Genomic DNA, 57,191 nt, shown 5'->3' with positions numbered 1-57,191 from the left:
CGGTCAACCTCATCTCCGCTGGAACGGGCGTGCTGCGTGGCAGTGACGACAGCGGACATGCGCTCAGCCCCTCTTCCGACCGGCTGGAAGCATCTGCAACATTGACCGCAATGCCGCTGACGGCCGCTTCCTGCTGCTCCACGGCTGCGGCGACTGCCACAGCCAGATTGTCCATGTCGGAGATGATGTCCCGGACTTCCGAGATGGCCGTCACGGCACCGGCAGACGCATTCTGGATCGCCTCCACCTGGGCTGCGATATCCTCGGTTGCCTTCGACGTCTGGTTGGCCAGCGCCTTGACCTCGGCAGCAACAACCGCGAAGCCCTTGCCCGCCTCTCCGGCCCGCGCGGCCTCAATAGTCGCGTTGAGGGCGAGAAGATTGGTCTGGTTGGCAATGTCGCGGATCAGGCTCATCACTGCACCGATCCGGTCCGCTGCACTCGAAAGCGCCTGCATGGTGGAGAAAGTGGATTCTGCCCCGGCCACAGCCTGTTTGGCGACTTTGGTCGACCGGTCAGCCTGATTGGCAATCTCCTTGATGGAGGCAGCCAGTTCTTCTGTCGCTCCTGCCGCAGACGTCACGTTCTGGGCCGCAACGCGCACGCTCTGGCCTGCATTCCCGGCCTGTGCGGCCACCTCATCGGAAGCATGTTCAACGGCGGACGAAGCCTGGCCAAGATCCTTTGAAGCCGCATCAAGGCTGTCGAGCGCATGCTGAACGGTCTGCTCGAAGGTGCCGATGATGGTTTCAAGGCGCCGCACACGCTCATCACGCGCCGCATTTTCTTCGGCCCGCGCAGCCTCGAGGCGGACACGCTCGGCCGCGTTGTCACGGAACACCTGGACGGTGCGCACCATTGCAGAAATTTCATCACCGCCATCAGCGCGCGGCAGCTCCACATCTGTCTGGCCGCTGGCAAGACGCTCCATGGATTTCTGCAGCCGCGTCAGAGGTCCGGACACAGAGCGGCCAATGGCAAAGGCAAGCGCCGGAAGGCCAATGAGCATGGCCAGGATGATGCCGTAAACCACAAGTGAGGACAGCTGACGCACATCAGCCAGCTGTGCCGCCGCTTCCGCATCGCCTGCGCGCGCCGAGCTGATCAGCGCGTCGATATGCGGCGGCAGCAGCATGAAGAGATCTTCAACCAGTGCGATCTTGTCTGAGCGCACCACCAGCGCCTCCGCGTAGGCATCGAATGCGGACTTGTAGGCCACCATGCTGGCCTCGATATCCGCCTTGACCTCATTGGGAATGTAGGCACGGCCCAGAAGCTTCGTGAACATGGCAAAGGCTGTATCGAATTCTTCACGCGGCCCGCCGCCGGCGAGGGTGAACTTGCGTTCGGCGAGCTGAACTTCCATCACCGTCCGGGCGAGCTTCTCGAAGTCGGACGCGCCGCCAAATTTCAGTTCATCATTGATCCGGTTCTTCGCCTTGTCTGCAAAGGCCGTCAGATCCGCCCTCAGGCCGGAGCTGCCATCAAAGCCGATTTTCTCCTGAATAAAATGCAGCTCACCAAAGGCGCCCCCGATGGCCGAGACCGTATCCTTCACATCCGCCGTTTCATTGGCGAGTGGCTGAGCGGAAGGCATCGTAGAAATCGCGGAGATCCCGGCGTCGGCCTTGGCTGCCTCGGCCTTGAAACTGTCGAAAACAGCAGCAGACGGAGCGGAGAGATAGAGTTTTTCCTCGATCTGCATCCGGTTGGCAATTCCGGCAAAATCATAGGCCGCGCGTGCCAGATTGGTGTTCGCTTCAGAGGCGAGGAACGCGTCCTCAACCTTGGTCTGGCTCCACCAGAATGCACCACCGACGACCAGCAGGCCTACGGCCGTAATCAGACTGATGGACAAGATCCGCGCACGTACTGTAAGCCCGTTTGCGGAAGGGGCTCCGCCTCCGGCGCGTGCAGAAAGGCCCTGGTCTGGAAGGGTGTGTGTGTTCCGGGTCATTCAGACTTTTCCCATCAGGTGACAGCCACTACACGATGGCACGCTATTTTTAACAGCAAGAGCCGTTAATGCAGGCTGAATACACTAATAGGAACAGGCGCCTTTGCTGATTAAATTTTCACCACGCATGCACTTCTTGGCATCACACACCGCAACCCGGTAACCATATGTCTATACAAACAAAAAAACTCGCTCCAATTGCATTCATTTCACTTTGGTCGACCGGGTTTATCGGCTCCAAACTTGGAGCACCGTTCATTGAGCCATTTGTTTTTCTGGCACTTAGATACGCTTTCGCCGTTCCGTTGCTGATTGGCCTTGGTGTTTTGCTGGGCTCCGGCCGGAGCCTGACGGTGAGAACCGCAATTCACTGCATGGTCACCGGCATTCTTGTGCACGGCATCTATCTGGGCGGTGTGTTCTGGGCCATTCGGCAGGGGCTGCCCGCAGGCGCCGCAGCGCTGATGGTCGGCCTGCAGCCGGTTGTGACCGCACTTGCGGCCGGCTGGCTTTTGAAAGAACAGATCACCTGGCGCCACTGGCTGGGCTTTTCCGGCGGCTCTGCAGGCCTTCTCCTGGTGCTGCTGCCCAAGCTGGGCGAAGCGGCGTCCGGCATCACCGCCGTAACCGTCTCCGTCATGCTGGTGTCCGTGATCGCCATCAGCCTGGGCACGGTCTACCAGAAGCGCTTTGTACAGGGCGCGGACCACGTGACTGGCACCACCTGGCAATATGCCGGTGCATTGCTCTTCACGGTGCCGCTGACCTTCACCGAAACCTGGGAAATCACCTGGTCCCCCCAGCTCATTTTCGCAATGGCCTGGCTTGTGCTGGTGCTGTCCATCGGCGCCATTCTGTTGCTGATGTACATGATCCGCGCCGGATCAGCGGCAGAGGTCGGCTCCCTGTTCTATCTGGTGCCCGCCGCCACAACGCTGGAAAGCTATTTCCTGTTTGGCGAGACGCTGACCCTTGTTCAGATCGCAGGCATGGTGCTGATCATGGCGGCGATCCTGTTCATCCGCCGGAAGCCCCGTCCGGCGTAATCTGGCGCGCTGCCTTGCGCTGCGTCAGCATCCGCTGACGCAGGATGGCCGCGTTCAACTCTCCGCCAATCAGCAGCAGCACGGCGAGAATGTAGAGAAAGACCAGCGCCGACATGACACCGGCCAGCCCGGCATAGGTGGAGACATAATCCGCGTAGCCCGCCAGATACCATCCGAAGACCGCACCGGATGCGACCCAGAGCACGAGCGTCAGCACCACCCCCGGCAGGGCATCCATCATGCTTCGGCGCCCGGCCGGAAGCAGCCAGTGGATGGCATAAAGACCGGCGAAGCCAAGAAAACCGGCGATCACATAGCGGGTCAGATGCAATTCCTGAAACACCTCCGCCAGTCCCGGAAGCCATTTGAGGGCCGCCGACAAGACCAGCGGCGCCAGGACGACGAGAAAGGTGAAGGCAATCAGCGCTACCGAGCCAAGGATCACGATCAGGATCGCCTGGAGCCGCAACCAGATGAAGGATCGTGTCTCGCGTACCCGGTAGGCCCGGTTGAGCGCCAGCCGAACCGCACTCACCCCGTTGGACGCAAACCACAGCGCAGCCACGGCACCAAAGGTCAGGAGGTCGCCGCGGCGCACCGTCAGCACCTTGTTGATCTCATCGGCAACAGGGGCGGCCACGACTGGAGGCCAGGCATCGAAAATCAGTGCCGAGACTTGATCAGCCACGCCTGAGAGGCCCAGGAAGCCGGTGAGCGCTGCAATGAAAATCAGGAACGGGAACAGCGCCAGCAGCGTCGACAGCGCCACATGGCTGGCCATGGCCCAGCCGTCATCCGTATTGAAGTGGCTGACCGCATCCCACAGGACGCGGAAGCTGGCGGGCAGAGACTTTATCAGCTTCATATCCCCGATGTGGCCCGTTTGGCGTGCAGGCGTCAAGTGCATGCTGCTTTTGCGGCACTGCCTGCTTGGCCGAAAGGCTTAGAGCTGCGGCCTCGACAAAGCCGCAGGTGCAGCGCAACATGCTTTCCACAATGCAATGCAATAAACAACAAATGCAAAGGGACGGACGGATGGGCATGGCTCTGGGACACAAGGCAGCCAGTAACGCAGCCGGGAAAGACACCCCAGTGGAACAGTTGTTTGCGCAAACGGGAGAGGCCGTTGCCGCGCTGGATGAACTGCTGGATGCAGCCACACGGGCCGTACGGGCGAAGGTAACGGACAGCAAGGGACTGTCTGCAGCAGCCATGGACCGCCACCAGCACGCCACCCACGGCCTCGCCTGGCTCGCGACCTATGTGGAGGCCCTGCGGCAGATGGATGCCTATGGCCGCCGCCTGCTGGCCGAAGGCCGCCTCGGTCGCCTTGAAGAACTGACGATACGCCTCGGCTTCGGCGAATATCTGGCGCAGGTCCTTGGCGGCATCCCGATGAACCAGGGCGAGTTCATCCGGCTTGCCAGCCTTGGCCTTGGCGAGGAAGACACGGCAGCACTGCGGGCCTGCGTGCAGGATCTGATTGCAGACGGCGCCCTGCCTGAGGTTCGTGCTGAACTGACGGACCTTATCCGTCATCAGGAAGGTCATTCGATTTTCGGCGACAGCGGCCTTGATGAAACGCTCGAACAGATCCGCACCGAAATGCGCCGCTTTGCCGATGACAAGGTGAGCCCGCATGCCCACGCATGGCATCTGGCCAACGACTATATTCCCATGGATGTGGTCACCCAGATGGCGGAACTTGGCGTCTTCGGCCTGACCATTCCGGAAGAATACGGCGGAATGGGTCTTGGCAAGCAGAGCATGGTTGTCGTCTCGGAAGAGCTGTCCCGCGCCTATATCGGTGTCGGCTCGCTCGGCACACGTTCGGAAATTGCGGCAGAGTTGATCCTGTGCGGCGGCACGGAAGAGCAGAAAGCCTATTGGCTGCCGAAGATCGCCTCGGGCGAAATCCTGCCAACCGCGGTCTTCACCGAACCCAATACAGGCTCTGACCTTGCCTCGCTGCGCACCCGCGCCGTGAAGGAAGGGGACGTGTGGAAGGTCTCCGGCAACAAGACGTGGATCACCCATCCGGTGCGCGCCGACATCATGACGCTGCTGGCCCGCACCAATCCGGATGAACCTGGCTACAAGGGTCTGTCCATGTTCATCGCCGAAAAGCCGCGCGGCTCGGATGAGGAGCCCTTCCCCGCTCCCGGCATGTCGGGCGGCGAAATCGAGGTGCTCGGCTACCGGGGCATGAAGGAATACGAGATCGCCTTCGACGGCTTCGAGGTGAAGGTGGAGAACCTGCTTGGCGGCGAGACCGGTCAGGGCTTCAAACAGCTGATGCAGACCTTCGAGGGTGCGCGCATCCAGACCGCCGCACGCGCCCTTGGCGTTGCACAGGCCGCACTCGACCTCGGACTGCGCTATGCTCAGGAGCGCGTCCAGTTCGGCAAGCCGCTGATCAGCTTTCCGCGCGTCTCTGACAAGCTGGCGCTGATGGCAGCAGAGCTGATGCTGGCCCGCCAGCTCACCTATTTCTCCGCCGCAGAAAAGGACTCCGGCCGGCGCTGTGATCTGGAAGCGGGCATGGCCAAGCTGCTGGGTGCACGCGTTGCCTGGGCAGCGGCGGACAATGCCTTGCAGATCCACGGCGGCAACGGCTTTGCGCTGGAGTATCAGATCTCCCGCGTACTCTGCGATGCGCGCATCCTCAATATCTTTGAGGGCGCCGCAGAAATTCAGGCGCAAGTGATCGCCCGGCGCGTGCTGGAAATCCGGGCGCTCTGACGAGCGTCCGGCCGCTATCCCTTGAGGGAGCAGCACAACACCACCATATCCTGCCCGTAGCCGGTATGCACAGGAAGCACCGGCTGCGGAGAGGATGGCCATGACGCATCATACCGAAGCACCCGGCTTTGATCCGGAAATCCTTGGGCCGGAGCTGGACACGGACGAGCAGAAATCCCGCCGCATCCGGGAAAAACTACTGGAGACGCTGCGCAAGGCGGCCCGTCAGGTGCCCTTCATGGATGATGTGGTTGCGGCCTATTTCTGTGCGCTGGATCCGGCAACCCCGCACAAGGTGCGCGCCACACTGCTGGCGGCACTGGCCTATTTCGTCCTGCCGCTCGACATTGTACCGGATTTCATTCTCGGCATCGGCTTTGGCGATGATGCCACCGTGCTGATGGGGGCCATCGCCATGGTGCGCGCCCACATGCGGCCAGAACATACCGAAGCCGCGAAAGATGTGCTCAAGGGCAGCCGGGAGCTCTGACCAGAACGGAGACGCAAGGGTCTCAGCCCATGGTGTCTTCCGTCCGCCTCCAGCAGCCTGATGTACGCCCGGCAACAAGCCAGTAGATGAAGCCGCCGACAAAACCGGCGGCGAGCGCCACAGTGGTGCCCGGCAGCCATCCGGCATTGCCATTTGAGATGATGGCACCGTCCCCCATGATCCAGAACCCTGCCGCAATCAGCCCTGCCAGCCCCACATGGTAGACGATGCTGCGAAGCCGCAGGATTTCGGCCAGGGCAATGGCGAAGAAGGAGGGCGCGAAGGCAAGAGCACCAAGAAATGCCGCAGAAACCAGTGCCGCACCGGTGACGGCACCGGCCATCACCGGTTCATTGTGAAAAAACACATCCCGGAAGAAACCAAATGCGAGAAACGCCCCGGCACCTATCAGCCCAAGCATGAAGCCAATCGCCGTCCGGACCAGCTGCAGAACCAGCAAACCACCGTCTATCATGCCTTTTCCCTTGCCTTAGATAGACATAAGCTGTCGCGGCAACGTGCCCGTTTCAAGGCGCCTGCCGTCCACCCCGTCACGCGGCCAGCGGAAAGGCCTCTTCCACCAGATACGGCCCGCCGCCGATGCTGGCACGGGAAGAGAACAGGACAAAACGTCCTGCAAGGAAGGTTGACGCCTGGAAGCTCCCGCGCTCCGCCAGCCAGCGGGCAACGTCCGTATTGCTGGCGGTCTTGCAGCGGGCAATGGTGACATGCGGCATGTATTTGCGCCGCTCCGGCGGCAGCCCAAGCCTTTGCAGAATACGTTCCTGCTCGGCCTGAAGCTCGGCAAGCTGGGCGGAAGGTTCCACCCGCGCCCAGACCGAATGCGGCTTGCCATTGCCGAAGGAGCCAAGGCCGTTGAGCCGGATCTCGATCGGGTCCCGCCGGATGCGCGACAGGGCATCGGCCACCTCATCAGCCGTACGGTCGTCGATGTCGCCGATGAAGCGCAGGGTGATGTGGTAATTCTCGGGATCAATCCAGCGGGCACCCCGCAGGCCTCCGCGGAGCATGGACAGGTGCAGGCCGGTTTGGGCCGGAATTTCGAGACCTGTAAACAATCGCGGCATCGGGCAACCCTCCGCTGTCGCTGGTTTCTCCATGAGGGAGCATCTTGCCGCACTGCGCAAGGAGATTCGCAAAGGCCTTGAAAAGACGGAGCTTTGCACCGCCCAAAGAGACGCGGCGCCAACGGCGCCGCGCAGGAGATTGATTCGCCCGGAAATCTGCCGCAGCGGTAGATCTTCAGATCAGGGCGAGGTGTTGCCGTGCATCTGATGCAGCAGGTCGATCTTCTCGATGAGTTCCGGCGAAAGCTTCACATCCGCCGCACTGATGGCCGTCTGCAGTTGCGCCATGGAAGTGGCACCGATGATCACCGAGGTCATGAAGCTGCGGGTCAGCGGGAAGGCGATGGCGAGCTGGGCCGGATCAATGCCGGCTGAACGGGCAAGTTCCACATAGGCCCGGATAGCCTCTTCTGCACCCGGCTTCTCATAGCGCTGCAGGCGGTCATAGAGCTTCTTGCGCGATCCATCGGGCAGAGCGCCATCCAGATACTTGCCCGTCAGCGCCCCTTGCGCCAGCGGTGAATAGCCGAGCAGGCTGACATTCTCGCGCAGGGAAATTTCCGCAAGCCCCGTCTCGAAGGTGCGGTTCAGCATGTTGTAGGCATTCTGGATCGACACCGGCCGCGCGAGGCCTTCGGCCTCCGCCAGCTTCAGATAGGTCATCGTGCCCCAGGAGCTTTCGTTCGACAGCCCGATGTGGCGCACCTTGCCTTCCTTGACCAGCTCGCTCAGGGCCGCCAGCGTTTCAGCAATCGGCGTTTCGTCGGGAGCGGGCGCCGGATCATTCCAGCGGGTGGGGTTCGAGCCAAAGCCAGGAACCGTGCGGTCCGGCCAGTGCACCTGATAGAGATCAACATAGTCGGTCTGCAGATTGTTCAGGCTGCGCTCGATCGCCTCGCGGATCTGCGGACGGGTCAGACGGACTTCCTCACCGGACTTGCGGTAGTAGGTGCTGTCCGAACGGCCTGCCACCTTGGTGGCCAGAACGACCTTGTCACGGGTGCCGCGTGCCTTCAGCCATGTGCCGATGATGCGCTCGGTGCGCCCCTGCGTCTCGCCGCTCGGCGGGATCGGATACATTTCTGCGGTGTCGATGAAGTTGACGCCATGATCCAGCGCGTAATCCAGCTGGGCATGGCCTTCGGCCTCGGTGTTCTGCTCACCAAAGGTCATGGTGCCAAGGCAGATCGAGCTGACCATGATATCGGTACGGCCAAGACGGCGTTGATCCATCGGAGCATCCCTCGCGTTTTGAAAAATCTTCGGTTCAAGACAATGTGGCAGGCGCGGCAAGCCGCGAAAGGCGGGACCCGGCGGGGCAGACGTTACTTCTGCCGGGCACGGGCAACAAGGTCCTGCACGACAGGTAGCACATTGGCAACGATGACCGAAACCCCTTCACCGGTCGGGTGCATGCCATCAGCCAGATTAAGCTCCGGCTTCATTGCCACCCCTTCCAGAAAGAAGGGATACAGCAGCGCATCGTGGGCTTTCGCCACATCCGCAAAGATGGGATCGAAGGCCGCAGCATAGTCCTCGCCCAGATTGCGCGGCGCCATCATGCCCGCCACCAGCACCTCGACGCCGCGTCCCCGCAGGCGGGAGACAATGGCCTCGATGTTTTTGCGGGTGGCAGCCGGATCAATGCCGCGCAGGGCATCATTGGCGCCCAGTTCCACGATCACTGCATCCGCGTCCTGCGGTACGGACCAGTCGAGCCGCGACAGGCCGCCGGAGGAGGTATCACCGGAAACGCCCGCATTGATCACTGTGACGTTTTCGCCCTTCTCCTTCAGCGCCTTTTCCAGTTGCACGGGAAAAGCTTCATCGGGCGCAAGCTGATAGCCGGCCGACAAGCTGTCACCGAGCACAACAATCTTCACAGGCGTGTCATTGGCGAGCGCATTGCCCGCAGAAAGGCTTGCTGAAAGGGCGAAGACGACAAACAGATACACAAACTTGAACATGGCGGTCTGGATCACTCCGTGACAGGGCCCCATATGCACCCGGAAGACCCGCAGGCAGCGGGACCATGCGATTTTACCGATGCCCCAATGACGGGAACCGTCCTGTCTCTCATCCGGGCACCAAACTTATATAGGGTCACACATGACGAATGGACCAGCCATTGCGCTCAAGGGAGTTCACCTCAGTCTCGGCGATGGCGCAGGCCGGGTTCACATTCTCAAGGGTGTCGATCTGGAAATCGAAGCTGGCAGCTCCACGGGGCTTGTCGGCCCATCGGGCTCCGGCAAGTCCACGCTGCTGATGGTGATGGCAGGGCTGGAGCGTGCCGACAAGGGCTCGGTTATCGTCGCAAGCTCCGACCTGACGCCGCTGAGCGAGGATCAGCTTGCGCGTTTCCGGGGGCGCAATGTCGGCATCATCTTCCAGTCCTTCCATCTGGTGCCCAACATGACGGCGCTGGAAAATGTCGCCGTGCCGCTGGAGCTTGCCGGCGACCCAAAGGCGTTTGAAAAGGCACGTGCAGAACTCGAAGCCGTGGGCCTCGGCCACCGCCTTTCCCACTATCCCGCGCAGATGTCCGGCGGCGAACAGCAGCGCGTTGCCGTGGCCCGCGCTCTGGTGGTGGAGCCGGAAATTCTCATCGCCGACGAACCGACCGGCAACCTGGATGCTGCGACGGGTGATCAGATCGTCGAGCTGATGTTCGCAGCCATCGCCCGCCGCCGTACCACGCTGGTGCTGGTGACCCATGACCCGGCGCTGGCCGAACGCTGCGACCGGGTGGTGCGGATGCGCTCCGGCCAGGTGGAAGAGGAGCATCACGCATCCCCGGCGGAGGCCCGCGCATGACGGCCTTTGCCCCGGCCCCGTCAGGCGGCAACCGCTCGCTGGCCCTCGCCTTCCGCTTTGCCCTGCGCGAGCTGCGCGGCGGATTGCGGGGCTTCTACATTTTCATCGCCTGCATCGCCCTTGGCGTTGCCGCCATCTCCGGCGTTGCCTCGGTGTCACGGGCGCTGACGGAGGGCATTTCCAACGAAGGACAATCGATCCTCGGCGGCGACATGTCTTTCCGCCTCGTCCACCGCGAGGCAGATGCTGCCGAGTATGCGTATGTGCAGAGCCTTGGTGAAGTGACGCGCACAGCAACCCTGCGCGCCATGGCCCGCAAGCCCGACGGCAGCGATCAGGCACTTGTGGAACTGAAATCCGTCGATGGCGCCTATCCGCTCTATGGCACCCTGACGCTGCAAGGCGGCACGGACCCGGTTCAGGCCATGGGCCGTCAGCCCGATGGCAGTTTCGGCGCCGTCGCCGATGCCTCACTGCTTGCCCGCCTTGGCCTCAATACCGGTGACAAGATCTCGGTTGGCCGGGCCACTCTCACCCTTACCGGCATGATTGCGACCGAACCGGACAAACTGTCCGGCGGACTGGAGTTCGGCCCGCGCCTGATGCTGAGCGAAACGGCCCTGCCCGCAACCAGCCTCGTCCAGCCGGGAAGCCTAGTCACCTGGTCCTACAGGGTGAAACTGCCATCCAGCACCACGGATGAAGGCATCATCACGCTGATCGAACAGGCGCGGGAAAAATTCCCGCAGGCCGGCTGGCGCATCCAGTCGCGTGCAAGCGCCTCGCCGGGTCTGGAGCGCAACATCGAGCGCTTCACCCAGTTTCTGACGCTGGTGGGCCTCACCGCGCTGGTCGTGGGCGGAGTCGGCGTTGCCAATGCGGTGCGGGCATTCCTTGAGAGCAAGCGCGAGGTGATCGCCAGCTTCAAATGCCTGGGCGCCAGCAGCGATCTCGTCTTCCGCATCTACCTGATCCAGATGATGATCATCGCCGCCATCGGTATCGCCATCGGCCTTGTGGCGGGAGCCATCATTCCCTTTGCCGCAGCAGGCGCGATTTCCGGTCTTCTGCCCGTGAAGCTGGCGGTTTCCGTCTACCCGTCTGAGCTTGGCCTCGGCCTGCTCTATGGCATGCTGACGGCACTGGCCTTTGCCATCTGGCCGCTGGGCCGCGCCCATGACGTTGCACCCACCGCCCTGTTCCGCGATCAGGTGACGGGAGCCAAGGTCTGGCCACGCAAGCGCTACCTGACCGCGACCGTCATTGCTGCCGCATCACTGGCAGGCATCGCCATCTTCCTTGCCGAAGACAAGCGCATTGCCTCCATCTATGTTGTGGCATCTGCCGCTTCCTTCCTGCTGCTGGGCGGGGTGGCGCGGCTGATGATGATGCTGGCCCGCAAGGCACCGCAGGTGCGCTCCACCGGCCTCAGGCTCGCCATTGCAAATATCCACCGGCCCGGCGCCCTCACCTCCTCCGTGGTGCTGTCGCTTGGCCTTGGCCTGACACTGCTGGTGTCGCTGGCCCTCATCGACGGCAACCTGCGCCGGGAACTAACGGCAACGATCGCCGAGAAGGCGCCGAGCTTCTTCTTCATCGACATCCAAAGCACCGAGCGCGATGCCTTCGAGACCCTGCTGAAGCAGGAAGCCGGAGATGCAAAGATCCAGAGCGTGCCGATGCTGCGCGGCCGCCTCGTCAGCCTCAAAGACGTGCCGGTGAACCAGATCACCCCGCCGGCCAGCGCCGCCTGGGTGCTGCGCGGCGACCGGGGCATCACCTATCAGGACAGCCTGCCGGCCAATTCCACCCTGATGAAGGGAGAGTGGTGGCCGGAGGGTTACAGCGGCGAACCACTGGTCTCCTTCGATGATGAACTGGCCACCGAACTGGGTCTTGCGGTCGGCGACCGGATCACCGTCAATGTGCTGGGCCGGGAAATCACGGCGAAGATCGCCAACACCCGCAAGGTGGAATGGGAATCACTCGCCATTAACTTCGTGATGGTCTTCTCCTCCAACACCTTCGCTGGCGCCCCGCATGCCTTCCTGATGACCGTGACCTGGGACCCGGATGTGCCGGCAGAGCGGGAACTTGGCCTTTGAAAACCGTCTCCTCCGCCTTCCCCACCGTGACGGCCATCCGCGTCAAGGATGCGCTGGCGCAGGTGAACGATCTCGTCGCCCAGCTGGCCGTTGCCATCCGGGCAGCCTCCGCCATCACGCTCATTTCCAGCATTCTGGTGCTGGCCGGTGCACTGGCTGCCGGAAACCGCAGCCGCATCTATGACGCGGTGATTCTGAAGACACTCGGCGCCACCCGCGCCCGTCTGACCGGCGCCTATGCCATGGAATATGCGATGCTCGGCCTCGGCACGGCTGTGTTTGCGGTGCTGGCCGGTTCCCTGGCTGCATGGTTCGTCATCACACAGGTGATGAACGGGTCCTTCACGCTGCTGCCCGGCACCGCGGTCACCGCAGCGCTGGCCGCACTGGTGCTGACTGTCGGCTTCGGCCTTATCGGCACCTGGCGGGTGCTGGGCAAGAAGCCTGCCCCGGTGCTGCGCAATCTCTGAGCGCCTGCGCACAGTCTCCGGGGCGGCAGGATCTGTCCCGGAGACCGGACATGACTTTTTGTAACCTGCGCCAACCCGGTTTTTTGGTCATTTGCCCTTGTGCCGGTACCAAACCCCGCCCATATTCTTCAGCAAACGGAGTAGTCCGTCGAGGCGGTTTGGGAGTGTCCCTCCCGCGTAACCAATGAAGGGGAAACAACACATGTCGACGTTCGACCGGAAAAATGAAGCACCGTACGCGGTCGCCGGCCGCTACGCCGATGCCGGCATTGACCAGGGCCTGCGCTCCTACATGCTGGGCGTCTACAACTACATGACCATCGGTCTTGCCATCACTGGCTTCATCGCTCTGGGCCTCGCCCAGTTTGCGACGACCACTGATCCGGCAGCCGCCGCTGCCGTTCTCGGCAACGGCACGATGCTCTCGGATCTTGGCTATGCGCTCTATGCCTCGCCGCTGAAGTGGCTGGTCATGCTGGCTCCCATTGGCATGGTGTTCTTCCTGTCAATGCGCATCCAGTCCATGAGCACCTCGACCGCGCAGATCAGCTTCTGGGTCTATGCCGCCCTCATGGGTGCATCCCTGTCCTCGATCTTCCTCGTCTACACGGGCGGATCGATCGCACGCGTGTTCTTCATCACCGCCGCTTCCTTTGGTGCGCTGAGCCTCTACGGCTACACCACCAAGAAGGACCTGTCGGGCTGGGGCTCGTTCCTGATGATGGGCCTGATCGGCATCATCATTGCCTCGGTGGTCAACATCTTCCTGGCGTCGTCCGCCCTGCAGTTCGCTGTCTCGGTGATCGGCGTGCTGGTGTTCGCAGGCCTCACCGCCTATGACACCCAGCAGATCAAGGAAATGTACTACGAAGGCGACAGCAGCGAAGCCGTTGCCAAGAAGTCGATCATGGGTGCTCTGCGCCTGTACCTCGACTTCATCAACCTCTTCATCATGCTGCTGCAGCTGTTCGGCAACCGCGAATAAGCGCAAGCAGACAAGAGAAACAAAGGGCGCGGATCACCACCGCGCCCTTTTTGTTTTCAGATCAACCCAAAAACTACCATCACCGGACGTTGATTGCACTGCGCTCAACCTTGAAGGATACAAAGACAGTTTAAGTGGTTTTCAGGGCTGATATGCGTACACATCCGAATTTTCTGCGCTCCGCACTTTTTGGTGCAACAGCAGCGTCTACCCTCCTCCTGAGCCTTGCAGCAACGCAGGCAGCGCCGCTTGTGCCGGTCAACGAATACGATGCCCAATGGGGGCTGCTGATGACCGGCGCCCCGATCGCCCATTCCCGTGGCTATACCGGAGCCGGTGTTACGGTTGGTGTCCTTGATACCGGCATTCTCGCCAGCCATCCGGACCTGATCGCCAATCTCAGCGCCCTCAACTACAATGGCTCGGAGGAGATGGCGACCTTCACGGACGCCGATGGCCACGGCACGCACGTGGCGGGCATCATCGGAGCATCCGCCAACGGCATTGGCATGATGGGTGTGGCACCGGGCGTAAAGCTCGTAAACCTCGCCATCATGGACAGCAATGGCAAGATCGAGGACGAATACGCAGCACGGGTGCTCGAATACGGCCTCGACAATGGCATTCGCATCTTCAACAATTCCTGGGGCAGCTACGTCTATGTGCCCTCGGGCGATCTGGCAGCTGACCGGGCTTCCTTTGAAGAAGATGATGGCGAACTTCTGGCTGCCGCCCGCGAGGCGGCGCGCCGGGGCGCGGTGCTCGTGTGGGCAACGGGTAATGACGGCGCTACGGACGCTGGTGTCCAGGCTGCCATGCCCTATCTCTACCCGGAACTGACGCCCAACTGGATTGCCGTGACCTCCGTCGGCCGCGATGGCACCTCGCCGGCCTATTCCAACCACTGCGGCGTCACGATGATGTGGTGCCTGGCAGCACCTGGCGGCGGTGATGATCAGGAAAATGACGGCATCTATTCCACGGCCAACACTGGTGGTTACGTGCGCTTCTCCGGAACCTCGATGGCCACGCCCCACGTCACGGGTGCACTGGCAATCGCCCAGCAGATGTACCCCAATGCCACCCCGGAGCAGCTGGCACGTCTCGTTCTGATGACCGCCTCGGATATCGGCGCAGCCGGTATCGATAAGCAATACGGCTGGGGTCTGCTCAACCTCGACCGGCTGACCAGTACAAATGACGTCAGAAAGGTCTCATCCTTCTCGCAGACTGCACAGGTGCAGACGCAGGCCGTCAACCAGATCATGGGTATTACCGAGCAGCGTGCCAGCGCGCTGCTGGATCCGGCAGGACCGGCCGTCGCCGTCTCTACAAATGGGGCAGCGCCCAGCGAAGTAAGCCGCCGCTTCTGGGTGCAGTCGCTGGCGGGCGTCAGCCTGATGGACGGCACCTCCACCTCCGCCGCCTCCACCAGCCGCAGCGCGGGCCTTCTTGTGGGCGGCGAATTTATCGCAACAGAGAATCTGCGCCTTGGCGCAGCGGGCGGCTTCAGCACCTCGTCCATGCACAGCGCCGGTGACCGAGGCCGCATCAACGGCCTGCATGCCCTGATCTATGGCGGCTACACCTATGACCGCTATTTCCTGGAGGCCGCCTCCAGCTTCTCGCGCTTCGAGAACACCCTCGACCGCAACAACATCACCGGGTCCGGCACCAGCCTCGCGGTCAATGGTCAGACGAAGACCACGGATCTCGGCCTCTCCGCTTCGGCCCGCATCGGTATGACCTTCGAGACCGAAGGCTTGCTGGCGCGGCCCTATGTGCACGGCCGTGTCCGCCACCAGTGGCTGGGTTCTGGCAGCGAAACGGGGGCCGACGTGTTCAATGTCAGCCTGCGCAGCTCCACCTCCACGGGCTCGGAAACCGGTGTTGGCCTGCGCCTGTCGGCAACGCCCATTGCACTGGGCAGCTACAGCGTGACGCCGATGATGGACATCGCCTACGCCCGCGCCCTCGGGCCGGTTGCCGCAGGCCGCAAGGTCCAGATGCTGGGCCGCCCCATGAACAGCGCAGCGCCCGATCTCGGGCGTGATATCGGACGGCTGAACCTCGGTGTTGCTGCCACGAACGCCAGTCAGAAGCTGACCGGCAAGCTGACTTATGGTGGGGAACTGCGCCGCAACGCCCAGTCCCATTCGGTGAACGCCGAACTGAGCCTGCGCTTCTGAGGCCTGAAACAAGCTGAAAGCAAAAGCCCCCGGACCAGACGGCACGGGGGCTTTTGTTCATCAAGGGGCAGTCTGTCTGACTTCAGGCATCCACCAGCCGCAAGTGGCGCTTCTTTTCGAATACTTTAAGCACCGACGCCAGCTCGTGCCCGCGCTTGAGCACCATGCCGCCCGTGGCCACCACGCTGTAGGCGCCCTGGCGGCGGGCAAGCTTCGGGTCCTTCTCGATCCGGTAAAGCGGCATTTCACTGCTGCGGCGGAAGACGGAGAAGACGGCCCGGTCCTTCATCAGGTCGATGGCATAGTCCCGCCACTCTCCATCCGCGACCATGCGGCCATAGATGCGCAAAATCTGATCGAGCTCGCGCCGGTCGAAGGAAACGACGGGTTTCGCCGGGGGCTGCGGAACGGCGGTCTGGGACGCACCGTGCTGGTGAGCATTGACCTGGGAACCGGCTCCGGGCGGACTGTCTGACCGGACGGGCATCTCCAGAGGAAAGCCTTGCGGCTGTCCGGCTGCATCTCCTTCGCTCTCGCTCATGCCACCTCCCGTCAACCTTGCTGCGGAATCAGACCTGCTGATGCCTGCCGGCGAGGATATGTCATTGAGTTGTCATGATGCCCCTTGCGGGGCGCACTGGCAAGCCTGCGCGTCGCAGGGGTTCAAGGCCGCAGGAAAGCTGAAAAGATACCTTGCTTTTGCCTCAATTGAGCCCTTCACACGCCACGTTGGCCCACCATCTTATGATCATACCCGTTCGGCCTGAACGGTTCTGGTTCCGGTACGCATTAGCCCCCCAGCCCCCGGAACGGAGCTGATCAGATTGAGTGCTGAAGTACATTCGGACGGGGACTTGAAGGGCCAGCACTCGTGCTGGCCCTTTTCATTTGCCGTGGCGGCACGCCACCCTTCCCCGTTGATTGCCCGCTTCCAGTTTGTCTCCCGCCCGGCTATCATCTGCCCATGACGACGAGCCTCGTGGAACTGCGCCCCGCAAGACATGATGACACGGCCAGCCTTGCGGCCGTGCATGCCGACGCGTGGCGTCTTGCCTACCGGGGCATGCTCGACGGGCTGGATCTGGAGCGTTTTGTCGCCCGCCGCAGCGGCGGCTGGTGGCATGATGCCATCGACAAGGGTGTCGAGATCGAAGTGCTGGAAGTGGCGGGTGAAGTGGCTGGCTATGCCAGCTATGGCCCCTGCCGCATGCGGGGCACTGGCTGTGCCGGTGAACTGTACGAGCTCTATCTCAAACCGGAGTATCAGGGCCTCGGCTTTGGCCGGAGATTGTTTGCCAGCGTCAGAACCTGCCTTGAACGGCGCGGGCTCAAAGGCCTTGCGGTACGCGTTCTGACGGACAATGAACCGGCCTGCGGCTTCTATGCCGCGCTTGGCGGCGTGCTGACCGGCCGCTCCTGGCACCAGACGGGTGGCAAGCGGCTCGAGCTGTCGATCTATTGCTGGCGCGAGACGGAGCGCTGATACGCCCCTGCCGGAGCCATCACCCTGCGGCTACAAAAAGCCCGGATTTCAACGCTCTGCCACACTTGCCCCTTGCTTCGCGGCGCGGTCCCTGCAATAGACCTGCGCAGCAACTCAAGGAGCAAGCTCATGCGTATTGATGCGGTGCCGATCGGCAAGAACCCGCCGGAAGACATCAACGTCATCATCGAAGTTCCGGTCGGCGGCGAGCCGATCAAGTACGAGATGGACAAGGCAGCAGGTGCCATGTACGTGGACCGCTTCCTCTACACCCCGATGCGTTATCCGGGTAACTATGGCTTCGTGCCCCACACCCTGTGCGGCGATGGCGACCCCATCGACGTGGTGGTGATCAACCAGCGCCCGATCATCCCCGGCGCCATCATGAGCTGCCGCCCGATCGGCGTGCTGATGATGGAAGACGAGAGCGGCCAGGACGAAAAGATCATTGCCGTTCCCAGCACCAAGCTGACCCGCCGCTACGAGAACGTCAATTCGGTTGACGATCTTCCGGCGATCACCATGGAGCAGGTGAAGCACTTCTTCGAGCACTACAAGGATCTGGAGCCCGGCAAGTGGGTCAAGGTCACCGGCGTCGAAGGCCCGGAAAAGGCCCGCCAGCTGATCGTCGAGGCGATCGAACGCGCCAAGACTGAAGACAAGTGACACTGTAATGCCGGGCTTCATGTCCGGCACTGGCAGCAAAAACGAGGCCGCGCGGGTCAGCCCGCTGCGGCCTCGATTGCTTCCATATCCTCGTCCGACAGGCCGAAATGGTGGCCGATCTCATGCACCAGAACATGGGTCACCACATCGCCCAGCTGTTCCTCATGCTCTGCCCAGTAATCAAGAATGGGGCGGCGGAACAGCCACACCCGGTTCGGGTGCTGCCCGGTCTGGAACATGTCTCCGCCCTGTGCAAGGCCGATGCCCTGAAACAGCCCCATCAGCTCGAATGGGTCCTCCAGACCGACACTCTCCAGCATCTCCTCATCGGGGAAATCGGCGACGGTGATCACCACACCCTCGCAAAGTGCCAGAAACTCTTCGGGAAGCTGCGCATAGGCCTGAAGGGCGATGATCTCGAAGGCATCCAGCCCCGGAGCCACCATGGCAGCAACAGCCGCAATCTGCGGGTCAGCCCCTTCTATCCGGTCACTCATCAAATCGCCTCTTGTGAACTCACGGTTCACATCAGATAGGCGCTGACCAGATAGATAACCAGACCAACAGCGAACAGCAGGCCGGCGATCCGGCCGATACGCGTGCCCCAGACCTCGATCCGGTCGTTCTGGTTCTTGTCAGCAGCGCCGAAATGACGCTGGGCATGGCTGGCCATGCGGCTTGTGGTGGAGCCCAGGATGGTCTCGCTCTCGGCCTGGACACGTGACAGGGCCCGCCTGGCTTCGTCCTCCCTGGCCTTTGCCCGCCGTTCCCGCTCACCCATGGCCGTGTCCCCTCTCAGCCCTTGCGGGCCTGATAACCCGCAAATAGCGCCAGAACAGCCACTGCGGCAGAGGCCACCATGTTCCAGCCCGCAAAAGACAGGCCGAACAGGCGCCAGCTGGCTTCCGTGCAGGAGACGACGCGGGTGTTCTGCAGCGCCTGCAACATGTTGGCCGCAGACTTGGGTGTGGCACCGCCGCCGCCGCAGTCGGTTGGCCCCATCCAGAAGCCCCACTCGGCTCCGGACTGATAAGCGCCAAGCCCAGCCCCATAAGCAAAGACCGCCGCGACGAGAAGCAGCAGTACCGTGGCAATGCCGGTGCGGCGGGTCAGAAGAGCAAGCAGCGCCAGCACAGCCAGCGGCAGCCCCACATAATAGGGCACGCGCTGCTCAAGGCACAGCTTGCAGGGCAGATACCCGCCAATAAGCTGGAAGCCCCAGGCAGCCGCGATGGAAGCAGTGCCCCCAGAAGCAGAAGCAGATTGGCCGCCCTGGCCCGCTGAAGCGACGTCATTTCAGATCCTCATGCGATATCACAGCAGCTTGATAGCAGCGAAGCCGCCCACAAGCAGAATCACAAATATCGTGAAGACGAGACCAAGGCGCTTTTCGATGAAGTTGCGGATTGGCTCACCAAAGAGATACAGCAGTGCCGCCACCGCAAAGAAGCGTATGCCGCGCGACACGATGCTGGCGATGACAAAGACCGGCATGGAAAGACCCGTGACACCTGCGGCGATGGTGATCACCTTGTAGGGAAACGGCGTCAGCCCGGCGATGAACACAAACCACCAGCCCCAGGCATTGAAGATTTCACTGAAGCGGTCGAACTTTTCCATGTAGCCGTAGAAGGACAGGATCGGTTCGGCGACCTGATGAAACAGGAAAGCGCCAATCAGATAGCCGAAAATGCCACCCAGAACGGACATAACCGTTGCGATGGCCGCATAGAACCAAGCCTTGCGCCGGTTCGCGACCACCATCGGGATCAGCAGCAGATCCGGCGGAATCGGAAAGAACGAGCTTTCAATGAATGAGACAGCCCCCAGCGCATGCGGAGCGCGCGGGCCAGAGGCGAGGGACAGGGTCCAGTCGTAAAGTTTTCTCAGCATAATGGCATTCTGCATAGCCGCCGCCGGAGCTTTTGTCATCGGGGGAACAGGGTGCCGCTGCGGATATTTTCGCGGTGCAGCAGAGATTTGCGGATTGGAGCGGGGAAAGCCACGCCGGGTGGATTGACGGCAAAGCCAGTCTGGCTATATTCGCGGCTCCAAGGACGCTGCCCCTGTGGCGGAACTGGTAGACGCGACGGATTCAAAATCCGTTTCCCGTGAGGGAGTGCCCGTTCGATTCGGGCCAGGGGCACCACACTTTTCAGCGCCATTTCCAGGCAAGCTGCACCAGTGCAGCGCCCTCCTTTAGCGCCTTGCCTTGCGTCCCTCCCCTTCATGCGCGTCACTGGCCTTGAGCTTCAGGGATAAGTCTTTAATCTGCCGCGTGATTTATGATCACCAGCGCAGAGGAGATGCCGCGTGGGGCAGGCAAAACGCAAGAAGGACGCTGGCGCCCGCATATCCTGGTGCCGCACCTGCACCTATTGCTGCGAACTCCCCGAGATTGGCCCGCTGGACAAGCCGATGTACCGGCCTTGCGCCAGCATCAAGGACCATGGCTGTGCCATCTTCGGTCAGCCGGAACGCCCCTCTGCCTGTCTTGCCTATCAATGCGCCTATCTCTCCGCCCGGCTGAACAACAGCACGGACCGCAACCGGATCCCCCATCCGCTTGACGCCGGTGCCTATTTTCACCGCGATCCGATCGAGCGCATCTATGTGATGTTCGTCGATCCGGCCCGCCCGCTCGCCTGGAAAGCCAGCGACATCGTGCCCTATCTGCGTGCCCGCCTGCAGGAAGGCTTCGAGTTGTTGATCCTTGACCGGGGCAGGCGGATGGCTGTCACCTCGGTTCTGCTCTTCGACGCGATCCTTGCCCGTGATATGGTGACCTTTGCCGATCAGGAAGGCCGCCCGCATGATATTGAAAGCTGGCCCGCTGAAGCTGCCCGCTACCAGCGCAAAGCCTGATCAGCCAGTCACCGGCAGTTAACCGCATTTGCAAATTCCAGACGGTGCAGATCTGCGGTTAAACCGCGCGGCAATACAGCCTGTGACATAACGCCACCAACGGCAGGTGCCCGCAGGCAAAGAGGCGCCGCCGGGCAGGAGAAGGCTGGGCATCATGGCACTGATTGAAAATGGTAACATCGGCAAGCCCCAGGACGGGGAAGCAGCACCCCAGATGACGCAGATGGGCGGCTCGACGCCCGCCTTCCGCTACGCGGCACTCAACACTGCCGCCATGCGCAGCGCGCCGATCCGGCGGGAGTGGATCATCGAGGGCACCCCGCAAGCCCGGCTTGCCAGCCTGTCTACCGGCACCAACGGCTGGTCCTCGACCGACCACTGGGAGTGCACCGCCGGCACGTTCCACTGGCACTTTTTCTGGGATGAAACCGTGCTCTTCCTTGAAGGCGAAGTGCACATCACGGACGAGGCGGGCAACACCTATGAAGGCCGGCCCGGTGTCAGCATGCTGTTTCCAGCAGGCACCCGCGCTGTCTGGCATGTGCCGGTCTATGTGCGCAAGATTGCCTTCAACCGCCGGCCCATGCCCTGGACCGTTTCCTTCCTGATGAAGGTGAGCGCTCGCATCGGCCGCCTGTTCGGACGCGGATGAGCGGGGCGGCCTTCTGAAAGCAGTCGACTCTAAACTTCCGGCAGGTTAGTAATTTTGCCATGAGCACGCCGGACAAGGAAGTCGAACTCAAGCTCGAGCTTGAACCTCGCGCAGCGGAGGACCTGAAGTTCTCCGGGGCTGTCACAGGATTTTCCTCCGGCACACCCTCAACAAAGCAACTCACGTCGATCTATTTCGACACGGCGGATCTTCGGCTGCACAAGGCCAAGATTGCCGCGCGGGTGCGCAAATCCGGGCGGCGCTGGATCCAGACGGTCAAACTCGGCAAGCCGCTTTCGGGTGGCCTGTCCTCCCCCATCGAGATCGAGACAGACGTCAGCGGTCCGCAGTTCCAGCTGGATCAGGTCGCCGATGACGATATCCGCCGCCAGATCGCGGACTGCACCGGCGGGGCGGAGCTTGTTCCCTGTTTCGAGACGGTGATGCAACGCACCCAGCGCGACCTCACGCGGGAAGATGGCACCATCATCGAAGCAGCGCTGGACATAGGCGAGATTGTTGCCGGAGACAAACGCCAGCCCCTTTACGAGCTGGAGCTGGAGCTCAAATCCGGGGGTATCGCGCCGCTTTATGAGGCCGCACTGGCGCTGACGGGCAGCCATGCCTTCCGTTTTTCGCCGATGAGCAAGGCAGAGCGCGGCTACCGGCTGTTCATCCGGCAAGACGAGGCCCCAAGCAAACCCGGCGCCATCAGCCTTGCCGCCACGATGAGTGTGGAAGACGCCTATCAGCATATCCTGCGCTCCTGCATCGACCAGATTTCGGCCGCCCGCATGGTCTGCCTGACCAGCACGGACAACGAGGGCCCGCATCAGTTGCGCATTGGGTTCCGGCGGCTGCGTACCGCTTTCAAGCTGTTCCGCCCGGTCCTTGATCCGCGCCGCACCGGCGCACTGGACCTGCAGGCAAGCCGCTTTGCTGCCGCAGCCGGGGCCCTGCGCGATCTCGATGTGCTGAGCGATGAGATCACCGCCCCTCTCGCATCCCATGCTCCGGAGGGCATCAACATTCCGCTGCTGCTGGAACAGCTTGGCAAGGACCGGCAGGCTGCGCGGCAGGGCCTGAAAACGGAACTGGCAAGCACGGTCTTCAACAGCTTCCTGCTGGAAATTGGCAGCTACTGTGAGACGGCGGGCTGGCGTAAAGAAGAGGATACGCGTCAGGCGGAGCAGCTCGGCGAACCTGTTATTTTCTTTGCCAGCGAAGCAATAGGCAAACGCTGGCGCAAGGTGCAGAGTTATGGCCGGCGGCTTGACACGCTGTCGCGGACCGAGCGGCACGACATGCGCAAGGCTCTGAAAAAGTTCCGTTATGGCTTGGAGTTTTTCGCCAGCCTGTTCCCCAGCGAAGCGCGCAAGACCTTCCTCAAGCAGCTTAGAAAGCTGCAGGACGTCTTCGGCTATCTCAACGATGTCGCCATGGCCGAACGGCTGGCCTCTCTCTCCTGGCTCCGGAAAGACAGTGCGGGCGGCCTCCCTTGCCGCGGCGTCGGGTTTCGTCCTTGGATGGCATGAAGCGCAGGCCCGGACAGCCTGGCCCGAGGCCCGCAGCGGCTGGAAGGAAGCCAGCAAGGCAAAGCCCTGCTGGACCCGCAAGAAGAACTGATCAGCTGCGCACCACCAGCTCCATCCGGTCTGCAGCTACACGGCTGCGGGCATATTGCACCGGACTGCCCCCGGATCGTCATTGATCACTTCCATCACCATCACGGGCGAGCCGAAATCAATTCCCAGCTGCCGGGCGTCTTCAACCGTGGCGCGTTCAGCATAGACCCGTGTTTCGCGGCGGACATACCCCCAAGCCCTGCCCTGGTGAAACACTGGGTGAAGGAGCCTGTCTCTGCGAAATCAGCAGCAAGGCCAGGAAACCGGGCCAGTTCACACCAGCTTGTGCCAGCCAAAACCGGCACATCCCCTGACATCCGCAAGGTCTCTATCCGCTGCAGAGGTGTTCCAGCCGGCACTTCCAGTCTCGCAGCAAGGAGTTCATTCGCCCCCTCTACACCCGCTCCCGTCAGGCGTCCGCCCGGCGCGTGGCCTTGCCCGGCCAGAATTTCGGAGAACCGCGTCTGCCGTGAGATCGGATAGCTGACTGAACGCCCCGCAAAGAAGGTTCCACGCCCCTGATCTGCTCGAAGCAGTCCTTCATGCGTCAGCACCGAAATAGCGCGCCGGACCGTATGCCGGTTCACGCCGAATCGGGCTGCCAGCTCCATTTCTGGCGGCAACTGCATGCCTGACACGAACCTGCCAGCGGCCGCCTCAGTGCGGATCCACTCGGCTATCTGACGCCAGACGGCAATCCCTGTTCCCCGGTCCAGCGGTCCAAACCCGGTCATTCAGCGCCCCCTTGCCACGGCGTTGCTTTGCCGCTCAGCTCAATGTATACAAGTAGACAAATTCAACAAACACTCATCAGCCCTTACCCGTCCGGCAGGGCATTGCAGTAATTACTTATGACGCGGTGAAAAGCAAGTTGATCCAAGGCAACCTATGGGACAACCTTGCAAAAATATACGCGCATTGACTGTATGCGCAAACAGGAATCTGATCCATGGCGATTCAAGGCGTTTCCCACATGACTTTTATCTGCCGTGACATCACAAAAATGGCCCGAATCCTCACGGAGGTCCTTGGCCTCAACGAGGTTTACTGCAGTCGCGGCGCTGGATTTTCGTTATCTGCGGAGAAATTCTTTGTATCCGGGGATATATGGATCGCCGTCATGCAAGGCGAAAGCCTGCCAGAGCGCAGCTACAATCACATCGCCTTCAAGGTGGATGATGCGGAGATCGAGCCAGCAATGGAGCGCATCCGCAGCCTTGGGCTTGACGTCAGGCCGCCTCGGCCCCGCATTGCCGGTGAGGGCCGGTCGGTGTACTTCTATGACGAAGACAACCATCTGTTCGAGCTTCACTCCGGCACATTGGAGGAGCGGCTCGCCGCCTATGCACGCCACACCGGAGCTGAGGACGGCAACATCTCTGTCACATAGCCTACATGCGCCAGCCTTAGTTCTGGCCATTGCTTCTTTTATCCAGCCCTCCGATTCTTGAGACAAGACGGCCTTCCCCGATGCGTTACGCTATCTACTACACTGCCCCCGCAGACAGTCCTTTGACCCGGCTCGGTGCCGCGTGGCTTGGACGCGACGCGGTAGACGGCAAGGCCTTGCCTCAGCCAGAGATACCCGGCCTCACGGTTGAGGATCTGGCCACCCTGACGGCGGACCCGCGCCGCTACGGCTTTCACGGCACTTTGAAGGCGCCGTTTTCCCTTGCCGCCGGGGCTGACGAACAGGCGCTGCGCGTTGCGTTCCGCAGCTTTTGCAGCCATGCGGCTCTCTTCACCATTCCCGGTCTTTCCGTCACCCGGCTTGGCCGCTTTCTGGCATTGACCCCACAGCCTGCAAGCGCTGATCTCAATGGCTTCGCCGCAGCCTGTGTCGAGGCTTTTGAACCCTTCCGGGCACCGCTGAGCGAAGCCGACATGGCCCGCCGTCTTGCCGCAAACCTCTCACCCAGCCAGCAGGAGCTCCTGCAGGTCTGGGGCTATCCGTATGTTTTCGAGGAATTCCGCTTTCACATGACCCTTTCGGGGAAGCTGGAAGAGGACAGCACCATGTCTGCCCTTGAAGCGGCTGCCATGGATCACTTTGCCGGGGTGACGGACCGCCCCCATCAGATTGCCAGCCTTGGTCTTTTTGCCGAGCCAGAACGCGGCGCGCCATTCCGAGCCGTCGAAATCCTGCCCCTCACGGGATCCACAGGCCCGCAAGACCCCAACCTGCGCCAAATACCCGTTTCCGCCGGGAGCCCGAGACAATGACAAACATCACGCACAGCTTCACCAACGCCCGCCTCGTTCTGCCTGACAGTGTCATCACCGGCAGCCTGGAGGTGAAGAGCGGCACGATCAGCGCCATAGATGACGGCGGCCTCCCGGCTCATGGGCATGATTGCGAGGGCGACTTCCTGATCCCCGGATTGGTGGAACTGCACACGGACCATCTGGAAACGCACTACTCTCCACGGCCCAAGGTGCGCTGGAATCCGGTTTCCGCGGTGCAGGCCCATGACGCTCAGATTGCCTGCGCCGGCATCACCACGGTGTTTGATGCCCTGCGCGTCGGCATGGATGCGGAAGCGGAACTGAATGTGGACGACATGCGCGCACTCGCTGGCGCGATCGAAAGCGCACAGTCGGAAAAACGCCTGCGTGCCGAACATTTTATCCATCTGCGTTGTGAGGTTTCAGCCCCGGACGTGATGACCGCCTATGAGCATTTCAGCAAGGATGCACGCGTGCGGCTCATGTCGCTGATGGACCACACGCCCGGTCAGCGGCAGTTCGTTTCCATCGAGATGTACCGCGTCTACTACCAGACAAAGAAGAACTTCACCGAAGAACAGATGGAAGCCTACATTGCCATGCGGCAGGCCGTTGCGGACAAGAATGCCCCGCAGCACCGCAAGCTGCTGGCAGCTTCCGCCCGTGAGCGCGGCATCCTTCTGGCCAGCCACGACGATGCAACCGTGGCGCATGTGGACGAGGCCGTCAGCCTCGGCACCGGCATTGCCGAGTTCCCGACCACGCTTGAAGCCGCCCGCGCCTCCCACGCGGCCGGCATGGGCGTGCTGATGGGCGGGCCGAATGTGGTGCGCGGCGGCTCTCACTCCGGCAACATTTCCGCAAAGGCACTGGCCGAGGACGGCTGCCTCGACATCATTTCCTCCGACTATGTGCCCGTGTCCATGCTGCAGGCCGCGTTCCATCTTGCAGGAGAGGTCGAGGGCATCTCGCTGCCGCAGGCGATGGCGATGGTGACAGCCACCCCGGCGCGGATGGCAGGCCTTGCCGACCGCGGCCGCCTGGAGACGGGTCTCAGGGCCGATCTGGTGCAGGTGCGGCTGGTAGGCAATGTGCCGGTTGTGCGCGGCGTCTGGCGCGAGGGACGGCGCGTCGCCTGAGGCTGGCGGACCACACACAGCCGGGCCATTTACGGAGCATGCAATGAACAGCGGGATACAACAGCATCAGACAGATGGCGGTACGGCCATGCTCGGGCCGGGCAGGCTGGTGCTGGTGGTTGGCCCCAGCGGCGCGGGCAAGGATACGCTGATGAATGCCCTGCGAGACAGCCTTGAAGGCGATCCAGCCTACATCTTCGCACGGCGCCTCATCACCCGGACGAAAGACGGGGCGACGGAAGATCATGATTCCATCAGCAGCGCCGAGTTCAACTCCCTTTGCAGCAAGGGCCGTGTTGCCCTTGCCTGGGAGGCGCATGGCCTTGGCTATATCCTGCCGGAGAGCATTGATGACGGCATCCGCGCCGGTCACACGGTGATCGCCAATGGCTCACGCCAGATCCTCAATCAGGCGCGCCGGAAATACGCCTCGCTGATCATCCTGCTGGTCACCGCACCCATCGACGTGCTGGCCGGGCGGCTGGCGGCGCGCGGACGCGAAAGCCGGGAAGAGATCAGCCGCCGCCTCAGCCGGGCCGACATCGACATGCCAAACGTGCCCGGCGTCATCCGCATCGACAATTCCGGCAGGCTGGAGGACAGCCTTGCCTCTATGCGCAGGGCCCTTGGCCTGCCTGCCGCAGCCAGCTGACGCCGCTTTTATTTCCTCAAGGCTGAGGCTGGGATTCCGAACCCGGCTCTTCCGGGAGCACCTCGCGCCCTTCCGGCACGCCCGGCCCCGACGACCCCAGGAAGCCGGACGGCAGCCCGAAGCCCTGCTCCAGAGCCTTCAGCACGCTCTGGTCACTGACCTCGCCATCCAGAACCTTCTGCACATCGATCTGCACCTTGCCGCCAGAGGTCTGGCTGATGAGGTCATTGGCAACAGTTCCCAGCGCCTCATCCGGCTTGACCTTGAGAAGCTGCACCAGTTCGCCGCCCACCTGCTGCAACTGTTCATAAGCTGCCTGCGGGTTCTCCAGAATGCCCTGAATATCCGGGTAGATCTGCGGCCGGTCCCAGGAGCCCCGGATAACGACCGGCACGCCGAGCGCAGCCATCGTCTTGGATTCCCCTTGGCCCGCGGTGTCGGCGCAATGCCCTGAAGGCTGGGGACGATCTGCGGCTCCACCCGCCAATCGAGCATCCGGCCCGGCATGTCGGTGGTGCCGCTGCCCGTCATCTGGATCAGCGGACCGGCCAGTGCAAGATCCTGGTTGACGGCAACGCCATTACTGATCTGGAAGGAGGCAGTCAGCGTGGTGAAATCGGTCCGCGCCTCGCTGGACTGCTGCCAGCCCAGCAGCGTGCGGGACGCAACATTACGCACCATATCCGGAAGGTTGACCCCGAGAATGGCACCGTTGAGAACCTCAACCTTCGCTTCACCGCCAAGATTGCCAATCAATTCCGCTTCGCTGCTGCCGCGCGTGTTGATGTCATAGGAGAAAAAGCCCGAACCATCGAGCCAGGAAATACCCGTGGCATCGCGCAGCAGATCACGTGCCCCGACCTTGGACAGGGTGAAGGCAGATCGGATCTGCGGCTGGCGGTTGCCGCCTTCGACCGTCAGCGTCCCCTTGCCTTCGCCGCCATAAAGCGAGACCTGCTGCAGATCTGCGTTCAGAACGCCATCGGCAATGACCACTTTGAGGGCGCTATTACCGAGCTTGAATCTGTCCCAGTTGATCGACTTGGCCGTCAGCGTCAGATCGGCATCAAAGGCGGCAAGTCCGCCGAAATCGACCGGAGCATTACTCCAGCCCTTCGCGGCCTTGGCGCCGCCAGACGGTGCTGCAGCACCTCCAGCGGGTTTGGCATTGGCAGGTGCCTGCGCCGGGCCCGTGCCGAGATAGGGATCAAGCGGCAGGCTTTCGAGCACGAGCGAAGCCGTCAGTTTCGGAACCGCCCCGAAGACGAGACTGCCCTCACCGCTGCCGCTGATGCCGTCCAGCGTGAAGGCCGTATTGCGGAAGGACACCCTATTGTCCCCGGCGGCAAACGCACCCGCCACCCGGAACGGGCCAAGGCCTGCGCCCGGCGCAAGCGGACGGCCCAGCCAGGACAACAGGTTGCGCAGGCTCTTCGTTTCCACGAAGACCGAGCCGTCAACGCCGCCGGACAATGAAGCAGAGCCCTCGAACCCGGCGCCCCCTTGGCACCTTCCAGACGGATATCAACGGGAGCCGGAAGACCTGCCAGCAGAATGGCCGGGGTGGCAGCCCCCTTCAGGGCGAAGGCCTCTCCCCGCCAGCTCAGTCCGCCAGAGACGGTGACAGGTTTGTCCAGCCCGTCGAAACTCACCTTGGCATTGATGCCGCTGATCTGGTTGGCGCTTTCATCGCCGCCCGTGGCAGCGGCAAGATCAAGGCCGGTGACCGTGCCGCCCGCGACCGAGACAAGGCCAGACAGTTCCAGCGACCCCAGCAGAGAGGGCGCATCCGCCCCTGAAGCGGCAAAGCGCAGATCCGTGCCAAACTCACCCGTGGCCGGGAAGGAGAGGTTTGCCAGCCTCAGCGCATCCTGCAAGCTGCCGCCCGAAGACTGGACACGCCCTTCAATACGAGGGGCATTCCCGGTCAGGTCCGCATTGAGAGACAGCGCAAGTTTGAGCGCACCAAGGGCTGCCATTCCATCCTGCAGGACAATCTGGCGCGTATCGCCTGCGACACGGCCCGCGAGCGAGACTTCGCCACTGTCCTGCGCACCTTCGGCGCCGGAAAGCGCCGTAATGGCAGCCAGAGAATCGGCCTTGCCGTCTACAGCCAGATCCACAGCCAGCGGCGACAGGCCGAGCCCGCCCTCCACGTTGACTGTCACCCCGCCCGCCTTGGCCATCAGATCGATTGCGGCCGTCTCTCCGGCCACAAGTTTCAGGAGGCTCGCCACCTGTGCGTCGAGCAGAACGGATTGGCCATTCCAGATGGCGCTGACATCCAGATCAGCCTGCTTATCAAGCCCGGGCATCGTGAAACGACCGTTGATATCGGCCAGTTCCTGCCGCGTCCCGCTACGCTCGTCCGCATAGACAAGGCGCCCGCCGCGAATCTGAACGTCGTCGAAGCCGACACGGGCCAGCGCACCCAGGTCCCGCGCTTCCTGCGGCGCACCGTCAGGAAGTGTCTGAGCGGGCGCTGGCGCTGGCTGCTCGCCGCCCTTGCTTTCGAACTGGGTAAAGACGCCCTCGATGCGTTTCATCGGCTTGCGTGGCGCCCAGGATGTGCGGCCTTCACCATCGACCAGAAGGTTGAACTCCGGTGTTTCAAGGGCAATGCCGGTGACCTGAATGGCGCCGCCGAAAAGAGCTCCCCAGCCAAGTTCGAAGGAAATGGAACCCGCACGGGCAAATTCGACACCCCGGGCGCCGGCCTCACCGGACAGCCCGACATCTTCCGCGCTGAGATGAAACGCCGGCAGAAGGGAAATGGATACCGGGCCGTCAATGCGCAGACGCAGGCCGGAGGCGGCCTCCACCTCCTGGATCACCCGTGCCTTGATGGCATCTTTCGGCAGCACCATGGGCACGATGACCACAGCAGATGCCATGAGCACAGCCACGATGCCTGCCCCGATCACAAGCCGCTTCATCCCAGTCTCCCCGAATACCGAATCGGACCGAGTTTAGGACAAAGCGTGTCAACAGCGTGACCTTGAAACGCAGAACAGCGTAATTCTTATGCCGGGCCACACCAGCTCTACCAGTTTCAAGTAGACCGGATTGCAAGACTAGACCGTCAGGTGACGGCGCACCTCCGTTTCGTCCAACTCGCTGCGCAGCCCCGCCATCACCACCTCACCCCGGTCCATCACAGCAAAACGGTCGGCAAGGTCGCGGGCAAATTCGAAATACTGCTCCACCAGAATGATCGCCATGGTGCCCTGATCGCGCAGCCACTCGATCGCCCGGCCAATGTCCTTGATGATGGACGGCTGGATGCCTTCGGTCGGCTCGTCCAGCACCAGAAGCTTCGGCCGCATGACGAGAGCGCGGGCGATGGCCAGCTGCTGCTGCTGCCCGCCGGACAGATCACCGCCCCGGCGTGCCAGCATGTCCTTCAACACCGGAAACAGCTCGAAAATGGTCTCCGGGATGGTCCGGTCGCGGCGGGCGAGCGGGGCATAGCCGGTTTCCAGATTCTCCTTCACGCTCAGAAGCGGAAAGATCTCGCGGCCCTGGGGCACGACGGCAATGCCAAGCCGTGCCCGGGCATGGGGCGCAAGGCGCGAGATATCCTGTCCCTGCCACAGGATGCGCCCACCGCTGACCGGCTGCTGGCCCGCGATGGCACGCAATGTCGAGGTCTTGCCGACGCCGTTGCGGCCCATCAGGCAGGTCACCTTGCCCGCCTCCGCCTCAATGGATACGCCTTTGAGCGCCTGAGCCGCGCCATAGTGAAGATCAATCTTTTCAACGCTCAGCATGGTCTGCTCCATTTCACCCGGCCAAGAGGCGGGGCCTTCATCGCGCTAGAATTCCTCTGCCCCTTGAGGAGAAGGAACGCACTCTCCTTTTGCCGCAGTGCCCTCTCCCCCTTGAGGGGAAGAGGAAGGGGAGCCTTGGTCAGGCCGGAGGAAACACAGCCCCCTCACCGCCCCAGATAGACTTCCACCACCCGCTCGTTCGAGGACACGTGGTCGATCGAGCCTTCGGCCAGAACTGAGCCTTCGTGCAGCACCGTCACCTTGACGCCCAGCGCACGGATGAAGCTCATGTCGTGCTCCACCACCACCACCGAGCGGGTCTTGTTGATGTCCTTGAGCAGCTCCGCCGTTTCGGCCGTTTCAGCGTCGGTCATGCCAGCTGCGGGCTCATCGACCAGGAGTAGCTGCGGCTCCTGCGCCAGAAGCATGCCGATTTCCAGCCACTGCTTCTGGCCATGGCTGAGATTGGCCGCCAGCTCGTTGCGGCGGCCACCCAGCCGGATCAGTTCCAGCAGCTCCTCGATCCGTGCCTTTTCCTTGCGCGACAGCACATGGAACAGCGTCGAGAACGGCCCGCGCGGAGCCTTCAGCGCCAGTTCCAGATTGTCCTGAACCGTGTGGCTCTCAAAAACCGTCGGCTTCTGGAATTTCCGGCCAATGCCAAGCTCGGCAATATCGGCTTCGTCCAGTTGAGTGAGGTCGGTCTGGCCGCCGAAGAACACCTCGCCCGTATCGGGCCGGGTCTTGCCGGTGATCACGTCCATCATCGTGGTCTTGCCCGCGCCATTGGGGCCGATGATGGCGCGCATTTCGCCCGGCGCGATGACGAAGGACAGGGAATTGAGAGCGCGGAAGCCATCGAAGGAGACGCTGACACCATCCAGATAGAGAAGGCTCGTTTGACGGGTCATGGCTTCACTCCGCCGGTTGCGGCGTACTCACGCCAGTAGATTGAGGGCCGGATTGAGTACCGGATGAGGAGGTGTCCTGCGGCTTGCGGCGGCCCGCGATCTTTGCCCGCATCTGGGCCGCAAGGCCGGTGATGCCCTTGGGCAGGAACAGTGTCACCACCACAAAGAGCGCACCGAGGGCAAAGAGCCAGATTTCTGGCAGCACGGCGGTAAACCAGGTCTTGCCGTAGTTGACGAGCACCGCGCCAATGATCGGCCCGTAAAGCGTGCCGCGCCCGCCGACCGCCACCCAGATCACCACCTCGATGGAATTTGCCGGGGCAAATTCGCCCGGATTGATGATGCCCACCTGCGGCACGTAGAGCGCACCGGCAAGGCCCGCCATCATGGCCGAAACGGTCCAGACGAAGAGCTTGTAGCGCTCCACCTTGTAGCCGAGGAAACGGGTGCGGCTTTCCGCATCGCGCACTGCCACCAGCACCTTGCCGAGCTTGGAGCGGGTGATGGAACGGGCGAGCAGGAAGGACACGACCAGCGCCAGACCCGAGGCAAGAAACAGTCCAGCGCGGGTGGCATCGGCTTGTACGGAGAAGCCGAGGATATCCTTGAAATCGGTCAGCCCGTTGTTGCCGCCAAAGCCCATGTCATTGCGGAAGAAGGCGAGCAGCAGCGCATAGGTCAGCGCCTGCGTGATGATCGACAGATAGACACCCGACACCCGCGAGCGGAAAGCAAACCAGCCGAAGACAAAGGCCAGCACGCCCGGCACCAGCAGCACCATGAGCATGGCAAAGGGGAAGCTGTCGAAGCCGTACCAGTACCAGGGCAGCTCCTTCCAGTTGAGGAACACCATGAAATCCGGCAGCACCGGATCGCCATAGACGCCACGCGGGCCGATCTGGCGCATCAGATACATGCCCATGGCATAGCCGCCGAGGGCGAAGAAGGCCCCGTGCCCCAGCGAGAGAATGCCGCAATAGCCCCAGACGAGATCCACCGACAGCGCCAGAAGCGCATAGGTGAGATACTTGCCCATCAGACTTACCGCGTAGGTGGGCACATGCAGCGGATGATTCGGCGGCAGCAGCAGGTTGAGTGCGGGCACCGCCAGAATGATGGCACCTGCAATGAGGAGGAACAGCGTGGCCTGCCGGTCGAAGGCGCGGAGAAGAAAATGGGTGATCATGCGTCAACTGCCCGGCCCTTGAGAGCAAACAGCCCCCGTGGACGCTTCTGGATGAAGAGAATGATGAAAACGAGCACAAGGATCTTGCCGAGCACGGCCCCGGCGTAGGGCTCCAGGAACTTGTTGACGACACCCAGCGTCAGCGCGCCCACCAGCGTGCCCCAAAGGTTGCCCACGCCGCCGAAAACCACGACCATGAAACTGTCGATGATGTAGCCCTGCCCGAGGTTGGGTGACACGTTGTCGATCTGCGACAGGGCGACACCGGCAATTCCGGCAATGCCGGAACCAAGGCCGAAGGTGAGCGCATCAATCCAGGGTGTGCGGATGCCCATGGAGGCGGCCATGCGGCGGTTCTGCGTGACGGCGCGGGTGTAGAGGCCGAAAGGCGTCTTCTTCAGCACCAGCATCAGCCCGGCAAAGACCAGCAGTGCAAAAACGACGATCCAAAGCCGGTTATAGGTGATGGTCATCTCACCCAGCTGGAAGGCGCCGGACATCCAGTCCGGATTGCCCACTTCGCGGTTGGTTGGCCCGAAGATGGAGCGCACCGCCTGCTGCAGCATCAGCGACAGGCCCCAGGTGGCCAGAAGCGTTTCCAGCGGACGGCCATAGAGGAACCGGATGATGCCGCGCTCAATGGCCATGCCGATCAGCCCCGTCACCAGAAAGGCGAGCGGCAGGGCTATGAACAGGGACATGTCGAACAGCGCCGGAAAGCTGGTGCGGATCACCTCCTGCACCATGAAGGTGACATAGGCGCCAATCATCACCATCTCGCCATGCGCCATGTTGATGACGCCCATCACGCCGAAGGTGATGGCAAGGCCGATGGCGGCCAGCAGCAGAACCGAACCGAGCGACAGCCCATACCAGATGTTCTGCGCGCCATCCCAAAGAGCCATGGTCTTTTCGATGCGCGTGATGCCGGTCTGTGCCGCATCGCGCAGGGCTGGCGATGTCTTTGCGTCCCCGGTCACCGCCGTCAGCACGGAGAGGGCATCGCGCCCGCCAGCAGAGGCGATCATGTCCACCGCCGCAAGCTTCTCCGGTTCCGGCGCATCACTGACGAGGATCGCGGACGCATGGGCCTGTTCCATCGCCGCCTTCACCGCCGGATCGGTTTCGGCGGCCAGCGCCGCTTCCAGCAAGGGCAGTGACTCCGCATCGCGCGCCTTGAACACGGCACCAGCCGCTGCAAGCCGCACTGCCGGATCGGGTGCGCGCAGTGTCAGCCCGCCCAGAGCCGAGCGGATGGTGCGGCGCAACCCGTTATTGACCTTGATCTTGGTGACTTCACCCCCGCGACCGTACCCAGCGCCCCGCCGGTCAGCGGATCGGTCAGGGCAAGGCCGGGGCCCGCTTTCGTGCCGATCACGGCCATGCCGTCGCTCTTGCGCACGTAAAGATCACCGGACGACAGGGCTTCCAGTGCCGGGGCAACGGCCGGATCACCGGTGGCGGCCAGCGCGCCCACCTGTGCCTCGGTTTCCTTGAACCCGCCTTCGCCCAGCTTGTTCACCAGCGGCCGCAGCGCGTCCGTGGATTGCGAAAAGGCTGGCTGCTGGACTGTGGCGAAAATCACCAGTGTCAGCAGACAGATCATGAGGCGTTTCAGAGACATGGGCGTCACCTGGCTGGAAACAATCATGGCAGCGGGAGGCTGTAGCTCCCGCAGCTACCCCTCCCCCAAAGAGGGAGAGGAGCGTTAGCATCTTTCGAAACATGCGGACCTTGCTGCGTGAGAGCCGGTTTCCGGGGGCGTTTCAGCCCTCTCCTTTTGCCGCAGCGCCCATCTCCCCCTTGAGGGGAGATGTCAGCGCAAGCTGACAGAGGGGGTGGCAACGCTTCAGCACGGCGGAACCTCTCTTCAAAACGGAGAGTCAGTTACCCCCTCTGCCCCCTGCCGGGGGCATCTCCCCCTCAAGGGGGAGAGGAGTTGGAGCCCTGACTGGCAGTCCGTTGCAAATGCTGTCCCACGCAGTGAGGGGTGAGGGGCGGCCCCGCCCCTCATTGAAAGCCGTCTCACATCAGCTGCCGGAGCCGCCGCACTTGCCGGTCTTCACGTTGAAGTTTCCGCAGGAGAGCGGGGCGCGCCAGTCGGCGATCAGGTCCTTGGAGCCTTCCAGGAAGTCGGACCACTCGTCACCCACCACGAGGCCCGGGGTTTCCCAGACGGTTTCGAACTGACCATCTGCCTGGATCTCGCCGATGAGCACCGGCTTGGTGATGTGGTGGTTCGGCATCATGGCCGAGTAGCCGCCGGAGAGGTTCGGCACGGACACACCGACAAGCGCATCGATGACCGCATCCGGATCAGTGGTACCGGCTTTCTCGACCGCCTTCACCCACATGTTGAAGCCAATGTAATGGGCTTCCATCGGATCGTTGGTCACGCGCTTTTCGTTGCCGGTATAGGCGCGCCAGCTTTCGATGAACTCCGCGTTGACCGGCGTATCGACGGACTGGAAGTAGTTCCAGGCGGCCAGATGGCCGACGAGCGGTGCGGTGTCGAGACCGGCAAGTTCTTCCTCACCCACGGAGAAGGCGACGACCGGAATGTCTTCTGCCTTGATACCGGCGTTGCCGAGTTCCTTGTAGAAAGGCACGTTGGCATCGCCGTTGATGGTGGAGACCACGGCGGTCTTCTTGCCGGCCGAGCCGAAGGCCTTGATGTCGGACACGATCGTCTGCCAGTCGGAATGACCGAACGGCGTGTAGTTGATCATGATGTCCTCTTCCTTGACGCCCTTGGACTTCAGATAGGCTTCAAGGATCTTGTTCGTCGTGCGCGGGTAGACATAGTCGGTGCCCGCCAGCACCCAGCGCTCCACGCCTTCCTCGTTCATGAGGTAATCAACCGCCGGGATAGCCTGCTGGTTGGGGGCTGCACCGGTGTAGAACACGTTGCGCTGGCTCTCCTCGCCCTCGTACTGGACGGGGTAGAACAGGATCGAGTTCAGCTCCTCGAACACCGGCAGAACGGACTTGCGCGACACGGAGGTCCAGCAGCCGAAGACAGCCGAAACCTTGTTGACGGAAATCAGCTCGCGGGCCTTCTCGGCAAAGAGCGGCCAGTCAGATGCAGGATCAACGACAACCGCCTCCAGCTTCTTGCCCAGCACGCCGCCCTTCTTGTTCTGCTCCTCGATGAGGAACAGCATCGTGTCCTTCAGCGTCGTTTCGGAGATCGCCATCGTGCCCGACAGCGAATGCAGGATGCCGATCTTGATCGTCTCCTCGGCCAGCGCGCCGCCGATCATGGTCGAAGTCATCAGGCCCGCCACCACGAACCCTGCCATACGGGAAGTCATCCTGGTCATCATCTGCTGTTCCCCTTGATTTTAGCCCGTCCCGGTCATCCGCCGGGATCACCCCATCTGGAAGCGGTGCGCCGTCTGGATTGTCTCCGCTCATCCGGCCTGCCGCCTGCGGCCGCCGCTGGCTGCCGTCTGAAGGGGATCGTGCGGCTTCATGCGGCAGCGCAACATACGTCGATTGACGTAGCCCCTGCGTCAGCCTTGCAGCCTGCCTTCCCGTTGGGCAGCGCCACGGGAAAAACCGGCATGATCCCTGCTAGGTACAGGTGAACTTGCAAGGACCAGGGCGGCATCCGGAGCTTTTTCGGGAATGCGGGGACGGCAAACTGCCCAATGAATGGGCAGACGCCTAAATAGGGGGCCCCTGAATGACAGCGCGTCAGCGCATCCTGCCGGTGCGCCGGCATTACAATCAATGGGTCAACAACCAGACCCTGGAAGACTATGCCCTGCGGTTTACGGCCAAGAGTGCCCGGCGCTTTTCCAGCCGCGCCATTGCCCATACGGCCAGCGGGGCGATTTCGTTTCTGGCGCTGGAGGCAATCGGCGGTGCCATCACCCTGTCCTATGGCACGGCCAATGCCTTTGCCGCGATCCTGGCAGGCTGCGCGGTGCTGCTGCTGGTGGGCTGGCCCATTGCACGCTACGCCATGCGCTACGGGGTGGACATCGACCTTCTGACGCGCGGTGCTGGCTTCGGCTACATCGGCTCGACGCTCACCTCCCTTGTCTATGCCAGCTTCACCTTCATTCTCTTCGCCATCGAAGCGTCGATCATGTCGAGCGCCCTCGACTATGCCTTCGGCATCCCGCTTTGGATCGGCTACATCCTCAGCGCTGTAGCCGTCATCCCTCTGGTGACCCATGGCATTACGCTGATCAGCCGCTTCCAGTTGCTGACCCAGCCCTTCTGGATCATCCTCAACATCCTGCCCTTCATCTTCATCGCCTTCACCGACTGGCAGGCGGTGGGTGTGTGGCTCGGCTTTGCGGGTATTGATCCGGTCTCGGGCGTTCCCCGGGAGGCTTACTCCAATCCGGTGGACATGCTGCAATTCGGCGCTGCCGCTGCCGTGGTGCTGGCGCTGATGGCGCAGATCGGCGAGCAGGTGGACTTCCTGCGCTTTCTGCCAGCGAAAGAAAATCTCTCGCCCTGCGCCGCCTCGGCCTGTTTCTGGCCGGTCCCGGCTGGGTCGTCATCGGCCTGCCGAAGCTGCTGGCAGGCTCCTTCCTGGCCGTGCTGGTGCTGTCCTCCGGCATTCCGGCAGGCGAGGCCGATCAGCCCTCGCGCATGTATGCGGTGGCATTCGGCTACATGCTGCCCTCAGAACAGGCCGCCATCCTGCTCATGGCCGCCTTCGTGGTGGTGGCGCAGCTCAAGATCAACGTGATGAATGCCTATGCCGGGTCGCTCGCCTGGTCGAACTTCTTCTCCCGTCTCACCCACAGCCATCCGGGCCGGGTGGTGTGGGTTGTTTTCAATGTCGGCATCGCCCTTCTGCTGATGGAACTTGGCATCTACGAACTTCTGGAGGAGACGCTGGGCGTCTTTTCCATCATCGCCATGGCCTGGCTGTCCTCGATTTCCGCCGATCTCTTCATCAACAAGCCGCTGGGCCTGTCACCGCCCGGCATCGAGTTCAAGCGGGCCCACCTCTATGACATCAACCCCGTGGGCACCGGCGCTATGGGCGGGGCGGCCCTGATTGCGCTGCTGGCGCATTACGGCATTTTCGGCGTCACGGCGGCAGCCCTCGCCACCTTCATCGCCTTCGTGCTGCCTTACGTCTTTGCCCCGCTCATCGCCTGGGGCACGAAGGGCAAGTATTATCTGGCCCGCAAGCCCCGCCGCCATTGGCAGTCCCGCAGCGCCATCAGCTGCTCGGTCTGCGAAAACCCGTTCGAGCCGGAAGACATGGCCTATTGCCCGGCCTATCAGGTGCCGATCTGCTCGCTCTGCTGCACGCTGGATGCCCGTTGCGGCGACAGTTGCAAGCCGAAGGCGCGCCTCACCTATCAGACCAGAACAGTTGCAGCCGCCGCATTGCCTGCCTGGGCCATGGAACAACTCGGAACCCGCCTTGGCCGCTACCTCACCACCTCGGCACTGGTGATTGCAGGCATCGGACTCATCCTCACCATCATCTATAACCAGTCGATGGTGCACAGCGTGGAGGAAAGCCTCGCACCGGGGCAGATTATCGCGCTGATCTTTGTAGTTTTCGCCATCGCCGCCGGCATCGGCGTCTGGTTTCTGGTGCTGGCCCACGACACGCGGCGGGTGGCGGAAGAAGAATCCGCCCGCCAGAACACGCTGCTGCTGCAGGAAATCGAGGCGCACCGCAAGACGGACGCCGCACTGCAACGGGCAAAGGAAGCGGCGGAAGCGGCCAACCACGCCAAGAGCCGCTATGTCATCGGCCTCAGCCACGAATTGCGCACGCCGCTCAACGCGGTTCTCGGCTATGCGCAGGTGCTGGAGCGGGACGAGGCCATCCCGCGTGAGCGCAAGGCCAGCATTCAGGTCATTCGCCGCAGCGCAGAGCACCTCTCCGGCCTGATCGACGGCCTTCTCGACATTTCCCGCATTGAGGCAGGCCGGCTTCAGGTCAGCACGGACACGGTCAACATCCACGAATTCCTCGACCAGATCGTCGCCATGGTGCGGCTGCAGGCGCAAGCCGCCGGGCTCAGTTTCGATTTCTCCCGCGCGCCGAACCTGCCAGCGCTGGTGCGCACCGACGAAAAGCGGCTACGCCAGATCCTCGTCAACCTGCTGTCCAACGCCATCAAGTTCACGGACAAGGGCAAGATCACCCTGGACGTGGCCTACCGCTCGCAAGTCGCCACCTTCCGCATCACCGACACGGGCCGGGGTATTGCGGCTGAGGATCTGGAGCGGATTTTCGAGCCCTTTGGCCGTGGCAGCAGCGAAGCCGTGCACCGCACGCCGGGACTTGGCCTTGGGCTGACCATCACCAAGCTTCTGGCGCAGACGCTGGGCGGCTCCATCGACGTCACAAGTGAGCAGGGCAAGGGCAGCACCTTCACCGTGCGGCTGATGCTGGCGGCGCTCAACGGTCCCGCGCCTGCCCTTGCCGCCGACCGGCTGGTGCGCGGCTATGAGGGGCCGCGCCGCTCCATCCTCGTTATCGACGACAATGGCGACCACCGCGCCCTCATGCGCGAGATGCTGGCGCCACTCGGCTTCATCGTCCTGACAGCGGAAAACGGGCAGGAAGGCATAGACCTGACGCTGGAGCTGCAACCGGATCTGGTGCTGGCCGACATTTCCATGCCCGGCCTCAACGGCTGGGAAGTGGCAGCGGCCCTGCGCCATCGCGGCTACAAAGGCCGCATTGTCATGCTCTCGGCCAATATCGGCGACACGGCCCTGCGCCCGACCGGAGAGCCTGCGCACGACGACACGCTGGCCAAGCCCGTGGACATGGCCCAGCTTCTCGATCGTCTCGGCCGCCTGCCCGGCCTTGTCTGGCGCTATAGTGCCCCTGCTCCATCTGCGCCGGAACAGCTGGTAGTCCCTTCCCTACCCGCCGCTCCGCCTCAGGTCGAAAAACAGCCAGAGACGACGCCTGCCGTCCATGCCAATCCCGGCGCCAGTCACCTGCGCGACCTGATGGACCTTGGCGATATCGGCTATGTGCATGGCATCGAGGCAAAGCTGAGCGAGCTGGACCGGGAAGTGGGCAATGGCCCACTGGTGACGGCCTTGCGCGAACGGCTGGAGCAGTTCGATTTTGCCGGCTACAGAGCAATCCTGGAAGAGGTCCAGCCCCATGACTGAGAGCATGACTGAAGCACCCGGCCAGCGCGATATCGTTCTTGTGGTGGATGATTCCCCGAAACTCTCGGCTTCCTGACCAAGGCGCTGGAGGCATCCGGCGTGACCGTTCTGGTCGCCACATCCGGCACGGCGGCCCTGACAATCGCGCGGCGGATCACGCCGGACATGGTGCTGATGGATGCGGTGATGCCGCAGCCGGACGGATTTGAAACCTGCCGGCAGCTGAAAGCAATGCCGGAACTGGCCCATGTTCCGGTAATCTTCATGACCGGCCTCAGCGAAACCGAGCATGTGGTGCATGCGCTGGAGAGTGGCGGCGTGGATTTTCTCACAAAGCCGATCAACCTCGATGAGTTGCAGGCCCGCATCCGCGTGCATCTGGCCAACGCACGGCAGGTGCAGAGCGCCCGCATCGCGCTCGATGCCGCCGGGCGTCACCTGATGGCCGTCGCCTCCACCGGCAGCCTGAAATGGGCAACGCCCCAGGCTCGCACGGCGCTCAATCAGTTTGCCGGGCGTATGGAAGGCGATGTGCCATCCCTCATCAGCCAGCATCTGGGCTCCTGGCTTGGAAGCCTTGCTCAGGCAGGCGGAAGCCGGACCACTTCCTTCATGGGAGCGCCGGGGCAGAAGCTTGATTTCACCTATCTGGGCGCCGTCGGTCCGGATGAATATCTCTTCCGCCTGACGGGCGGCGACGAGGCCGGCCAGACCGATGGCCTGCGCACCCGTTTCGGCCTCACCGCCCGCGAGGCGGAGGTTCTGCTTTGGATTGCCCGCGGCAAGGCCAACAAGGACATCGGCGAAATCCTCGGCCTGTCGCCGCGCACGGTGAACAAGCATCTGGAGCAGATCTACGTGAAGCTCGGCGTCGAAAATCGCGCCTCCGCCGCCGTCAAGGCAGCAGAGGCCATGAGCGCGCTTTAGCAGCGCGATTGCCGCGCGGCCCTGTCTGGACTAGAGAAGCCATCACTTGCAGGCGCGAGGGCGCCAAGGGCAAGAGAAGGTGACAGCTGATGATGTTCGACAAGGCTCCCGAAACGCTGCTGAACGTGCTGATGGTGCTCGATTATGTGGGCGTTGCCGTCTTTGCCGTAACCGGTGCGATCGTCGCCTCGCGCAAGGGGATGGACTTCATCGCCTTCCTGTTCTTCGCCACCATGACCGGCGTTGGCGGCGGCACGCTGCGTGACCTCATCCTTGGCGTGCCCGTGTTCTGGACCAAGTCGGAAGGCTATCTGCTGGTCTGCTTCGGTGTCAGCGTGCTGATGTGGTTCGGGGCGCATATCGTCGAAGGCTGGGGCAAGCCGCTCCGCTGGGCCGATGCCATCGGGCTTGCTGCCTATTGCGTGATGGGGGCTGCCAAATCCATGGCGGTCGATCACATGCCCGTCGTGGCCGTTCTGCTTGGTGCCTCGACTGCCACTTTCGGCGGCATCCTGCGCGATGTGGTGGCCGGAGACCCGACTGCCATTGCCAAGCCGGAGATCTATGTCACTGCCGCCTTCACCGGCGCTGCCGTCTTCGTCATCCTGACGCTCGTTGGCTTCTCGCTCTGGCCCGCCGCCATCATTGGCGCTCTTGCGGCCTTCATCATCCGTGGCGGCGCCATTCTCAGAGGCTGGACGCTGCCGGGCTATTCGGCGCCAAAATCCTGACGTTTTGCGCCGTCCTCAGGCAGCGCGGCTGTCCGGGCCAGGAAGGGCGCGGGACGGAGAGGACTGCTCGGCCTCAGCCCGCAGCTTGTCGGCTTCCTTGTGCCACTTGTCAGCCTCGGAGCGCTTGACACGTGCCTCGCGCCGCCAGCGGCCCTGCTTTGCCCAGGCTCCAAGCCCGCCGATGAAAATGCCCACCAGAATGGCGGCAAAAATCACCCAGAACAGCGGCACGCCGGTGAGCGTCAGGCGCGGGTCCTGCGGATCAAAGGGGTTGAGCGAGAGATTGACCCCATGCCTGTTTGCCACCGAAAGCGGCACAACCACCAGAGCGATGGCAACGAGGATCAGGTTCTTGAGAAACCGGGTCACGGGCCCTGCCTTCTTCAGGAAGCATGCCCTGCGAAACAGGTTCGCCTGCAATGCTCCAAATTTTCAATCTTGTGCCGTTCCGGCGTAGAGCCTTGCCTCTGGCCTCACTGAAACGGCCCTCACAGCGGAGCGGTCAGTCTTCGTCGTCGTCGCCGTCTTCACCGTGATCGACGCCATCATTCAGGCGCTCGCGCATTTCCTTGCCGGTCTTGAAGAAGGGAACGTATTTCTCGTCCACCTCGACCTTCTGCCCGGTGCGCGGATTGCGGCCGACGCGGGCTGGGCGGTTTTTGACGGAAAAAGCGCCGAAGCCGCGCAATTCCACGCGGTCGCCCCGCATCAGCGCCTCTGTGATTTCGTCAAGGATCGCGTTGACGATGTTCTCGACGTCGCGCTGATAGAGATGCGGGTTCTGCTCCGCGATGCGCTGCACTAGCTCGGATTTGATCATTCCCCGCTCCCTTGTTCCTGACCAACCGGCACACCCACTGGAGCGTGCCAAACAGAGACGAGCCCGTCAAGCGTAAGGCTCGGAGAAATCAATCCCTTAGCCTCTGAAACGCCTCCAATCAGCGCCTTGACGGCTCCTTCACCGATCCCTTGAGACATTCGTGCTGCAAATGGCAGGCGGCTGCTCTCATCCGGCACCTTCCAGGTGACGACCGGCAAGTCCTTTGCAACACCCTTTTCCTTTTCAAGCCAGGCAATGGCCGCATCCTCGCCGCCAATGGCATCCACCAGCTTGCGCTCCTGCGCCCGGAATCCGGTGACGATACTGCCGTCGGCTACGGCGCGGGCCTCTTCCGGGCTCAACTTGCGCCTTTCGGCCACCAGTTTCACAAACCAGTCGTAGCTGTCGCCAACCAGAAGCGCCAGCATGTCACGGGTCTCGGACGAGGGTTCGGAATAAAAATCGGGCTCAGCCTTCATGGGCGCGCTTTTCACCGCATCCATCTTCACCCCAACCATGTCCATCAGCTTTTCGGCATTGCCGAACTGGAACAGGACGCCGATCGACCCGGTGATCGAGTTGTAGCGTGCCACGACATGATCACCCGCCAGTGCCACCATGTAGCCGGCCGACGCGCCGACCGTGCGGATTTCAGAAACGACAGGCTTCTTCTTCGCCAGTTCCCGCAGGGCCAGATAAAGCGCCTCGCCACCTGTGGTGCTGCCGCCCGGCGAATTGATGGAAATGATCACACCGGCGACGTTCTTGTTCTCGCCGATCTCGCGGATCAGCTTGAGCTGGTCCCGGTCCTCCAGGATCACGCCTTCGACCGGAATGCGCGCGATATGCGGGCTGCTGCGCTCGGCATTGAAACCACCGCCAAGGGCAACGAGACCCGAAACGAGGGCAACGGCCAAAATCAGAAAGGCTGCAACGCGCCAGAACACGAGCTTGCGGCGGAGCCTGCGGCGGTCGGTTATGGCTTCGGCATCCAGGGACATCGGTCACGCTCCACAGTCAATGGCCTTCATGGCTACACAGGCCAAGCTGTGATGAAAAGCCTAAATAGGCTGCAAGGTCAAATCATTGGCCGTGGGACAGAAATATCTGCCTGTCCTGTGCCCGCCACGCAGCCCCAACGCGTAAGGCCGGGGACAACCAGGCCCCAGCCTCGAATTAAGATTTCTGCCTTGCTTGAGGCTGACGGAACCATACCTCAGCCAGCCGCGTGAGCGGCGATCCGGCGCAGGCGGCGCAGGATCATGACGAAGGGCACCATGGAGACGGCCATAACCGCGGACCCCGTCAACGCCAGCAAGAGATTGCCATCCTCAATCGCAATCGCAACGCCGGGGATCATCAGCCACATGCCGATGGTCGCCGCGACGAAATGCAGCCGCGCCAGCCGGGAATGGGCGGCCTGCGGCACGGCGTTATAATAGAGCCCGAAGAGTGTCATCGTCAGAAAGCCAAGGAGTGTCAGCTGCACATTGGCCGTGGCAAAGCCTGCCCCCTGACCTGCCGACATCTGAATGCCGAAAATGAGACTGCCCACGCCATAAAACATGGCGGAAATGAAGAACCAGAAGGAAATGCCTCGCATGGGTCTGTTCCTTGATCCAAAGCCGCTGACGCGCCTTTTGGGCCCGCAGCTTCCACCCCAGGGAAATGGCATGCGCCTGTTGCAGGACCAAAACCGTGGTCTGCATCACATTCCGGCCGATTGGCTTGCGCTATGAAGCCTTGCCGCCTTTAGCCTCTGGCGCGTCACATGAAGTCACAACTGCATGGAACAGCCCGGAGAAACGGCATTTAATGCCTGCTTTCCCTTGACGAACCAGGGGAAACGAAGGCAAGCCAGCTAATGCGAAGGGCAGGAGTGATCACGAATCCTGCGCCCTTCGGTTTCACCCATCAAACATGCCCGGCATCTGTGCCGCCGGGTCATCCGGGAGTGCCCGCCATGCGCAAGGTACTTTGCGCTTTTGCCCTTTCCCTGACTGCGTCCTTCGCGCCATCCCTCGCCATCCAGCCCGCCCAGGCTGCGGCCTGCGGCAATGATGCCTCCGGTTTCAATGCCTGGCTCGCCGCGTTCAAAGAAGAGGCGCCCGGCCAGTACGGACTGAAGTCCTATACGGTTGCCAATGCCCTTGAAGGCGTGACCTATGATCCGCAGGTCATCAAACTCGACCGGGGCCAGAAGTCGTTCAAGCTGAGCTTCGAGGACTTTTACAAGCGCCGTGTCAACAAGGCGCTGATCGACCGGGGCCGCATGATGCACGCCCAGTATGCGGGGATGTTCGAGCGCATCCAGCAGGATTTCGGCGTGCCGCCGCAGATCATCATCGCCATCTGGGGCCTTGAGACGGGCTATGGAGCCAACTCCGGCAAGATGGATGTGGTGCGCTCGCTGGCAACCTTGTCCTACGATTGCCGCCGCTCGGAGTTCTTCACCCGCGAGCTGGTGTCGGCCCTGACGATCATCGAGAACGGCGACAAGGTGCGCGAGGACATGCGCGGCGCCTGGGCTGGCGAGCTGGGCCAGACCCAGTTCCTGGCTAGCTCCTATCTCAACTACGCCGTCGATTATGACCGGGATGGCAAGCGCGACCTGATCCGCTCCATCCCGGACGTGGCGGCCTCCACCGCCAACTACCTGAAGCAGAAGGGCTGGCGGGCTGGCGAAAGCTGGGCTCCCGGCACCCCGAACCACGAGGTTCTGAAAGAGTGGAACAAGGCCGAGGTCTATGTCCAGACCATCGGCGTCATGGCCGAGAAGCTCGTCGAATGAAAAAGCCCCGGCAGACCAATCTGCCGGGGCTTTGAATTTCAAGGCAGGGTCTTAGCGGAAGACGCCCGTCTTCACCGAGACATCGGAATCGGTCATCGAATAGCGGCGGACGATGTTCTTGTTGTTGAACAGGACGACCAGCTGCTTGCGCTTGCCCGAATGGGACGTGCCGAGCGCACCGACCACGGGGATAAAGTTCACGGCATCAGCCTGCAGGTTGTCGAGCTGGTAGGTCCAGATCTCTTCACCTTCGGAGGTAAAGCTCGTCTGGAAGGGCGAACCGAACATCCGCTGCACCTCGCTCCGCGTCGTCTTGCCTTCGGTCAGCTTGGCGGAGACGCTCGCTTCCGTCTCGTCTCTGAGGCTCTGATTACCGGAAGATGCGCAGCCGGCAAGGGTCAGGCCAAAAACGAGCGCAGTCAGTATCTTCTTCAAGGTTCATCTCCGTCATCGCGGCAAGTCTGCACGCATGGCTCGTAAAAACGGCCTCTGCCTAACGGCAACTGGCAAAACGGACAAGGCCAGGCTGGCCAAAACAGGGCAGCAGCCAGCAACCAATGATCAGGCATAAGGTTGCAGCGCCTGATTCCGTCTTGAACTTCAATGCGCTGCGCCAAGACGGAAAAAACGGAATACCTGCGGAAAACTTCCGGAAAGCCACCGTCTGACGCCTTGCCCCATGTGCCCCCTTTGCACGCCAAGACACCCTTGCAAATGAATGATCGTTCATTTATTTTCTTCGCCTGGAGGAGACACGCATGGCACGCACGGTGGGCGCCAGGGAGAGGAAACGGCAGAGCGCGTGCGCGAGGCTGCGCTGCGGCTGTTTGCGCGTGAGGGCTACGCCGCCGTTTCCATGCGCCAGATTGCCACCGCTGTCGGCGTCCAGCCCGGTGCGCTTTACAACCATTTCCCCACCAAGCAGGACATTCTGCGCGACCTGATGGTCAGCCATATGCAGGCGCTGCTTGAAGCCTGGGACGAAAATTGCGCCGCAGCAGAGCCCGGCGAAGGCCCGGACGCGGCGCTGGAGCGCTTCACCCGCTTTCACATCCGCTACCATCTGGCGCGCACAGATGCGGTGTTTGTCTCCTACATGGAGCTTCGCAATCTTGAGCCGGATAACTTTCAGGCCGTCGAGCATCTGCGCCAGCGGTATGAGGCAATCCTGACGGACATTCTGAAGCGCGGCGCGCAGGCGGGCAGCTTTGCCGTCAGCGAGCCGAAGGTGGCCACCCGCGCCATCATCGCCATGCTGACAGGCCTTGGCACCTGGTACCGGGAGGGCGGCAGGCTCTCCAAGGCCGATATCGAAACCATCTATCTGGACATGGTGACCGCAAGCGTCACCGGAGGGAGAGGAGCCGGGAGACAATGGGCATCCTGAAATCGAACGCTGCCACACGCGGCGAGGTTTTCGAGAGGAACCGCAAGGCGCATGAAGCGACCCTTGAAGAGGTGCGCCGGGCAGCGGAAGCGGCCTTTGAAGGCGGCGGCACGGAAGCCCGCGCCCGCCATGCCTCACGCGGCAAGATCCTGCCACGTGAGCGCGTCTCGCGCCTGCTCGACCCCGGCTCGCCCTTCCTGGAAGTCGGCCTCTTCGCCGCCCATGGGCTCTATGACAACGCCTCCCCTCCGCTGGCCTGATTGCAGGCATTGGCCGTGTCGAGGGCCGGGAGGTGATGATCGTCGCCAATGACGCGACGGTGAAGGGCGGCACCTACTACCCGATGACGGTGAAGAAGCACCTGAGGGCGCAGGAGATTGCCGCCGAGAACAATCTGCCTTGCGTCTATCTGGTGGATTCGGGCGGCGCCAACCTGCCTAACCAGGACGAAGTGTTCCCCGACCGCGACCATTTTGGCCGCATCTTCTTCAATCAGGCCAACATGTCGGCACGCGGCATTGCCCAGATCGCCGTGGTGATGGGCTCCTGCACCGCAGGCGGGGCTTATGTTCCGGCCATGAGCGATGAAACCATCATCGTGCGCAATCAGGGCACCATCTTCCTCGCAGGCCCCCGCTGGTGAAGGCGGCGACGGGCGAGGAAGTGAGCGCGGAAGACCTTGGCGGCGGCGATGTGCACACGCGCCTGTCTGGCGTCGCCGATCACCTCGCCCGGGACGATGCCCATGCGCTGGCCCTTGCCCGCCGGGCGGTGGCCAATCTCAACCGCACCAAGCAGGTGCATCTCGACCTGCAAAGCCCGGAAGACCCGCTCTATGATCCGGAGGAAATCTTCGGCGTGGTTCCGGCGGATCTGAAGACGCCCTATGACATCCGCGAGGTGATCGCCCGCATCACCGACGGCTCGCGCTTTGACGAGTTCAAGGCCCGCTACGGCACCACGCTGGTCTGCGGCTTTGCCCATATCTACGGCATGCCGGTGGGCATCATCGCCAACAATGGCGTGCTTTTCTCCGAAAGCGCGGTCAAGGGCGCGCATTTCGTCGAGCTTTGCTCCCAGCGCAAGATCCCGCTCGTGTTCCTGCAGAACATCACCGGCTTCATGGTCGGCCGGAAGTATGAAAGCGGCGGCATCGCCAAGGATGGCGCCAAGCTGGTGACGGCGGTGGCCACCACCTCCGTGCCGAAGATCACCATGCTGGTCGGCGGCTCCTTCGGGGCGGGCAATTACGGCATGTGCGGGCGCGCCTATTCGCCCCGCTTCCTGTGGACCTGGCCCAACTCCCGCATTTCGGTGATGGGCGGCGAACAGGCCGCCGGCGTGCTGGCCACCGTCCGGCGCGATGGCATCGAGCGCAAGGGCGGCAGCTGGTCAATAGACGAGGAAAAGGCCTTCAAGCAGCCGGTCATCGACCAGTTCGAGGCGCAGGGCCACCCGCTCTATGCCTCGGCACGGCTGTGGGACGACGGCATCATCGATCCGCGCAAGACCCGCGAGATCCTCGCCCTCTCCCTCTCCGCTGCCCTCAACGCCCCGATCGAAGACACCCGCTTCGGCCTGTTCCGGATGTGAGGGAGGAAACGTTATGGATTTTCTCGACAAGATAAAAGATAAAATTCCAGCAATTACTCTATTTACATTGGTCGCAGCTTCTGTTTATCACGTCGGATTCCTTAGCTCTGCAGCTAGAGTCGACATTATATCATCTTTATCATATCAAGATATAATATTAGCATCCCTATACCTGTTTCCACTTATACTAACTTTCTATCATTTAAGAATTATAATAAATAGATTATTATCTGGAGAAAAAATAAACCAGAATCAAACCATAACAATTATCGTATCAATTATAGCATGTTTAGCAGTATCAGTAATTTCAGGAAAAATAAACCCAAACACATTCACATTAATATTTGCAATACTATCATTATCTCGCTTATTTAAAATACTAATAATGAAAATAGACGATAAAATAGAAATAAAATCAATAGAAGCGGCACTGGTGATTGTAATGATATTCACCGTATCACTTAGCGCCGGAGCTGCGTCGTATAAGATACAAAAGAATTGCTCAGAACCCACATATATAACAACTTCACAATGCGAAAACTGCATATTAATAAAAATATATTCAAAAATAATAATTATGAGAAAGAACGAAGGAAATGAAGTAATAATAGAAAGTAATGATAATAAATATCGAATATTAAAAACGAAAAGAGATAATTTTAGTCCAATTAATTACACATATTGCGGCTTTTCTCATATGTGATCACCGGAGGCACAGTGATGTTCAGAAAAATCCTCATCGCCAACCGTGGTGAAATTGCCTGCCGGGTGATCAAGACGGCGCGCAGGCTTGGTGTCCGCACTGTCGCGGTCTATTCGGATGCGGATGCGGGCGCGCAGCATGTGGCCATGGCGGACGAGGCCTGGCGGCTGGGTCCGGCACCGGTGGCCGAAAGCTATCTCAAGGCGGAGCGCATCATCGAGATCTGCCGCCAGTCGGGCGCAGAGGCAGTGCATCCGGGCTATGGCTTCCTGTCGGAGAACCCGGATTTCGTCGAGGCGCTGGAAGCGGCCGGCATTGCCTTCATCGGCCCCAGCGCCAGCGCCATCCGCGCCATGGGGCTGAAGGATGCCGCCAAGGCGCTGATGGAAAAGGCCGGGGTGCCGGTGGTGCCGGGCTATCACGGCGACAATCAGGATGCCGGTTTCCTTCAGGAGCGCGCTGATGAAATCGGCTATCCCGTGCTGATCAAGGCCCGTGCGGGCGGCGGCGGCAAGGGCATGCGCCGGGTGGACCGGCGCGAGGACTTCCGCGCCGCGCTGGAGGGCGCGCAGCGCGAGGGCGCGGCGAGCTTCGGCGATCCGCGTGTGCTGATCGAGAAATATCTGACGAAGCCCCGCCACATCGAAATTCAGGTCTTCGGCGATAGCCAGGGCAATGTGGTGCATCTGTTCGAGCGGGACTGCTCGCTGCAGCGCCGCCACCAGAAGGTGATTGAGGAAGCCCCGGCCCCCGGCATGCCGGAGGCGATGCGCGCCGCCATGGGCGCAGCCGCCGTCAAGGCCGCGCAGGCCATCGGCTATTGCGGGGCGGGCACGATCGAATTCATCGCCGATGTGTCGGAAGGCCTGTCTCAGGACCGGTTCTACTTCATGGAGATGAACACCCGCCTGCAGGTGGAGCATCCGGTGACGGAATTGATCACCGGGCAGGATCTGGTGGAATGGCAGCTGAAAGTGGCAAATGGTGAGCCCCTGCCCCTGACGCAGGACCAGCTGGCCATCCACGGCTGGGCCTTCGAGGCGCGGCTTTATGCCGAGGATGCCGAGCGTGGCTTCCTGCCGGCCACCGGCACGCTGACCCATCTGCGCCTGCCGGAAGACATGGCCCGCGTTGATTCCGGCGTGCGGCAGGGCGACACGATCACCCCCTGGTATGATCCGATGATCGCCAAGATCATCGTCCACGGCCCGGACCGCAAGACGGCGCTGGCGCGGCTGCTGGCAGCGCTTGAGGCAACGGAAGTGGCGGGCTCGGTCACCAATGCCGCCTTTCTCGCCGCTCTGTGCCGCCACGAAGGCTTTGCCGCCGGAGACGTGGACACCGGCCTCATTGGCCGCGATCAGGAGACGCTGACCGCAAGGCCCGGCACGCCGCCCATGGTTCTGGCGCTTGCCGCCCTCACCAGCCTTGGCCTGACGCGCCCTGCCACCGGGCAGGACCCGTGGGAGCGGCTGAGCGGCTGGCGGGCCTGGAGCGCAGCGCGCCAGTTTGCCGTGCTCGACCACAAGGGCACGCGGCTGGAAATCGAGGTGCACAGCCTTGGCCGCAGCCGCTTTGCCGCCCATGTGGCGGGAAGCGTTCTGGAGGTCGAAATCACCCATGTGGAAGACGGCACCATCCGCTTTGACATGGGCGGCCACCGGGACAAGGCGCGCATTGCCGACATGGGCGCGGCCATCTCCGTCTTCCACGGCGGCGAGGCCTTCGAATTCACCCGCGCCGACATTCTGTCCGGCGAGGATGAGGGTGACGCAGGCAGTGACCGGCTGATTGCCCCGATGCCGGGGCTGGTGAAGGTGCTGACCGCCACCAAAGGGCAGGCCGTGACACGCGGCGAGCCGCTGCTGATCCTGGAAGCTATGAAGATGGAGCACACGCTCACCGCCCCGCGTGACGGGGTGATTGGCGATGTCTTCGTCAGCGAAGGCGAACAGGTGACTGACGGCACGCTGTTGCTTGCCCTTGCTCAGGAGAGCGCCGATGCTGCCTGAAGCTGACAGCTATGAGGCGATGCGGGCGGCATTCCGCTGGCAGATCCCCGATCGCTTCAACATTGGCACCGCGATCTGCGACCGCTGGGCGGACGCAGAACCGGAGCGCGAGGCCATCACCTATGTGGCCGAAGACGGCACCGCCACCCGTGTCAGCTATGGCGAGCTGAAGGCCCTGTCCAACCGCATGGCCAACCTGTTCCGTGCCCGGGGCCTTGAGCGCGGCGACCGGGTGGGCGTTCTGCTGCCGCAGAGCGTGGAGACCGCCGCTGCCCATATCGCCGCGCTGAAATGCGGGGCGGTTACCATTCCGCTCTTCACCTTGTTCGGCGAAGAGGCGCTGGAATACCGGCTGGGCAATGCGGGGGTGAAGATCCTCGTCACCGATGCCGGCGGCGCGGCCAAACTGGAGCACTTGCGGGACAAGCTTCCCGCGCTCACCACCGTGTTCTGCATCGACGGCGCCCATCACGGCGCGGAGGATCTGGCGCGGTCCCTGACCGGCCACGAGACAAGCTTCACTCCGGTAGACACCGCCGCCGAAGATCCGGCCATCATCATCTACACCTCCGGCACCACCGGCCAGCCCAAGGGCGCGCTGCATGGGCACCGGGTGCTGCTGGGCCATCTGCCGGGCGTGGAAATGAGCCACGACTTCCTGCCCCGCCCCGGTGACAGGTTCTGGACACCGGCGGACTGGGCCTGGATCGGCGGCCTTCTCGATGTGCTGATGCCCGCGCTCTATCACGGCATCCCCGTGGTTGCCTGCCGCTTCCGCAAGTTCACCGGGGAAGCGGCCTTCGAGCTGATGGAAAAACAGAACATCCGCAACGCCTTCCTGCCCCCCACCGCGCTGAAGATGATGCGGCAGGTGGAGGCGCCTCAGACGCGCTACAGTCTTGCCCTGCGCTCCGTCGCCTCGGGCGGGGAGACGCTGGGGGCCGAGTTGATTGCCTGGGGCCGCAAGGTCTTCGGCCTGACCATCAACGAGTTCTACGGCCAGACCGAGTGCAACATGATCGTGTCGAGCTGCGCCGCCGTCATGGAGGCGCGCCCCGGCATCATGGGCCGCGCCGTGCCCGGCCATGAGGTGGACGTGGTGACGGAGAAGGGCGAACTTGCCGCCGATGGCGAACAGGGGCTGATCGCCGTGCGCGGGCCCGATCCGGTGATGTTCCTTGGCTACTGGAACAATGAGGCCGCCACCCGCGCCAAATTCCTCAACGGCTGGATGCTGACCGGCGACACGGGCGTGCGTGATGCAGATGGCTGGCTCCGCTTCGTCGGCCGCGATGATGACGTGATCACCTCCTCCGGCTACCGCATCGGACCGGGCGAGATCGAGGATTGCCTGCTGCGCCATCCCGCCGTTGCCATGGCAGGCGTCGTCGGCAAGCCGGACGCCCAGCGCACGGAGATCGTCAAGGCTTATGTCGTGCTGAAAGCCGGGGTGGAGCCCACGGACAGCCTCGCCGATGATATCGCTCAATTCGTCAAGACGCGCCTTGCCGCCCACGAATATCCCCGCGAGGTGGAATTTGTTGACGCCCTGCCGATGACAACCACCGGCAAGGTGATCCGCCGGGAGCTGCGCCAGCGGGCGAGCGGGGAACTTTCCGGAGAAAAACCATGACCGGCTTCGTCACCCTGTTCGAAATGGGCCCCCGCGACGGGCTGCAGAACGAGAAGGCGCTGATCGCCACCGCAGACAAGATCCGCCTTGTGGACATGCTGAGCGCCTGCGGCTTTGCCAAGATCGAGGTCACCAGCTTCGTCAGCCCCAAATGGGTGCCGCAGATGGCCGACGCCGCCGATGTTCTGGCCGGCATCCACCGCCGGCCGCAGACCGCCTATACGGCCCTCACCCCCAACGTGAAGGGCTACGAGGCCGCCCGTGCGGCCGGGGCGGATGAGGTGGCCGTGTTCGGCTCGGCCTCGGAAGGCTTTTCGCGCAAGAACATCAACTGTTCCATTGCAGAGAGTCTGGAACGCTTCCGCCCGCTGGTGGACAAGGCGCTGGAAGATGGCATCCCGGTGCGCGGCTATATCTCCTGCGTCACCGATTGCCCCTATGACGGCCCCACCCCGCCGGAAAACGTGGCCGATGTTGCCGCCAAGCTGCTGGCCATGGGCTGCTACGAGATTTCCCTCGGCGACACGATTGGCGCAGGCACGCCGGAAACCATCGCCCGGATGCTGGATGCGGTGCTGGAACAGGTGCCCGCGCAGAAGCTTGCCGGGCACTACCACGACACCAAGGGGCTGGCACTCGCCAATATCGAGGTGAGCCTTGAAAAGGGCCTGCGTGTCTTTGACGCCGCCGTGGGCGGGCTTGGCGGTTGCCCCTATGCCCCCGGCGCGAAGGGCAATGTGGCGACCGAAGCAGTTGCCGCCCTGCTGGCAGACAAGGGATTCGAGACCGGACTGGACCAAGAGAAGCTGGCGGAAGCCGCCGCCTTCGCCCGCACGCTCAGGAAGGAAAGCTGAGATGAACCACAATTTCGAGACCATCCGCCTTGAGACGGACGCCCGCGGCGTTGCCACGCTGACGCTCGCCCGCCCGGACAAGCACAATGCCCTGTCGGCGCAGATGATTGCCGAACTGACCGGCGCTGCCGCGCAGCTTGCGGCTGACCGCGCCGTGCGCGTGGTGATCCTCACCGGCGAGGGCGCCAGTTTTGCGCCGGCGGCGACCTGGACTGGATGCGCGAGCAGTTTACCGCTGACCGCGCCACCCGCACGGCCGAGGCACGCAAACTGGCGCTTATGTTGAAGGCGCTGAACGAGTTGCCGAAGCCCCTCATTGGCCGTGTACAGGGTCAGGCCTTTGGCGGCGGCATCGGCATGATGAGCGTCTGTGACGTGGCCATTGCAGCAGAAGGCGCAAAATTCGGACTGACCGAGACCCGCCTTGGCCTGATCCCGGCCACCATCAGTCCCTATGTTCTGGTCCGCATGGGCGAGGGCAAGGCGCGCCGCGTATTCATGTCCGCCCGTCTGTTCGATGCGCAGGAGGCCGTGGCACTGGACCTCGCTGCCCGGGCCGTTGCACCGGAGGATCTGGACGCTGCCATCGAGCGCGAGGTGAAGCCCTATCTGTCCGCAGCGCCCGGCGCCGTTGCCCGCGCCAAGCGCCTCGCCCGCTCGCTCGGCACGCCGGTAACAGATGCCGTCATCGAAGACACAATCCGTCAGCTTGCCGACTGCTGGGAAGACCCTGAAGCCCATGAAGGCATCTCCGCCTTCTTTGACAAGCGCAAGCCTGGCTGGGCGTGATCCTTTCCGCTGCTCTTTCCTCTCAGAACGGGAAGAACAGCGGGATGGCAATGACCGCCACAACGGCAAACAGGATATTCAGCGGCAGTCCCGCCACGAGGAAATCGCGGAACTTGTAGCCGCCCGCGCTGTAGACGAAGGTGTTCGTCTGATAGCCAATCGGCGTCGCGAAGCTGGCGCTGGCGGCAAACATCACAGCCATGATGAAGGGCCGTGGATCGAGCCCCAGCTGCTGGGCGAGCGAAATAGCAAGCGGGCCAACCAGCACCGCCACCGCGTTGTTGCTGACCATCTCCGTCAGTGCGGAGGTGAGAATGTAGACCATCGCCAGAATGACGATGGGATTGGCATCGCCAAGCACATGCATCACTCCATCCACCACGAGCTGCACCGCCCCGGTCTTTTCCATGCCAATGCTGAAGCCGAGCATGCCGTAGATGAGGAAAAGGATGTTCCAGTCGATGGCGTCAAACGCATCCTGCGGCTCGATGCAGCGCGTCATCATGACGATGACTGCTCCGATCAGCGCCAGCCCCTCAATGGGCATGATGTTGAGCGCCGCTAGAATCATGACGCCCAGGATGGCGGCAATGGCGATGGGGGCCTTCTGGCGGCGGATCGGGCTTTCCTGCGGGGCGGAGAGGTTGATCAGCCCTTCACTCTGGGCCAGCCGCTGCAAGCCTTCGGCCGGGCCTTCCAGTAGCAGGGTATCAGCAAAGTGCAGCCGCAGAGTGTTGATTTCCTTGGAGATATTTCTGTCCTGCCGGTGCACCGCCATCACATAGACGCCATAGGTCCGGCGCAAATCCAGCGAGTTGAGCAGCCGCCCGATCAGGCGCGAGTTGGGACCGACACTGGCCTCCAGCGTGATACTCTGATCGGCGGCAACCGGCTCGAAGCCATGGTCGGACACATCGCGGAACTCAATTTGCCCGTCCTCCTTCAGCGCCAGGATCTCGCCCGTTCCGGTCTTGACCACAATGCGGTCACCGGCCTGCAGGGTGATGCCGTCCAGCCTGTTGCGCAGGGACTGTTCGCCGCGCAGCACGTCCACGACCCGGCTCTGGCTGTTGGTGAAGGGCAGTTCGCTCAAGGCCTTGCCCACATAGCGTGAACCGGCCGGAACCAGCAGCCGCGCCATGAAGCGGCGCGAGCCGCCCTGCCCCAGCACGCCAGCCATGGACTGGCGCTCCGGCAACAGATAACGCACGGCAAACAGCATGTAGACAAGGCCGACAGCGGCGAAGACAAGGCCGACGCCTGTCATCTCGAACATGCCGATGGGCGGCAGCCCCGCCTTGATCGTGATTCCGCTCATCAGAATGTTGGTGGACGTACCCACCAGTGTCAGCGTGCCGCCCAGAATGGCCGCGTAGGACAGCGGAATGAGAAACTTCGATGGCGTAGAGCCGAGCTGCGCCGAAACCGCGATCATCACCGGCGCCAGCAGAATGACCACGGGTGTGTTGTTCATGAAGGCTGATGCAATGATGGCAAACACCATCATGATGAAGACGGCCCTGAGATAGGAGCCCTTTGCCGATGCACCGAGCCAGTCACCCATCACCTGAAGAACGCCGGTTCGCTCCAGAGCTGCACTGAGAATGAACATCATGGCAATGGTGATCGGCGCGCCCGAACTGAAGACCGACAGAAACTCCTTCGTGTCGATGATGCCGACCGCCAGAAGCACGGCCGTGCCTGCCAGCGCAGTTACCTCAGGCGGATATATTTCCTTGAAAAAGCTGAAGAAAACGAGGCCAAGAAGGGCGAAGACGATAAACTGGTCAAGTGTCATGTTCGGACAACGCGCCTTTCAGAGCCGCAGGTTCGACGGCGAAGCCTAGCACCGGCAGGGCTCGCGATGAAGCAACCGCCAGACAACTGTTTCACAGGAACAGCAATGCAATGCCACGGCAGGCGGTTCCCGGAGAATGCGTTTCTCCGCAGGCGCAGGAAAGCGCCGCCCGCCTCAAAGGCCCGCCCGCGAACGGGTCTGCCCCTGCGGCATGGAGGAGCCAGCCTGCTGAAGCGCCCGCTGTCCAGCCCGTTGCCGGGCCAACAGTTCCAGCCCTTCCCGCACGGTGCGCGGCATCTCCGGTGGCAGCGGCATGAAACTTTCCTTCGGCGCCACCTTGCCATAACGCTTTTCACGCACCCGCCGGATGCGCCGCTTGCCGCGTTCGGAAAGGCCCGAAGGCAGGTCAATACCGGCACGGTCCATGTCGATGAAGATGCGCTCCAGATCCGGAATCGCCTCGGTGGAAATGATGAAGGTGGAACCATCCTTGCGCCGGAAAGTCAGCGCCGTGGAAGACCCAGATCCGCCCAGCAGCACGACAGCCTTCTCAGCCCCCAGCATGGTTGCCGCCCAATCCAGCGTTCCGCGCACATTGCGCAGCTTCAATTCGACCCTGGCCAGATCGGTATAACGCACACGGATGACACGTCCGAGCTCCGTCACCTCGAAGCCATTGCCGAAGAACCGGATCCAGGACGTTTCCTGGCGTACGGAGATCATGAAAATCGGGATGGACAGGCCGGCAGGGAGCAGCAACAGCAGAAACCACAGCGCCACACTGCCCGGCACCAGCCCCGCCCCGGCAAAGGCGGCCGTAAACAGCGGTACGCCTATGGCAAAACCGATGAGATCGGATGTGAAGATCGAAGGCTTCCAGCGCGGCTGCACCGCACCCGTGGGCGGCTTGCGGCGCGGCAGCGACGTGTAAAGCCCGACAGCCCCGCCAAGACACACGAGAGCA

General features: G+C 62.3%; 49 protein-coding genes, 1 tRNA gene and 5 pseudogenes (2 of these 55 running past the window's edge). 28 read left to right on the top strand and 27 right to left on the bottom strand.

Features of this window, described 5'->3' with window-relative positions:
• A protein-coding gene (locus ACQB61_RS21140; RefSeq protein ID WP_430514220.1) for a methyl-accepting chemotaxis protein crosses the window boundary here: on the bottom strand, nt 1-1,858 show its 5' portion. 152 nt of this gene lie to the left of the window's left edge; only the first 1,858 of its 2,010 coding nucleotides appear in the window; it begins with the start codon at nt 1,856-1,858; its stop codon lies beyond the left edge, outside the window.
• A 266-nt stretch (nt 1,859-2,124) separates the two neighbouring features.
• Between ACQB61_RS21140 and ACQB61_RS21135 the strand changes: the two genes are divergently transcribed.
• The gene (locus ACQB61_RS21135) at nt 2,125-3,003 is read left to right on the top strand and encodes a DMT family transporter (RefSeq protein ID WP_430514219.1); all 879 of its coding nucleotides are present in this window, start codon (nt 2,125-2,127) and stop codon (nt 3,001-3,003) included.
• Here the strand turns inward: ACQB61_RS21135 and ACQB61_RS21130 are convergent.
• Entirely contained in the window at nt 2,975-3,910 is a 936-nt protein-coding gene (locus tag ACQB61_RS21130; protein ID WP_430514218.1) for a YihY/virulence factor BrkB family protein, read from the bottom strand. The genes ACQB61_RS21135 and ACQB61_RS21130 overlap by 29 nt on opposite strands.
• A gap of 128 nt (nt 3,911-4,038) precedes the next feature.
• On the opposite strand from ACQB61_RS21130, the gene ACQB61_RS21125 reads away from it, so the two are divergent.
• Together ACQB61_RS21125 and ACQB61_RS21120 are read left to right on the top strand one after the other, a co-directional pair.
• A complete protein-coding gene (locus ACQB61_RS21125; protein ID WP_430514217.1) occupies nt 4,039-5,745 on the top strand; it encodes an acyl-CoA dehydrogenase family protein in 1,707 nt (568 codons plus the stop codon).
• Between the two features lie 94 nt (nt 5,746-5,839).
• The gene (locus ACQB61_RS21120; protein ID WP_430514216.1) at nt 5,840-6,235 is read left to right on the top strand and encodes a YkvA family protein; all 396 of its coding nucleotides are present in this window, start codon (nt 5,840-5,842) and stop codon (nt 6,233-6,235) included.
• 22 nt (nt 6,236-6,257) lie between these two features.
• Here ACQB61_RS21120 and ACQB61_RS21115 read toward each other — a convergent pair whose 3' ends face one another.
• From ACQB61_RS21115 to ACQB61_RS21100, 4 genes are all read right to left on the bottom strand, one after another.
• A complete protein-coding gene (locus ACQB61_RS21115; protein ID WP_430514215.1) occupies nt 6,258-6,710 on the bottom strand; it encodes a translation initiation factor IF-3 in 453 nt (150 codons plus the stop codon).
• Nucleotides 6,711-6,786: 76 nt separating this feature from the next.
• Nucleotides 6,787-7,323 carry an RNA 2',3'-cyclic phosphodiesterase gene (gene thpR / locus ACQB61_RS21110; RefSeq protein WP_430514214.1) on the bottom strand — a complete coding sequence of 179 codons (537 nt, stop codon included), beginning with the start codon at nt 7,321-7,323 and terminating at the stop codon, nt 6,787-6,789.
• A gap of 180 nt (nt 7,324-7,503) precedes the next feature.
• The gene (locus ACQB61_RS21105; protein WP_430514213.1) at nt 7,504-8,556 is read right to left on the bottom strand and encodes an aldo/keto reductase; all 1,053 of its coding nucleotides are present in this window, start codon (nt 8,554-8,556) and stop codon (nt 7,504-7,506) included.
• Nucleotides 8,557-8,648: 92 nt separating this feature from the next.
• On the bottom strand, nt 8,649-9,290 hold the full coding sequence (locus ACQB61_RS21100) for an arylesterase (protein WP_430514212.1): 642 nt from the start codon (nt 9,288-9,290) through the stop codon (nt 8,649-8,651).
• A gap of 142 nt (nt 9,291-9,432) precedes the next feature.
• On the opposite strand from ACQB61_RS21100, the gene ACQB61_RS21095 reads away from it, so the two are divergent.
• From ACQB61_RS21095 to ACQB61_RS21080, 4 genes and pseudogenes are all read left to right on the top strand, one after another.
• Nucleotides 9,433-10,140 (top strand): ABC transporter ATP-binding protein, encoded by a 708-nt coding sequence (locus tag ACQB61_RS21095; protein ID WP_430514211.1) that lies wholly within the window; start codon nt 9,433-9,435, stop codon nt 10,138-10,140.
• Nucleotides 10,137-12,715: pseudogene (locus ACQB61_RS21090) on the top strand (ABC transporter permease). The gene ACQB61_RS21095 and the pseudogene ACQB61_RS21090 overlap by 4 nt, the downstream one beginning before the upstream one ends.
• A gap of 202 nt (nt 12,716-12,917) precedes the next feature.
• The gene (locus ACQB61_RS21085) at nt 12,918-13,700 is read left to right on the top strand and encodes a Bax inhibitor-1/YccA family protein (protein WP_430514210.1); all 783 of its coding nucleotides are present in this window, start codon (nt 12,918-12,920) and stop codon (nt 13,698-13,700) included.
• Between the two features lie 152 nt (nt 13,701-13,852).
• Entirely contained in the window at nt 13,853-15,889 is a 2,037-nt protein-coding gene (locus tag ACQB61_RS21080) for a S8 family peptidase (RefSeq protein ID WP_430514209.1), read from the top strand.
• Between the two features lie 82 nt (nt 15,890-15,971).
• Here ACQB61_RS21080 and ACQB61_RS21075 read toward each other — a convergent pair whose 3' ends face one another.
• Nucleotides 15,972-16,430, bottom strand: coding sequence for a DUF2794 domain-containing protein (locus tag ACQB61_RS21075; RefSeq protein WP_430514208.1), 459 nt, complete (start codon nt 16,428-16,430; stop codon nt 15,972-15,974).
• Between the two features lie 423 nt (nt 16,431-16,853).
• On the opposite strand from ACQB61_RS21075, the gene ACQB61_RS21070 reads away from it, so the two are divergent.
• Nucleotides 16,854-17,372: an N-acetyltransferase family protein gene (locus ACQB61_RS21070; RefSeq protein ID WP_430514207.1), complete on the top strand. Its 519-nt coding sequence runs from the start codon at nt 16,854-16,856 to the stop codon at nt 17,370-17,372.
• A 129-nt stretch (nt 17,373-17,501) separates the two neighbouring features.
• Complete coding sequence (ppa, locus tag ACQB61_RS21065; protein ID WP_430514206.1) at nt 17,502-18,038, top strand: inorganic diphosphatase; 537 nt, start codon at nt 17,502-17,504, stop codon at nt 18,036-18,038.
• Nucleotides 18,039-18,094: 56 nt separating this feature from the next.
• On the opposite strand, the gene ACQB61_RS21060 is transcribed toward ppa, so the two are convergent.
• The 4 genes from ACQB61_RS21060 to ACQB61_RS21045 form a co-directional block, all read right to left on the bottom strand.
• On the bottom strand, nt 18,095-18,535 hold the full coding sequence (locus ACQB61_RS21060) for a metallopeptidase family protein (RefSeq protein WP_430514205.1): 441 nt from the start codon (nt 18,533-18,535) through the stop codon (nt 18,095-18,097).
• A gap of 26 nt (nt 18,536-18,561) precedes the next feature.
• A complete protein-coding gene (locus ACQB61_RS21055) occupies nt 18,562-18,819 on the bottom strand; it encodes a hypothetical protein (protein WP_430514204.1) in 258 nt (85 codons plus the stop codon).
• A gap of 14 nt (nt 18,820-18,833) precedes the next feature.
• Nucleotides 18,834-19,232 carry a disulfide bond formation protein B gene (locus ACQB61_RS21050; RefSeq protein WP_430514439.1) on the bottom strand — a complete coding sequence of 133 codons (399 nt, stop codon included), beginning with the start codon at nt 19,230-19,232 and terminating at the stop codon, nt 18,834-18,836.
• A gap of 120 nt (nt 19,233-19,352) precedes the next feature.
• The gene (locus ACQB61_RS21045; RefSeq protein ID WP_430514438.1) at nt 19,353-19,931 is read right to left on the bottom strand and encodes a YqaA family protein; all 579 of its coding nucleotides are present in this window, start codon (nt 19,929-19,931) and stop codon (nt 19,353-19,355) included.
• 169 nt (nt 19,932-20,100) lie between these two features.
• Between ACQB61_RS21045 and ACQB61_RS21040 the strand changes: the two genes are divergently transcribed.
• The 4 genes from ACQB61_RS21040 (at nt 20,101) to ACQB61_RS21025 (ending at nt 23,090) form a co-directional block, all read left to right on the top strand.
• Nucleotides 20,101-20,187 (top strand) — tRNA-Leu (locus ACQB61_RS21040).
• Nucleotides 20,188-20,351: 164 nt separating this feature from the next.
• Nucleotides 20,352-20,903: a hypothetical protein gene (locus ACQB61_RS21035; protein ID WP_430514203.1), complete on the top strand. Its 552-nt coding sequence runs from the start codon at nt 20,352-20,354 to the stop codon at nt 20,901-20,903.
• A gap of 154 nt (nt 20,904-21,057) precedes the next feature.
• Nucleotides 21,058-21,555: a cupin domain-containing protein gene (locus ACQB61_RS21030; RefSeq protein WP_430514202.1), complete on the top strand. Its 498-nt coding sequence runs from the start codon at nt 21,058-21,060 to the stop codon at nt 21,553-21,555.
• Between the two features lie 59 nt (nt 21,556-21,614).
• Nucleotides 21,615-23,090, top strand: a complete 1,476-nt coding sequence (locus ACQB61_RS21025; RefSeq protein WP_430514201.1) for a CHAD domain-containing protein — start codon at nt 21,615-21,617, stop codon at nt 23,088-23,090.
• A gap of 191 nt (nt 23,091-23,281) precedes the next feature.
• On the opposite strand, the gene phnF is transcribed toward ACQB61_RS21025, so the two are convergent.
• A complete protein-coding gene (gene phnF / locus ACQB61_RS21020; protein ID WP_430514200.1) occupies nt 23,282-23,914 on the bottom strand; it encodes a phosphonate metabolism transcriptional regulator PhnF in 633 nt (210 codons plus the stop codon).
• 215 nt (nt 23,915-24,129) lie between these two features.
• Between phnF and fosX the strand changes: the two genes are divergently transcribed.
• The 4 genes from fosX (at nt 24,130) to phnN (ending at nt 27,197) form a co-directional block, all read left to right on the top strand.
• Complete coding sequence (fosX, locus tag ACQB61_RS21015; RefSeq protein ID WP_430514199.1) at nt 24,130-24,570, top strand: FosX/FosE/FosI family fosfomycin resistance hydrolase; 441 nt, start codon at nt 24,130-24,132, stop codon at nt 24,568-24,570.
• Between the two features lie 80 nt (nt 24,571-24,650).
• The gene (locus ACQB61_RS21010; protein WP_430514198.1) at nt 24,651-25,403 is read left to right on the top strand and encodes a DUF1045 domain-containing protein; all 753 of its coding nucleotides are present in this window, start codon (nt 24,651-24,653) and stop codon (nt 25,401-25,403) included.
• Nucleotides 25,400-26,545, top strand: coding sequence for an alpha-D-ribose 1-methylphosphonate 5-triphosphate diphosphatase (locus ACQB61_RS21005; RefSeq protein WP_430514197.1), 1,146 nt, complete (start codon nt 25,400-25,402; stop codon nt 26,543-26,545). Before ACQB61_RS21010 ends, ACQB61_RS21005 begins: the two co-directional genes overlap by 4 nt.
• 43 nt (nt 26,546-26,588) lie before the next feature.
• On the top strand, nt 26,589-27,197 hold the full coding sequence (gene phnN / locus ACQB61_RS21000; protein WP_430514196.1) for a phosphonate metabolism protein/1,5-bisphosphokinase (PRPP-forming) PhnN: 609 nt from the start codon (nt 26,589-26,591) through the stop codon (nt 27,195-27,197).
• Between the two features lie 16 nt (nt 27,198-27,213).
• Here phnN and ACQB61_RS20995 read toward each other — a convergent pair whose 3' ends face one another.
• The 8 genes and pseudogenes from ACQB61_RS20995 to urtA all read right to left on the bottom strand — a co-directional run bounded on the left by ACQB61_RS20995 (nt 27,214) and on the right by urtA (nt 36,378).
• Nucleotides 27,214-27,381, bottom strand: coding sequence for a hypothetical protein (locus tag ACQB61_RS20995; RefSeq protein ID WP_430514195.1), 168 nt, complete (start codon nt 27,379-27,381; stop codon nt 27,214-27,216).
• Complete coding sequence (locus ACQB61_RS20990; RefSeq protein WP_430514194.1) at nt 27,336-28,526, bottom strand: AsmA family protein; 1,191 nt, start codon at nt 28,524-28,526, stop codon at nt 27,336-27,338. Before ACQB61_RS20990 ends, ACQB61_RS20995 begins: the two co-directional genes overlap by 46 nt.
• Nucleotides 28,439-30,133: an AsmA family protein gene (locus ACQB61_RS20985; RefSeq protein WP_430514193.1), complete on the bottom strand. Its 1,695-nt coding sequence runs from the start codon at nt 30,131-30,133 to the stop codon at nt 28,439-28,441. Before ACQB61_RS20985 ends, ACQB61_RS20990 begins: the two co-directional genes overlap by 88 nt.
• 138 nt (nt 30,134-30,271) lie before the next feature.
• Nucleotides 30,272-30,967 carry an urea ABC transporter ATP-binding subunit UrtE gene (gene urtE, locus ACQB61_RS20980; protein ID WP_334252017.1) on the bottom strand — a complete coding sequence of 232 codons (696 nt, stop codon included), beginning with the start codon at nt 30,965-30,967 and terminating at the stop codon, nt 30,272-30,274.
• Between the two features lie 164 nt (nt 30,968-31,131).
• On the bottom strand, nt 31,132-31,878 hold the full coding sequence (gene urtD, locus ACQB61_RS20975) for an urea ABC transporter ATP-binding protein UrtD (RefSeq protein ID WP_430514192.1): 747 nt from the start codon (nt 31,876-31,878) through the stop codon (nt 31,132-31,134).
• Nucleotides 31,879-31,882: 4 nt separating this feature from the next.
• On the bottom strand, nt 31,883-33,064 hold the full coding sequence (gene urtC, locus ACQB61_RS20970) for an urea ABC transporter permease subunit UrtC (RefSeq protein ID WP_430514191.1): 1,182 nt from the start codon (nt 33,062-33,064) through the stop codon (nt 31,883-31,885).
• Nucleotides 33,061-34,688: pseudogene (gene urtB / locus ACQB61_RS20965) on the bottom strand (urea ABC transporter permease subunit UrtB). The gene urtC and the pseudogene urtB overlap by 4 nt, the downstream one beginning before the upstream one ends.
• Before the next feature lie 406 nt (nt 34,689-35,094).
• The gene (urtA, locus tag ACQB61_RS20960) at nt 35,095-36,378 is read right to left on the bottom strand and encodes an urea ABC transporter substrate-binding protein (RefSeq protein ID WP_430514437.1); all 1,284 of its coding nucleotides are present in this window, start codon (nt 36,376-36,378) and stop codon (nt 35,095-35,097) included.
• A 374-nt stretch (nt 36,379-36,752) separates the two neighbouring features.
• On the opposite strand from urtA, the pseudogene ACQB61_RS20955 reads away from it, so the two are divergent.
• The 3 genes and pseudogenes from ACQB61_RS20955 to ACQB61_RS20945 all read left to right on the top strand — a co-directional run bounded on the left by ACQB61_RS20955 (nt 36,753) and on the right by ACQB61_RS20945 (nt 41,847).
• A pseudogene (locus tag ACQB61_RS20955) lies at nt 36,753-40,189 on the top strand (ATP-binding protein).
• Between the two features lie 99 nt (nt 40,190-40,288).
• Complete coding sequence (locus ACQB61_RS20950; RefSeq protein ID WP_430514190.1) at nt 40,289-41,116, top strand: response regulator; 828 nt, start codon at nt 40,289-40,291, stop codon at nt 41,114-41,116.
• An 89-nt stretch (nt 41,117-41,205) separates the two neighbouring features.
• Nucleotides 41,206-41,847, top strand: coding sequence for a trimeric intracellular cation channel family protein (locus ACQB61_RS20945; RefSeq protein ID WP_430514189.1), 642 nt, complete (start codon nt 41,206-41,208; stop codon nt 41,845-41,847).
• Nucleotides 41,848-41,862: 15 nt separating this feature from the next.
• On the opposite strand, the gene ACQB61_RS20940 is transcribed toward ACQB61_RS20945, so the two are convergent.
• From ACQB61_RS20940 to ACQB61_RS20925, 4 genes are all read right to left on the bottom strand, one after another.
• Nucleotides 41,863-42,216 carry a DUF1049 domain-containing protein gene (locus ACQB61_RS20940; protein ID WP_430514188.1) on the bottom strand — a complete coding sequence of 118 codons (354 nt, stop codon included), beginning with the start codon at nt 42,214-42,216 and terminating at the stop codon, nt 41,863-41,865.
• A gap of 133 nt (nt 42,217-42,349) precedes the next feature.
• On the bottom strand, nt 42,350-42,667 hold the full coding sequence (locus ACQB61_RS20935; RefSeq protein ID WP_019966013.1) for an integration host factor subunit beta: 318 nt from the start codon (nt 42,665-42,667) through the stop codon (nt 42,350-42,352).
• On the bottom strand, nt 42,664-43,668 hold the full coding sequence (gene sppA / locus ACQB61_RS20930) for a signal peptide peptidase SppA (RefSeq protein ID WP_430514187.1): 1,005 nt from the start codon (nt 43,666-43,668) through the stop codon (nt 42,664-42,666). Before sppA ends, ACQB61_RS20935 begins: the two co-directional genes overlap by 4 nt.
• 215 nt (nt 43,669-43,883) lie before the next feature.
• Nucleotides 43,884-44,270, bottom strand: a complete 387-nt coding sequence (locus tag ACQB61_RS20925; protein WP_430514186.1) for a hypothetical protein — start codon at nt 44,268-44,270, stop codon at nt 43,884-43,886.
• A 360-nt stretch (nt 44,271-44,630) separates the two neighbouring features.
• On the opposite strand from ACQB61_RS20925, the gene ACQB61_RS20920 reads away from it, so the two are divergent.
• Complete coding sequence (locus ACQB61_RS20920) at nt 44,631-45,458, top strand: lytic murein transglycosylase (RefSeq protein ID WP_430514185.1); 828 nt, start codon at nt 44,631-44,633, stop codon at nt 45,456-45,458.
• A gap of 51 nt (nt 45,459-45,509) precedes the next feature.
• Here the strand turns inward: ACQB61_RS20920 and ACQB61_RS20915 are convergent, their stop codons facing one another.
• Complete coding sequence (locus ACQB61_RS20915) at nt 45,510-45,893, bottom strand: outer membrane protein assembly factor BamE domain-containing protein (RefSeq protein ID WP_430514184.1); 384 nt, start codon at nt 45,891-45,893, stop codon at nt 45,510-45,512.
• A 367-nt stretch (nt 45,894-46,260) separates the two neighbouring features.
• Here ACQB61_RS20915 and ACQB61_RS20910 point away from each other — a divergent pair, with 367 nt between their 5' ends.
• The 7 genes and pseudogenes from ACQB61_RS20910 (at nt 46,261) to ACQB61_RS20880 (ending at nt 54,429) form a co-directional block, all read left to right on the top strand.
• Complete coding sequence (locus ACQB61_RS20910; protein WP_430514183.1) at nt 46,261-46,845, top strand: TetR/AcrR family transcriptional regulator; 585 nt, start codon at nt 46,261-46,263, stop codon at nt 46,843-46,845.
• A pseudogene (locus ACQB61_RS20905) lies at nt 46,833-48,438 on the top strand (carboxyl transferase domain-containing protein). Before ACQB61_RS20910 ends, ACQB61_RS20905 begins: the two are co-directional and overlap by 13 nt.
• Before the next feature lie 13 nt (nt 48,439-48,451).
• A complete protein-coding gene (locus tag ACQB61_RS20900) occupies nt 48,452-49,141 on the top strand; it encodes a hypothetical protein (RefSeq protein ID WP_430514182.1) in 690 nt (229 codons plus the stop codon).
• 17 nt (nt 49,142-49,158) lie between these two features.
• The gene (locus ACQB61_RS20895; RefSeq protein ID WP_430514181.1) at nt 49,159-51,153 is read left to right on the top strand and encodes a biotin carboxylase N-terminal domain-containing protein; all 1,995 of its coding nucleotides are present in this window, start codon (nt 49,159-49,161) and stop codon (nt 51,151-51,153) included.
• A complete protein-coding gene (locus ACQB61_RS20890; protein ID WP_430514180.1) occupies nt 51,143-52,786 on the top strand; it encodes an acyl-CoA synthetase in 1,644 nt (547 codons plus the stop codon). Before ACQB61_RS20895 ends, ACQB61_RS20890 begins: the two co-directional genes overlap by 11 nt.
• Nucleotides 52,783-53,640: a hydroxymethylglutaryl-CoA lyase gene (locus ACQB61_RS20885; protein WP_430514179.1), complete on the top strand. Its 858-nt coding sequence runs from the start codon at nt 52,783-52,785 to the stop codon at nt 53,638-53,640. The genes ACQB61_RS20890 and ACQB61_RS20885 overlap by 4 nt, the downstream gene beginning before the upstream one ends.
• A 1-nt stretch (nt 53,641) precedes the next feature.
• Nucleotides 53,642-54,429 (top strand): annotated as a pseudogene (locus tag ACQB61_RS20880) (crotonase/enoyl-CoA hydratase family protein).
• A 22-nt stretch (nt 54,430-54,451) separates the two neighbouring features.
• Here the strand turns inward: ACQB61_RS20880 and ACQB61_RS20875 are convergent.
• Together ACQB61_RS20875 and ACQB61_RS20870 are read right to left on the bottom strand one after the other, a co-directional pair.
• Nucleotides 54,452-56,227: an SLC13 family permease gene (locus ACQB61_RS20875; RefSeq protein ID WP_430514178.1), complete on the bottom strand. Its 1,776-nt coding sequence runs from the start codon at nt 56,225-56,227 to the stop codon at nt 54,452-54,454.
• A 174-nt stretch (nt 56,228-56,401) separates the two neighbouring features.
• On the bottom strand, nt 56,402-57,191 hold the 3' portion of the coding sequence (locus tag ACQB61_RS20870) for a hypothetical protein (protein WP_430514177.1). Its footprint extends 17 nt past the window's final position; the window shows 790 of its 807 coding nt (coding positions 18-807); its start codon lies beyond the right edge, outside the window; it ends in the stop codon at nt 56,402-56,404.

Origin of the sequence: Pannonibacter phragmitetus, assembly GCF_050510895.1 — a bacterium.
Classification (GTDB): domain Bacteria; phylum Pseudomonadota; class Alphaproteobacteria; order Rhizobiales; family Stappiaceae; genus Pannonibacter; species Pannonibacter phragmitetus_B.
The sequence above is the reverse complement of the archived record's forward strand: the minus strand, read 5'-3'. Positions and strand labels throughout refer to the sequence as shown.

Bases quoted from the DNA above. Each gene is read 5' to 3' on its own strand.
- ACQB61_RS21135 (WP_430514219.1), top strand. From the start codon at position 2,125: ATGTCTATACAAACAAAAAAACTCGCTCCAATTGCATTCATTTCACTT.
- ACQB61_RS21130 (WP_430514218.1), bottom strand. From the start codon at position 3,910: ATGCACTTGACGCCTGCACGCCAAACGGGCCACATCGGGGATATGAAG.
- ACQB61_RS21125 (WP_430514217.1), top strand. From the start codon at position 4,039: ATGGGCATGGCTCTGGGACACAAGGCAGCCAGTAACGCAGCCGGGAAA.
- ACQB61_RS21120 (WP_430514216.1), top strand. From the start codon at position 5,840: ATGGCCATGACGCATCATACCGAAGCACCCGGCTTTGATCCGGAAATC.
- ACQB61_RS21115 (WP_430514215.1), bottom strand. From the start codon at position 6,710: ATGATAGACGGTGGTTTGCTGGTTCTGCAGCTGGTCCGGACGGCGATT.
- thpR (WP_430514214.1), bottom strand. From the start codon at position 7,323: ATGCCGCGATTGTTTACAGGTCTCGAAATTCCGGCCCAAACCGGCCTG.
- ACQB61_RS21105 (WP_430514213.1), bottom strand. From the start codon at position 8,556: ATGGATCAACGCCGTCTTGGCCGTACCGATATCATGGTCAGCTCGATC.
- ACQB61_RS21100 (WP_430514212.1), bottom strand. From the start codon at position 9,290: ATGTTCAAGTTTGTGTATCTGTTTGTCGTCTTCGCCCTTTCAGCAAGC.
- ACQB61_RS21095 (WP_430514211.1), top strand. From the start codon at position 9,433: ATGACGAATGGACCAGCCATTGCGCTCAAGGGAGTTCACCTCAGTCTC.
- ACQB61_RS21085 (WP_430514210.1), top strand. From the start codon at position 12,918: ATGTCGACGTTCGACCGGAAAAATGAAGCACCGTACGCGGTCGCCGGC.
- ACQB61_RS21080 (WP_430514209.1), top strand. From the start codon at position 13,853: ATGCGTACACATCCGAATTTTCTGCGCTCCGCACTTTTTGGTGCAACA.
- ACQB61_RS21075 (WP_430514208.1), bottom strand. From the start codon at position 16,430: ATGAGCGAGAGCGAAGGAGATGCAGCCGGACAGCCGCAAGGCTTTCCT.
- ACQB61_RS21070 (WP_430514207.1), top strand. From the start codon at position 16,854: ATGACGACGAGCCTCGTGGAACTGCGCCCCGCAAGACATGATGACACG.
- ppa (WP_430514206.1), top strand. From the start codon at position 17,502: ATGCGTATTGATGCGGTGCCGATCGGCAAGAACCCGCCGGAAGACATC.
- ACQB61_RS21060 (WP_430514205.1), bottom strand. From the start codon at position 18,535: ATGAGTGACCGGATAGAAGGGGCTGACCCGCAGATTGCGGCTGTTGCT.
- ACQB61_RS21055 (WP_430514204.1), bottom strand. From the start codon at position 18,819: ATGGGTGAGCGGGAACGGCGGGCAAAGGCCAGGGAGGACGAAGCCAGG.
- ACQB61_RS21045 (WP_430514438.1), bottom strand. From the start codon at position 19,931: ATGCTGAGAAAACTTTACGACTGGACCCTGTCCCTCGCCTCTGGCCCG.
- ACQB61_RS21030 (WP_430514202.1), top strand. From the start codon at position 21,058: ATGGCACTGATTGAAAATGGTAACATCGGCAAGCCCCAGGACGGGGAA.
- ACQB61_RS21025 (WP_430514201.1), top strand. From the start codon at position 21,615: ATGAGCACGCCGGACAAGGAAGTCGAACTCAAGCTCGAGCTTGAACCT.
- phnF (WP_430514200.1), bottom strand. From the start codon at position 23,914: ATGACCGGGTTTGGACCGCTGGACCGGGGAACAGGGATTGCCGTCTGG.
- fosX (WP_430514199.1), top strand. From the start codon at position 24,130: ATGGCGATTCAAGGCGTTTCCCACATGACTTTTATCTGCCGTGACATC.
- ACQB61_RS21010 (WP_430514198.1), top strand. From the start codon at position 24,651: ATGCGTTACGCTATCTACTACACTGCCCCCGCAGACAGTCCTTTGACC.
- ACQB61_RS21005 (WP_430514197.1), top strand. From the start codon at position 25,400: ATGACAAACATCACGCACAGCTTCACCAACGCCCGCCTCGTTCTGCCT.
- phnN (WP_430514196.1), top strand. From the start codon at position 26,589: ATGAACAGCGGGATACAACAGCATCAGACAGATGGCGGTACGGCCATG.
- ACQB61_RS20985 (WP_430514193.1), bottom strand. From the start codon at position 30,133: ATGAAGCGGCTTGTGATCGGGGCAGGCATCGTGGCTGTGCTCATGGCA.
- urtE (WP_334252017.1), bottom strand. From the start codon at position 30,967: ATGCTGAGCGTTGAAAAGATTGATCTTCACTATGGCGCGGCTCAGGCG.
- urtD (WP_430514192.1), bottom strand. From the start codon at position 31,878: ATGACCCGTCAAACGAGCCTTCTCTATCTGGATGGTGTCAGCGTCTCC.
- urtC (WP_430514191.1), bottom strand. From the start codon at position 33,064: ATGATCACCCATTTTCTTCTCCGCGCCTTCGACCGGCAGGCCACGCTG.
- urtA (WP_430514437.1), bottom strand. From the start codon at position 36,378: ATGACTTCCCGTATGGCAGGGTTCGTGGTGGCGGGCCTGATGACTTCG.
- ACQB61_RS20945 (WP_430514189.1), top strand. From the start codon at position 41,206: ATGATGTTCGACAAGGCTCCCGAAACGCTGCTGAACGTGCTGATGGTG.
- ACQB61_RS20935 (WP_019966013.1), bottom strand. From the start codon at position 42,667: ATGATCAAATCCGAGCTAGTGCAGCGCATCGCGGAGCAGAACCCGCAT.
- sppA (WP_430514187.1), bottom strand. From the start codon at position 43,668: ATGTCCCTGGATGCCGAAGCCATAACCGACCGCCGCAGGCTCCGCCGC.
- ACQB61_RS20925 (WP_430514186.1), bottom strand. From the start codon at position 44,270: ATGCGAGGCATTTCCTTCTGGTTCTTCATTTCCGCCATGTTTTATGGC.
- ACQB61_RS20920 (WP_430514185.1), top strand. From the start codon at position 44,631: ATGCGCAAGGTACTTTGCGCTTTTGCCCTTTCCCTGACTGCGTCCTTC.
- ACQB61_RS20900 (WP_430514182.1), top strand. From the start codon at position 48,452: ATGGATTTTCTCGACAAGATAAAAGATAAAATTCCAGCAATTACTCTA.
- ACQB61_RS20895 (WP_430514181.1), top strand. From the start codon at position 49,159: ATGTTCAGAAAAATCCTCATCGCCAACCGTGGTGAAATTGCCTGCCGG.
- ACQB61_RS20890 (WP_430514180.1), top strand. From the start codon at position 51,143: ATGCTGCCTGAAGCTGACAGCTATGAGGCGATGCGGGCGGCATTCCGC.
- ACQB61_RS20885 (WP_430514179.1), top strand. From the start codon at position 52,783: ATGACCGGCTTCGTCACCCTGTTCGAAATGGGCCCCCGCGACGGGCTG.
- ACQB61_RS20875 (WP_430514178.1), bottom strand. From the start codon at position 56,227: ATGACACTTGACCAGTTTATCGTCTTCGCCCTTCTTGGCCTCGTTTTC.